Below are 55,992 nucleotides of genomic sequence, written 5' to 3' on the forward strand. Positions count from 1 at the left end.
TTAGCGAGCCCGTAAGCCCTCATCGAATGGGCCTCGGATGTGTTCAGCGCGTGCAGGCAATCCGCGCCTCGCAAGTTCCTGTCCTCGAACAAGAGCGCCGCGATCCGTTTCTTCCATTTGGAATTGGCAAGCGCCCAGGGATCCAGCATCCCTCGCGGTGAGATCATCACCGGCTTGCCGGTCGCGCGTTTCCAGCGATTCACCTCGCGCGAAAAAAGCTGCCACAGGCCATGGAGATGGATGACATCGTGGCAGCCCCTGGCAAGCGCCTCGCGCATATCAGGGGCATAACCCAGAGCCGCCGGACCCCGCGTCTCAAGCAGCGCAGGCTCCAGCGGGGCCCATTCGGGAAAGTCGCGCTCGCTATATTGGTCGCGGAGCGAATAAACCTCGATGTCCGCCCCCGCCTGCGCGAGGTGCAGCGCGGATTTGCGCACGGAATTAAACAGCCCGCCCGCCTGGCGGGACATCGATCCGGCGACGAGGCCGACGGAAAGTGGGGGGCGGTCCTGATCAGCTCTTGCGGCCTGATTGCTCAATCGACCGGGCCAATCTTGCGTGTGAAATAGGGGCCGGACGCATCAAGCGGCCTCGCCAGAACTGCCGGTGCGCCTGCAAACAGGCCGTGCGTCTCTTCGGGTTGGCCGCGGAACATGGAACCGGCGGACAGCACCGTGCCCTCCGGTACGACTGCACCCTTGACGATGATGCTGCCGGTCCCGATCAGGCAATACGGCCCGATGGTCACCGGACGCGACGATTGGCGGCAGGTCCTAATGTCGATGCCATGCGTGAGGATTTGCGAGTAGAATCCGGCCACAGTGCTGAACGCGCCAATTGTCACGCGGTTCGTGCAATCGACGATATGGCGGGAGGTGAGGGAGCTGTGCTCTTCCATGATCAGCTCCGATGCACGCTCGTTCTCAGCCTCGAAATGGCGTTCGGACCTGCCGGGAAATCCGTACACCCAGTTGAACGTGCCGATACGCGCTTCTTCACCGAGAACGACCCGCTCGACATTACGAATGATGCTGAAGTGGCCGATGCGGCTGCCCTGCCCCATCTGCAACTGGCCGACTCGAATGAAGGATCGGCCCAATTGCGCGCTGGGAGCGAACTCGTATCCAAGCAGCCATCGATAGAGGCCGCGCCTGATGCCCGAAGGCGATACGAGTCCCAGCGCAAACGCAAGGCAGGCGAGCCAAAGTGCCGGGAGCCGTGGCGAGTCTTTCATTCTTAATCGCTTCTCGACGCCAACCGGCGATCAGATCGCATAACTGCGCCCGGATGATCCCATCCCCTAGGGCCGCGTCTGACCCGCAAAATGAAGGCGACGACGTTCAGAGCGAGGAAAAACACAGAGAAAGAGACGAAGAAATAGGCGGAATGGTGAGTGGCCAAGTGCAAGAACGGAACGATGCCGGCTGCATACCATAACTTGTCCCAAGAGTTCCCGGCGATGGCTCGCCGCCAGAGACGCGCCATCATATACGCCGGGATGAAAAAGAACAGCAGGCCGAGATACCCGAACTCCATATACGCCGTGGCAATACCGGTCTGAGTTGAACCGGTGGGTACTTCGTAGCGGGTTGTTCGAAACACAAGCTCGGATGGCCAAGGCACAGCCATCAAGTCTTGCTTGACATCGTCCCCGACAAATTGACCTGGAACGTATTGGAAAACAAATCGGTTCCAAGTGTATCCTCCGAAGGAATACTGACCTGTCAGCTGCATGGTGTCTATCAGGTTGGCTGCATTTTGTATTTCAGGCGACGCTTTGGGGTCGTTAATCGGACTGAGAGCCAAGAATTCGATTTCCGCGATTTCGTCTATCGTGGGCAGCCCGCCGTCCGCAGTGATTGCGCGCAATTCAGCAGTCGCAAAAATTGCCAGGGACGCAGCAACAAAGCCGCCCGCAACAACGGCGCGCGGGACAGCCCAATTCCGTATAAGCAACACGGCATAGGCCGCGATCAGCATCATTTCCGCGATGTGCCGACGCTTGAACAATATGACGACATACGGGAAGAACATCAGCAAGTTTATCGCGAGAATTGTCGTGCTGAACGTGGTGCGTCGTTTCAGGAACAATATTGTGGCAAGCGCAAAAGATACGGCTTTCAAGTTCAAAACGAAATAAAGGATTGTCGCGCGTCCGCTCCAAAGATTCCCTGTTTGATCATCTCCGGGCGCGAGGCCGAGTCCGATAAAGGCAATCAGCGCGATGCCGGTAAGCACAATTGACGCGCGCTCCATATCGCGCTCGTCGACCCTGGGCAAAATCCCACCAAGTGGGTCTCGCCTGGACTTCATACCCAGCCGCCAACCAAAACCAATCGCAAGCAGGCACAACAAGGACATCAATATAAGAGCGCTCAACGAGTCCCCTGGAGCCTCTTCGCGCACTATCAGGCTCCAAATTTGCGGCAGCAGCCAGCCGGCAAAGGTCGCCGCGCCCAGAGTCGTGACGTGCAGGTATCCACCTCGCTTAAGGAGGCCAAACACCAGCATAACCACAGTGGCAAAGCACAAGGTGGCGAAGAGGATGGTGCTCAATGTGATTTACGATCTCCTTGAAATTTTGGACTTACTACGAAAGGCAGCGCGGTCGATACAGGTGCGAGGCGATGTCGGTCCCTCGTGGTTAGGTCACTTGTCCTCAAAAACCGCTCGAATCAAGCGTTCAGAATATCCATCCCAGGACATATCGGCCATCGCCCGGCGCCCTTCTTCGGCCATTTCCGCGCGCATCTGGCGGTCGCAAACGATTGTTTCGATCGCGTCGGCAAGAGAGCGCGCATCTCTCGGAGGCACGATCAACCCTTGCAGACCGCATTCCACCAACGAACCGGACTCGCGTGTTGTTACCACGGGGATACCCGATCCCATCGCCTCATAAGTCACTCCGGCGGAGCCCTCCACAAGAGTGGGGAGTACGACGACGTCGGCCCGTTCGTATTCCGCCGCCATCGCACTGCGCGACAATCTCCCGCGAAAATCGATCAACTCAGCTTCAGGATTGTGGCGGACCTCGTCATCGACACCTCCGACAGCGCGAAATTCGAAATCATGTCCACGATTGCGCAGTATGCGAGTTGCACGAGCAAAGTAATGGATGCCTTTGCGAAGGTCTGCCGATCCTGCGAAAAGCACTCGTCCGGGTATTGGTCGATTCTCAAGTTCGAGCCATGAAGGATGCAGGGCATACGGTTCAACGCGGACCTTCTCCGGATCGGCTCCCCAATTCGCGACCAGATCTTCTGCGACGAATGGCGAAGCGCACAAGAACCGGGTGGCAAGACCCAGCATCCGCGGATAAGCCGGATTGTCTTCGCCGATCGCTCCGAGATAGGTGTCGGTCGGTGAACCCCATCCGGGGTTCGAAGCATATTCGGCGGTGATTATACGTTCGTTCGAGAGCGCAATCGTCACATCAGCGACAACTTCCAGGCCCGCTTTTCGGGCTTTCTCCAAAAAGGCATCTGCTTCAAGCGTCTGCCCGCTCATCATAGCGTAGATGTGCGTTGCCTCGCCGAACCCGCGCGCAGACATCGCCTTTGACCATTCTGCGTTGAACTTTCGCCGCGCCAAGACCCTTTCTCGCGGTGTTTGCGCGCGGCGCAAGGCAAGCTCGTACCTGCCCGCTGGCACGTCGAATGTGTGCGTGAGGGGCGCTACATTATCCGGAGGCATCCTGTTGCCAAGCCGCCCCAATTGGCCGCCGATCCCTCCCGGCAAGGGAAGCCGTGCGAGCGCCCGCGCCGCACGCCCGATGCCGCCGGTCCCGGCAAGATCGGTATACAGCGCCTCCAGCCGTCCGGCAGCCGCGAGCGCCGCTGCCACGGCATAGTTCCGCCGCGCGCCCATCTGGATGACGATTGCTCGCCCGTCAGGCACAGGTGTGGAAGTTGCAGCCTCGATCATCATCCGGCCCGGTCAATCCAGCAGCTTGCGATCTGCATCCACCAGCAGGCGCGCGACATCGGCGGCGTGCGTTTTCGCCTGCCACCCGATTGCGTCAGCCGCCTTGGTCGTGTCACCAACCAGTCTGACAGGCTCATTCGGCCTGACAAAGCGAGGGTCGGTTTCGACGTGGTCGCGCCATTGGAGCCCTGCATGTTCGAAGGCCACCTCCAGAAACTCTTCCAGCGAAGTGGCCTTGCCGGTGCAGATGATCAGGTCGTCGGGCGTATCGGCTTGCAACATCAGCCACATGGCCTCGACATATTCGGGCGCGTAGCCCCAGTCGCGCCACACCTTGAGATTGCCGAGCGTCAGCTTGTCGGTGCTTCCGGCAGCAATTTCGGCCACCCCTCGGGTAATCTTGCGGGTCACAAAGCTTGGGCTGCGGCGCTCGGATTCGTGATTGTAGCAAACGGCAGTGCAGGCAAACATGCCGAAAGATTCGCGGTAGACGCGCGTGATATTGACCGCGAAACTCTTGGCGACGCCGTAGGGCGAAATGGGCCGCATTGCCGTATCCAGCGTTTGCGGTACGTCGTCAGGCGAACCGAATATTTCGCTGCTTCCTGTGGTGAGGAACCGCGGTACGTTGTCGAGATCGCGCAGAACTTCGAGAATGCGCAAGGTGGCCATCGCGGTGAAGTCGCAGGTCGATTCTGGGATTTCGAAGCTGACTCCGACATGGCTTTGCCCTGCTAGGTGATAGAATTCATCCGGTTCGATCTTGCGCAGGATGCGGCGCAAGGTCGTGATGTCATCGAGGTCGCAATAATGCAGGAACAGGCGCTTATTGTAGATCGACGCATCGCGCGTCAGATGGTCGATGCGCGGTCGGTCGATGACGCTGGAGCGGCGCAGCGCGCCATGCACCTCATATCCATTATCGAGCAGCAATTCGGTCAGGTAAGAGCCGTCCTGGCCCGTAATGCCGGTGATGAATGCTTTTTTCATGTTAGCTTCCCCGAAGCAGAGGGTGGCAGCGGCGAGCGGAGGAATTCCTCCCATCGGTCAACCAGGCGTTCGAAACTGAAATTTGCGTGATAGTATTTTTGCAGCGCGGCTGTATCGATCTCGCCCCGGCGTATGCGCGCCGCCAGCGATGCGTATAGCGGAAGATATTCGTCCAGATCACCCGAGGTGATCGCGCATTGCCCATTCGCGTAGTCCGGAATTCCGCCCACCCCGTTCGCTGCGAAGGGAATACCGCAAGCCATCGATTCGAGCAGGACGAGCGGCGCGCCCTCCCTGCCCCATGTCGGCAACAGCGTAAGGTCGTATTGCTGGATCAGGTCGACATATTCCTGGCCCTTCGGGTAGCGCCCCTTGAGCGCGATCCTGTCACCGAGGCCGCGCTCGGCAATCGCGGCAGCAAACTGGTCGTGCGCCGCTCCGGACCCCCAGATATCGAGGGATTCTGCGTGCTCGGTGAGGCTTCGCCAATTTTCGATCAGGTAGCCTGCGCCCTTATATTCCACCAAGCGGCTGAAATAGGCGAGGCGCAGCTTGCCATCACCGGATTGCGGCAGCCTCGGTGCGGGCGGGATCGAACAAACGATCTCCAGAGGTTCCGGAAGAGCGGGTATCGTGACGCTTGGTCCATGCCAACCGAATTCCCGCACGAAAGTCCGCTCAACCCCGCTGCCCTGCCCGACAATGGCATCGAATCCTAACCGGGCGAGATCGCGTGGATCGAGGCGGCCATGACGATCGCCGCTCATCACCTCAAAGAATACACGCCGTCCCGCATCCTTGATCGCGTAGGCGAGCAGCATTGCCTTCCAGCCCGTTCCGGTGACGACCACCGCATCTGGCAGCGGGCGCTGTTGCCGGCCAAGCCGCACAATATCGGAAAAGGTTCGGTATTCGCCGATTGTATAGGGCGGGTCCGAAGGCAGGCCGGGACTTGAATCGCGCAACGGGGCGGGAGTCAGGATTTCGGCTGTATGGCCGCGATCGGTCAGCCCCTTTGCCAGCCAGTGGCAATGGGTCTGGATGCCGCCATCATTATGGAGGTAGCCGATCAGGACTATATGCATCGCAACTCTCTAGCGTTCCGTTTGATTGAGGGAAGCACCATCAGGAGGCCCGCCCTGTCATGGGCTTGCCGATGCGCTGAGCTGCCCAGCGCCAACCCTGCCGCATATCCGCGCGCCATGTCGGTATGAGTGCGCCGGACCCGACTGCAGCAAGCACGAAGGCTGCTGCAGCAAGGCCAGAGAGCAGGAAGGCCTGCCAAAAAGGAGAAGTCGAAAGCACGGGCAGGATGGCGGCAAGCGCCAGCGCTCCCAGAAACCCGGCCAATGGAGGCAACATGTCGGCAATCAGTCGCATGCTCGATATGCCTGCCGTGCGCGCCGAAACCATCAGGGTCGGCGCCGCGAGTAACCACGACACCACCGCGAGCGCCCAGGCGACGCCGATCGCTCCCCATTGCAAGCCCAGAATGAAACCAATGAGGTAGAGCGGGCCTGCAACCATGCTGTATTTGAGCATGACATCGCTGCGCCCGAGCGAGAGAAACACGAACCGCGCCATTTCCCATGCGATGCTGGGCAGGATCGACAGGGCCAGGACAGCGAAGATAGCCCCGCTCTTGTCCCATCCCGGACCGAGCGCCAGGTCGACGATGAAGCGGGCGTTCACGAACAAGACCGCGGCAATGACCGCGCTGAGCGCTGCGACCGCACGCGAGGTGCGGGTGTACAGTTCTTCCCACTTGGCGCGGTCGTCCTGCAGGCGGCTGAGCGCAGGAATGACCGCCGATGCCACAGGCCCGCTTATAATGGCGAGCGGCATGAGCAGGATCGAATATGCGCGCGCGTAATAGCCCAGTTCGACACTGCCCCAGCGCCAGCCGATCAGCGCGTTGTCCGATTGCTTCCAGACCCAGCCAAGGATGTTCGAAAGCATTATCTTGATGCCGAAATCGAAAGCCGAGCGGGCGCCGCTCCCTTTCCGGGGCATGGTTGGCCGCCACCGCGATGCGATCCAGAAGAACACCGCGTCGATCGCACCGGCGACAAGCTGACCGGCGACCAATGCCCAATAGCCAAGGTCGGTCTGCCACGCGGCGATGCAGGCCGCGGCAACGCCGGCGATGTTGGCAACAAGCTGGCCGAGATTTAGCTTCAGGAATTCCATGCGCCGGCTGACCAATGCGCGGTGCTGCGCCCTCAAGGCGAGCAGCGGCATGGTGAGAGCGAGGAGGACGATGATCATCGGCACCCGTTCGTCGCCGAATATCTGGCCGGCGAACGGGGCCGCGAGCCAGCACAGGAGCATCAGGCCGATCCCAACCGCCATGTTAAGAAAGAACAGCGCGCTGACGAGGTCCTGATTGATAGTGCGGCGCTGGATCGTCGCGCTGGTCAGACCCATGTCCTGGAACAGCCGGATGAACCCCGTCACGGCCATAGCCATCCCGACTATTCCGAAATCATCTGGTGTCAGCAAGCGCGACAGGATCGCCAGCTGCGCGACCTGCAGCGCAACGAAAAGTGCGTGGGATACAAGCGCGACCGTGCTGCCGCGCGCTGCCTGCGTCCCTAGGCTGGCTTCGTTGTCGGCCTGGACCAAGGCACTCTCGTTCCTCGCCCGGCGCGCCAGACGGCGAGCCTCTTTCGGCGAAGGCGGGGTCTGCCCGGGATCCACGCTGAGCGCCATGACCGTTCCGGCGTCGCGGTCAGGGCCGCCGAGTGAGGAAGATCACGTTCTGCGGTCCGCCGCGGCCCTCGCTAATGACCAGATCGCGCATCGAGGGTTCAACGTCGGCAAGCTGCGGAAACAGCGCCGGATCGTGATCGACATAGGTGACCATGCGGCATTCATGGGACTGCTCGAACCGGGAGCACAGGAGCTGCTCGACGCCGGGCGCAGCACGCTCATGCAACTCGATCACCATGTCGCATTCGCTCAGGATAGGACATTTCTCAAGGTCGAAAAGGACGGCCTCATACCCCTCGCAATCCGAGAAAATAAGAGAATTGGGCACGACGTTATCCTTGATCCAGCTCGCATCACACATGGACTGGACCTCGACATTCGACGTCTCGTTCAGGTCGACGAGGTTCTGGGTCGCATGGCGCGCCCACGCATCGGTATCGAACCCGATCACGCGCGTTTGCGGCATCATCCGGCCAAAGCCCACTGCGTAGAACCCGTCGGCAGTCCCGATATCCAGAAGCATGGCATAATCGCGGCTCGCAATCTCCTCGATCCATGGGTGGAGTTCGGATTCGTAGCTTCCGGTAAGGCGGTGCACGAGATTGCGCTGGCGCGCTGTCTCTTCGGGATAAACCATGCCAGCAAACGGACCGCCCAGCACGGTGCGGTACCGTGCTTCTCGACAAATTTCCGCGATGCAGCAAGGCGGTCGGTGTCGCGTTCGCGCTGCATGATCAAGCGCTGCGAACGGGCCGAAAGCATTTCCAGCGTCAGTTTCGGCGCGACCTGCATTCCGGTATTCTTGATAACTTCTTTCAACTTGGTGAGCATTCACTCTACTCCAGAGAATTCCTGTAGATCCGGACTACCGCTCATGGGCGATGGCGCGGCTGCCTCCCCGCGATCGCAGGGAAGTTCAAAACTTTTTATTTCAGACTGTTGTCGTAAACTGCGCGTTCGCCGCCCTTGCCAGCTTCGACCTCTGCCTGAAGCTGCGAAATTTCCTTTTTCAATGCGTCGTATTCGGCCCTTTTCCGCGCAAGGAACCGGCTAGGTAATCAGCGCCTTCTCAGCCGCTCCCTTTGGCGTCAAGACATATGCGTAACGCCGTTTATCTTTGGCTGCCATGAAGTTTTCCAGTTTAACCAGCCCGGTTTCGACAAGCGCATTGAGAAGGTAGTGCGCACTGCCCACGCTGATGCCGACAGCAGCGGCGAGTTCGCGCTGCGAGATGTTCGGGTTCTCCTCGAGCAGGCGCAGGACACGAAACCGCGTGTCCTCTTTCGATGTTTCGCGTCGCTCAGTCATGGGTGTTTGTCGGGCGCACAGGCTACCGCACCCCGCCAAGCGGGAGCGCCTCGCCGGAATCGGCGCGTGTCGAGATGGATCGTCGCAACTGCATTGTTCAATTTTGAACGGTAGCAGCACATGCAGCGCGCGCAAGCTTCAATTTTACGCTAATCGCGCCGCGCATTCGCTGGTTTTCCTCGTTTATCGTGCGAGAACGCGCCGCATCTGCGAGCGGCACCTTTGCAAGAAAGAGGTCGCCTTTTAAACATTGCGAGACCCGTTGGAATGCACGCCGAGCAATCTACTCATCCTTTTTTGCTGATCGGTTCACGAAAAGAAAAGTGGCTGGATACGGTTCATCATGGCATAGGCGGCCCGGCTGCACCCTGCATTCGTCCGGCGAAAGACGGCATTGTAGCGAGAATTCTGCGTGTGAACGACATCCGCCGGGCAGGTCCGGTGCAAGCGGCTGAGAAAGAGCCCATGTATATCAATGCAGTGTCGAAACCGCGGCACACACGAAATCAATTTGTTCAGGACCGCAATGTCCAGCTCGGCTTGTATCTTGCCTCGGGCCTTGCTCCGCCGACCCTGATCTGGCTCGCGCTGGGGAATTCGCTCAGCTCGGTATTTCTCGGCAACACGCTCTACGCACTTGCCATTGCAACCTCGGTGACCTGGTATGTGCTGACGCGGCTGCGCGAATACGCCAAGGCGCGCCACCTCTCTTACGTGTTCCCGGTGAATTTCGTCGCATTCGGCGGTGTGCTCGCCGGTATCGCGATCCTGCGCGTCACCTATTCGATACCGCTGTTTCTGCTGGGCGCCATTGGTGCCGTGGCCGTGAGTTACCTACTCACAAACTATAATCGGCGTCTTCAGCGTCCGCATTTCATCGTCGCTGGCGGTACGCTCCGATGAAATCCGGGTCGAAGGGCAGTACCTGCCGGCCCCCCCGCTGAATGAATTGGAAAGCCTTGTACAGGCGGGCCGACTCGACGGTGCCATCGTTGCAGACCTGCACCACGATCACCCGGATGAATGGGAGCGGCTTTTCGCAAAAGCTGCGCTCGCCGGCGTTCCCGTATATCATTTCCGGCAAGTCGCGGAGATGCAGAGCGGGCAGGTCAAGATCAGCCATCTGGCAGAAAACGATCTCGGATCGCTGATCCCGAATGTTCCTTACATGACAACCAAGCGGGCGCTCGACATCATCGGATCGCTGGCTCTGCTGCCCTTTTTCGCGATCCTCTTCACTGTCATCTCGGTCCTTATCAAACTCGATTCGCCGGGCAGCATCTTCTTCGTGCAGGAACGGGTCGGACATCGCGGCAATACGTTTCGCATGGTCAAGTTTCGCACCATGCGTGAGCGCGTCTCCTCCGAATGCGAGGATGCCCAGCGGCGCGATGCAATGACGCGCGCGGATGACGACCGAATAACCAAGCTGGGGCACTTCCTGCGCAAGACCCGGATCGACGAGCTGCCGCAGGTAGTGAATGTGCTGCACGGCGAAATGAGCTGGATCGGCCCGCGGCCGGAAGCGCAGTCGCTGTCCAAATGGTACGAGGACGAACTCCCGTTCTATTCCTATCGCCACATCGTGCGGCCCGGAATAACTGGGTGGGCGCAGGTCAATCAGGGCCACGTGACCGACGTTTCGGATGTGAACGCGAAGTTGCGCTTCGATTTCTATTACGTGAAGAACATCTCGCTGTGGCTGGACCTGCTGATCGTGCTCAAGACGTTTCGCGTCATCCTGACCGGGAATGGCGCCAAGTAAGCGCCACAGCGGTGGCTGAGGGGCTTGGGGGAGATAGACTTGCGGACAGTGCTCATCACCGGTTCGTACCGGGTTTATCGGATACCATCTTGCCCAGCTTCTGCTCGATGATGGGTTCCGGGTTGTCGGCTATGACGGGCTGACGGACTATTACGACGTCCGCCTGAAAGAACGGCGGCATCAGATGCTGATGCAGAACCAGCACTTCACGGCCACTATCGGGATGCTGGAGGATTTCGAGAAACTGCGCGAGCTTGCCATGGCGGAAAAGCCCGATGTGATCGTCCATCTCGCGGGGCAAGCGGGTGTGCGCTACAGCCTCGAAAATCCGCGTGCCTATCTCGAATCGAACCTCGTCGGCACATTCAACGTCATGGAGTGCGCGCGCGAATTGGACGTCGATCACCTGCTGATGGCCTCGACCAGCTCGGTCTACGGCGCGAACGAGGACATGCCCTTCGATGAGCAACAGAAATGCGACACGCCGCTGACATTCTATGCCGCGACCAAGAAAGCAAACGAGGCGATGGGCCATTCCTACGCCCACCTCTGGAACCTGCCGACCACCATGTTTCGCTTTTTCACGGTCTACGGTCCGTGGGGTCTAGCCGGATATGGCGCTGTTCAAGTTCACCAAGGGCACGCTCGAGGGCACGCCGATCGACATCTACAACAATGGCGAGATGCAGCGCGATTTCACCTACGTCACCGACCTGGTGCGCGGTATCCGGCTGCTGATCGACACACCGCCCGAGCGGCCCGAAAGCGCGGGCGACATCCCCGAGTGGGACAGCCTCTCTTCCGCCGCGCCCTACCGCGTCGTCAATATCGGCAACAGCGACAAGGTCCGCCTGATGGACTTCGTCGATGCGATAGAGGAGCATTGCGGACGCGAAGCGATCAAGAATTTCATGCCGATGCAGAAAGGCGACGTGCCCGCGACCTGGGCCGATGCGACGCTGCTGCGCGAGCTGACCGGCTATTCACCGCAAACCGACGTGCGCGAAGGCGTGCGCAAGTTTGTCGCGTGGTACCGCGATTATTACGAGATCTGACACCCGAATACGGGCGGCTTAGCTTCCGGGATTTTCAGCCGGCGGCGCTGCGTCGAGCGGGACTTGCTCTTCATCGCCATCATCGAACGGCCCTTCTTTCGAAGGCTCTGCCGGAATCTGACCGGCTTCCTCGTCGATCGGAGGCGGAGTGAGCGTCGGATCGACTTCGCCGGGGACCGGTCCCTGGCGTTCGCGCTCAAGCCGGTCGAGATATTCGCGCTCGATCTGTTCGACGCGGCTCTGTTCTGCAGCGGCATCTTCGTCGATGGTGGACAGCCGCTCCTGCCGTGCCTCTTCGATCAACCGGCCAAACCGTATGTTTTCGCCCTCGGCGCGGTCGGCATAGGCGGCATCGATGAATTGCTGGGTGCACCCGGTAAAGCCGCCTGCGCCAGCAGGGCTGCACGACATTGCACCAAACTCGCCGATATAGCGGATGCTCTCGACGCGGCGCGCCCAGGACGTGTTTTCCGGCGAACCGCTCTGGCGCAAATTGCGCGGGATGCGGTAGCGGTCGGCCTCGACGAGGATTTCGCAGATGACGATCTCGTCCTCGCCCGCCTCGGGACATTCGCTCTCGTCATAGGCGATGACCATGTTGACCTTCTCACCCGGTGCGTCCTGCGCGGCGGCGGGCACGGCTGCCAGCAAAGCTGCGCCAGTCAATCCTGTTGCCATACGTGATGCGCTAAGCAGCTTGGTCATTGGTCCTGGTCCTCTCTTGGGAGCCGGGGGGGCTCGCCGATCCATTCTATCATTTCCGGGCAGATAGTTACATGCCAGTGAATTAGGCGTGAATTGAAGCCGTGGGCGCGGGCCTGGTCGCGGCACCCGGATCGTCTCCTCAAACCCGTTCGCTAACCTTGATCGCGATCTTGCAGCCAAGCCGGATCGCGCCCGACAGCAACGGATAGGCGGGCGCATTCTCAGCGCCATTGGCCAGCGCAGCGTCGCGGTGCGCGCGTTCGTCTTCGCGAAATTCCTCGATCATTTCGGCCAGCTCCGGGTCGGACCCGGTTTCCTCGAGCCGGTCGAGCTGCTCGGAATAATGCTTGTCGATTTCTTCCTCGACTGCGGCAGTGCAGGCCATTGCGGCCTCGGGTCCGAGCAAGGCCGTGCCCGCACCGAGCGCATAGCCAGCAGCCGACCAGAACGGATGCAGCGCCGTAGGGCGCACGCCGCGTTTCGCCAGCATCTCATCGAAACGGGCGCGGTGGCCCTCTTCCTGTTCGGCCATGTGGCGGATTTCCGCCGAGTGCGGCCCGCGGTCGCCCATCACGGCAAGCTGGCCTTCGTAAATACGCGTAGCGCCGAATTCGCCGGCCTGGTCGACGCGGATAATGCGGTGGAGTTCATCGCGGTTCATATTCGTTTCTCGCTTCCTGCGCCCTTAACGCTCAAGGCGAGGATCGCGATCCCGCCAAGGGTCGAAATAAGGAAATTCCAGCCTGCCAGCGAGATGCCCAGCAGGCTCCACGGCGCAACATCGCAGCGCACCAGCGGCGCGGCGGACGGGTTCATCACATCGACCGCACTGCCCAGGGTGGCGCAGCTTGTGATCCCTTCCCACCAGCCATATTCGACCCCGGCATGAAAGCCGCCGATCAGGCCGGAGGTGAGGATCGCGAGGCCCGCCAGCGCGGTCCAGATGCGCGGCGGCTGGATGGCAAAGGCGAGCAGTCCCGCCGCCAGCGCGGCAAAATGCGGATAGCGCTGCCACCAGCACATCTCGCATGGGAACAACCCGAACACGTATTCGGAGATATACGCGCCGCCCAGCAATCCCGCAGGGATCGCCACGGCGAGCAGCCTTGCTTGCTTCACACCCATCATGCGCCGCTATCTAGTCAGCTTAGTTGCGCAGCGCCACCGAACTCTTGGTCGTGCGGCGCAGCGTTTCGAGCGCATAGTGCAGCTGGAAATCCTCGATGCCCTGCTCCTCGAGTTGCTCGGAGGTCAGTTTGAAGCGCGGATCGTCGACCTGATCGATCTCCAGCTCTTCATCCTTGATCCCCAGCTCGTTGATCAGGTGCCCGCGCAGGTCGCTTTCGCGCGTCAGGTATTTCTGGCGCAGCGCAAGGTCTGGATCGGACAGCTGCGGCACAGTGATGTCGGGCTTGATCCCGCCTTCCTGCACCGATGCGCCCTTGGGCGTGTAATACCGCGCGGTCGTCAGCTTGAGAGCGGCATCGCGGCCCAGCGGAAGCAGCGACTGCACGCTGCCCTTGCCAAAGCTGCGCTCACCCATGACCAGCGCGCGGCGATGATCCTGCAGCGCGCCTGCAACGATTTCCGACGCCGATGCCGATCCTGCATCGATCAGGACGATGAGCGGAGTGCCCTCGGCCATATCACCGCGGAAAACGGTTTCGGCATCGTAAAGCAGGGTTTCGCCGCGAGCGCGTCCGCGCTGCGACACGATCCGTCCTTCATCGAGGAACAGGTCCGACAGCGCGACCGCTTCGTCGAGCGAACCGCCCGGATTGGAGCGCAAATCGAGCACGAGACCGCTGACGCGGCCCGTCGCCTCTTCGCGAATCGCTTCCCAGGCGCGCAGGACGTCCGCGCCGACATCGGCGGAAAACTCGTTGACGGTGATGACCCCGACATTTCCGGCGGAAAGCTCGTGCGTCACCGGCTCCAGTTCGATCACGCCGCGCGTCACGTCGACTTCGAATGGCTCATCGCGTCCAGGGCGGAAGATCGTCAGCTGGATCGAAGTGCCCGCCTTGCCGCGCATCCGCGCAACCGCATCGTCCAGATCGCCGCCATAGATCAGTTCGCCATCAAGATGCGTGATGAAATCGCCGGCTTTGATACCCTGCTTGTCAGCCGGACTGCCCTTGAACGGCGAGATCACCTTGACTGCGCCGTCCTCCATCAGGACCGACAGGCCGAGGCCCGAATAATTGCCTTCGATCATGGTCTCGAGTCGCTGCAGGTCGCTGCCATCGAGATAGCCCGAATGCGGATCGAGCGCGCTCAGCATCCCGTCGATCATGCCGCGAATCAGAACTTCATCCTCGACCGGCTCGACATAGCTCGCCTGAATTCGCTGATAGACCGCGAAAACCTTCGAGAATTCCGGTCCGGCGCGGCCATCGACCTGTGCCATGGTAGCGGTGGTGGCGGGGATGAGAGCGACCGCGGTGACAAGTGCGGCGCTGCGCAGAAATGCAGCAATCTTCATGGGCGATAGGGCTCCTTTTCGAACATATTCGTATAGCAGCGCGCGGCTGAATGCCAGATAACAGTCTGCGAGCGTGCGATGCGTCCCGACGCGGGTCAATTTCGCCTCGGCTCGCTAACCGGGCTCGCAGCCAGGAGTTCTGTGCTCAGCCGAGGAATTGCAGCGGGTTGACCGGCTCGCCCTCGCGCCTCAGCTCGAGGCTGATCGAGGGGCTGTCGCGGCTCGCCGTGCCAAGCGGGCTTCCGCCGATCACGTCATCGCCGACGGCGACGCTGGTGCGCGCCAACCCGGTGACAAGGCTGGTCCAGCCGCCTGCGTGCTCGATGATGACGATCTCGCCCATAGCCGCGATACGGGCCGGCAAACGCAATCCGCCCGCTGGCGGTAGCGACGACCTGCGCACCGGGAGCCGGTGCCAACGCCAGTCCCGTGCTCCTGAGGCCGCTTTCGCGCCTTTCGCCAAATCCTGCGAGCGTGCGACCCTGCACCGGAAGCTGGAAATCCTGCGGCGGCGCGACCGCGGCGGTTGGCGAGGCAGAGGGCGCGGGATCTGGTGCGAGGGCCGCGCTCCCGACATTCGTATCGCCCAGATTGGCTGGGCGCATGACGGGGCCGGGCAGGGCGGCGAGTTCGCGGCGCAGGCGCGCCGCTTCATCGATCCGTCCCATCAGCCCATCGAGGTCGCGCGCTTCTTCCGCCAGCGCGAGCGCTCTTTCATTTTCGCGCGAGGCGGTGCTGCGAACCTCGCGCAGGGCGAGACGCTGGCGGGTTTCGAGATCGGTCAATTCACCGCGCCGGGCCTGCAATTCCTGCTCATTGCGGCTGAGCGCGGCCAGCGCCTGCGAGGCAGCGCGTTCCAACCGGCGCACATCGTTCAACTCGCCGCGCAGCACGGCGGTGCGGGCGCGAATTTGCGGCACCGCGCTGTCGAGCACCGCGCGGACATAGACGAGTTCCTTGAGCGAACCGGGTTGCAGCGCCGATAATGCGAGCGGGCGGCGCGCGGTCGTCTGCAATGCTCCGGTCAGGCGCGTAAGCGGCTGCTGGCGCTCGGCAAGCCGGTCGGCAATCGCCGCTCGGTCGGTCCGGGCGAGCGAAAACCGCGCGCGCGCAGCGGAGATATCGGCCTCGGACTGCTGGATCTGCGCCGCAATGGAAGCGGCTTTGCGCGCGGTTTTTTCCGCTGCCTCGCCCGCAGCCTCGGCCTGCCGCGAAAGCCGTTCGGCGCGCGCCTGAGCCTGCCGGCTCGCACGCTGTCGCCTCCCGCAATTGCGCCTGCGCTTCATCCGGGTCTAACAGCGCAACATCGCGCTGCGCCGTGCCCGGCGGCACAAAGGCCGCAAAGGCGGCGAAACCAGCGGCGGCCGCGAGGGCGAAGGAGAGCGCGCGGTATGTCACAGCGCTACCCTGCCCGATGATAGGGATGCCCTGCAAGAATGCTCGTCGCGCGGTAGAGCTGCTCCATCAGCATCGCACGGGCCATCAGGTGCGGCCAGGTCGCGGGACCAAATGCCAGCAACATGTCCGCATCATCGCGTTCGGCCTCGCTGTGGCCGTCGGCTGCGCCGAGCACAAAGCGCGTCTCCCGCATGCCGTCATCGCGCCACCGACCCAGCGTTCGGGCGAATTTCTCGGACGAAATCGCTGATCCGCGCTCGTCGAGCAGCACGGTCTTGCAAGGGGTCTGCGGATCGGGAATGCGTCCGCCGGTTTCGGGCAGTTCGGTCAGTTTGACCGGCCAGGTCAGCCGCTTCTCATACCGCGCAACCAGCTCCGCCTCGGGCGAGCGAGCAATCTTTCCGCGAGCGATAATGTGGAGGAGCAGTGTCAGGAGCCTTGGTGCAAAGCCTGATGAGGCGAGGTTTTATTGTGCGCAACCGCATCCGCGGCCGCGATTTCCTAGGGCCTTTCGGCCCTGCAGGCGGGCGGTCGCGCGCGGACTTTTATGCGGCGAAGCCAAGGCGGACGGGTGTCCGCCGCCCGGCGCCTGAGGGCGCCGACAAGACTACGCCCGGCCCTGCTGGGCCACGCCGCCTTCGAACGACCACATGCGCTCAAGGTTGTAGAAGCTTCGCACTTCGGGGCGGAACAGGTGCACGACCACGTCGCCTGCATCGATCAGCACCCAGTCGGCCTGCGGCAACCCTTCGACCCGGACCGGGCCGTAGCCTGCATGCTTCACCTTTTCAGCCAGTTTCTGCGCCATTGCGGCGACCTGGCGCGTCGAGCGACCGCTCGCAATCACCATGTGATCGGCGATTGAGCTTTTGCCCTCGAGCGGGATCGAGACGATGTCCTGCGCCTGATCGTCGTCAAGCTGGGTCATCACCAGTTCGTGCAGTTCGTGTTCGCTCATATCAGCAACAGCCCTGGACTGCGCTGCCTGAACGGTTTTTGAAGCGCCAGCCGTGGCCGCCGCAGTGTGTGCCTGTGTCATAGGCCAGTATAAGTCTCCATATTACCGGGTAAAAATGGGGATCGGCAACCCGTTTGGCAAGACATTCGGGTGAAGCGCTTATGCGGCGCCTCATGAATCCTCGCTCATTCGGATTGTCTGGAAAGTCAGCCGATCGCGAACCGGGGCGCCTCGATATTCGGATGCCCAATCTTCATTGGCACGGCGAATGGCCGTGGCCGAACGTGGATCAGGATCGAAACGCAAGAACACCAGTGCCGGTGCGCTCCATTGCCCCGTTTTTCGGAAACTGGCGGCAGGCACGGTATAACGCCTGAGCCAGGCCATGGCGGGGCTCGCCAGGGCATCTGCGTTATAACCGGGCCGGGCGATGACCGCAATCGGCATTGTTCGCGCTATATCGCGCCAGCGCCGCCATTTGTGGAATTCAGCGAGGTTGTCGGACCCCATCAGCCACACGAATTCGCGCTTGCGATAGCGGTTCTTGAGCTTCCTCAGAGTATCCACAGTGTAACGCGCGCCGAGCGCCTGTTCGATTACGGTAGGCACGATAGGAGCGCGGCGCGCCTGTGCCCGCGCAGACTTGAGCCGCGCGCCGAGCGGTGCCATCCCCGCTGTGGGCTTGAGCGGGTTGCCGGGCGATACCAGCCACCACACCTGATCGAGGCCGAGCGCGTCCATGGTGAAGCGCGTGATCCGCCGGTGCCCGCCATGCGCAGGGTTGAAACTGCCGCCGAGAAGGCCGGTCCGGATCAGCGCCCCTCTCCGCGCGGCGACAGCTTCAAGGCCGCGCCTGACCGGTGCCGCGCACCAGCCATTTGTATGTCGTGAGACCCTCGAGCGCGACGGGGCCGCGCGCATGCAGGCGGCCGGTCGCAATCCCGATTTCCGCGCCAAGGCCGAACTCGCCGCCATCGGCAAATTGCGAGGAAGCGTTGTGCATCACGATGGCGCTGTCGACCCGGGTCAGGAAATCCTCCGAAGCCGCATCGTCCGCGGTCACGATGACATCGGTATGCGCCGAGGAATGGCGCGCGATATGGGCCACCGCATCGTCCAGCCCGTCGACCATCGCGACCGATAACACCGCGTCGAGATATTCAGTGTCCCAGTCATTGGCGCTCGCCGGAATGATACGGCTGTCGACCGCTTGCATCCGCGCATCTCCGCGCAGCTCGCAGCCCTTTTCGAGCAGCGCGCCGACAAGCTTGGCCGTGCCGGGGAATTGGGTGTCGACCAGCAAGGTCTCCATCGCCCCGCAAATCCCGGTGCGGCGCAGCTTGGCATTGAGCGCCAGCCCCCTCGCCATGTCCGGATGGGCGGCGGAGTGGATATAAGTGTGGCAGATGCCGTCGAGATGGGCGAGCACGGGCACGCGCGCATCGGCCTGCACGCGCGCCACCAGCCCTTTTCCGCCGCGTGGCACAATCATGTCGATCAGGCCCGAAGCGGTCAGCATCGCGCCCACCGCCGCGCGGTCCTGCGTCGGGATCAGCTGCACCGCAGCCTGCGGTACGCCGCCTTGCTCAAGCCCCGCGACAAGGGCGGCAAGGATTGCGCGATTCGAATGCACTGCCTCGCTGCCGCCGCGCAGCAGCGCTGCGTTTCCGGCACGCACGCACAGCGCGGCGGCATCGGCAGTCACGTTGGGGCGGCTTTCGTAGATTATCCCGATGGTTCCGATCGGCACGCGGACACGCGATAGCCTGAGGCCATTGGGGCGCTCGCTCTGGTCGATGATTTCGCCGACGGGATCGGACAGGCTCGCAACCGCTTCGACCCCGGCAGCGACACTTTCGAGGCGCTCTTCATCCAGTCTCAACCGGTCGAGCATCGCGCTGGAGAGACCCCTGCTCTCGCCAGCTTCGATATCGCGGGCATTGGCCGCGAGGATAGCGGCGCTGTTTTTGCGCAGGTGCCGCGCCGCAAGCCTGAGCGCATCGGCACGCGCCTCGCTCGGCATGGCTGCGAGTTCGCGCTGCGCTGCGCGGCCTGCCTTGGCGAGGTCGGAAACAAGGCCTTCCGGATCGAAGGCTTCGGGGGCGGCGCTGGTGGTCATGGCCTAACTCATGTGGGCGATGGGACCATGCGGTCAATGAAAATGCGCTGCACGCGCCTCGAGCGCACACTGCGTTAGCCTCGCAAATTGATTCGAACGGCCGGTCGCACAAAAGTTGCGCCCTAACGCGACCACTTGAGTTTGGTTCCTCAAGCGATTCCAAGTATTTTTGCGGATCTGCACGTTTCATCCCGATTTCCCATCGTTTCGCCGTTGGCGTTAACACTCTGGATCGACCGGGGCAGAATCGGTTGATAGCCACACTTCCGGATCGCAAAACTAAAAAAGTCCGGGGTCGCATTGTCAGAAAAAATCCGCACGCCCGTGGGGCGAACGACTCCGTGAGTGGTTCCCCGATCGAGAGTTCTTCATGCGCTCGCAGGGGCATGTGCGCTTCATCAAGATCTCTTCGCGCGTTCAGATGGCAGCCGCCAGCGGTGTTGCCGGGCTCGCGCTCGTCTGGGGCGCCTCGATGGGCGCGATGGCTTTCGGCCAGTACCAGGCCGAAGCGCATCTCGCCTCGTTCCAGGAAGAAAAGGTGCGCGTCGCCGATCTCGCAGGAACGGCTAAAGGCCTATGGCGGCGATCTGGACCGGGTTGTCGACGATCTTGATAATCGCCAGGAATTTCTCGAAGAAATGGCGCAGATGCTTCCGGACGATATCCGCAGCACCGACACCAACGTTACCGATTCGAGCATCGAAGCGGCTGAAACGATCGAAAAGGTCGGCGAATTCATCCCGCAGGCGCTCGGACTCGCCCGCATTGAAGCCCGCCAGCTGGCGCTGGTCGAACGGCTGACACACTTCGCCGATGCCCGCGCCAAGCGCGCCGAAGCCGCGATGCGCAAGCTCGACCTCGATCCCGCCGCGCTCGCCCGCAATGTCGAGCGCCAGAGCGGAATGGGCGGTCCGCTGGAGATTCTCGCGACCTCTGCCAATGGCACAGTTGATCCGCGCTTCGAACGGCTCGGCCTCAGCCTTGCCCGGATGAATGCGCTCGAACGTGCACTCGACGGTATCCCGCAGGTCGTCCCGGCCAGCATCGAGAAAATCACTTCGAGCTTCGGCTTTCGCCGCGATCCGTTCACCCGGCGCGGGGCAATGCACAAGGGCATTGATTTCAAGGGCGCGCGCGGATCGCCGATCTTCGCCGCAGCCAAAGGCACCGTTACTTTCGCAGGCCGCAAGGGCGGTTACGGCAAGACTGTGGAAGTTCGCCATGAAAATGGCATGATGACACGGTATGCACACATGTCCCGGTTTGATGTGGAAGCCGGGCAGGAAGTGGATGCAGGCGATACGCTTGGCGGTCTGGGTAGCACCGGCCGTTCAACCGGCCCTCACCTGCATTTCGAAGTCCGCATCAACAACCGCGCGGTGAACCCGCGCCCATTCCTGGAGACCGCCCCCGATGTTCTCAAAGAAGTCCGCGGAACCGGTTCCGTCCGACCAACCCCAGCAACGCCCAGCGAGTAAACCTATGGCTTCCGGCAACAATTCCACATTTTCCGTAATCGGTTCCGACATCAGGATCGAAGGCAACATCACAGCCTCCGCCGACCTGCATGTCGATGGGACCATCGAAGGTGACATCAAGTGCACCTCGCTCGTTCAGGGCGAAAGCAGCGAAGTCAGTGGCGGCATCACTGCCGAAACCGCTCGCCTCGCCGGCCATGTCAGCGGCTCGATCACGGCCAAGGAGCTGGTGATCCTGAAAAGCGCAAGGATCGAAGGCGATGTGCATTACGATGCGCTCACCATCGAGCAGGGCGCGCAAGTCGATGGCCGCTTCGCTCCCAACGCCCGCCGCGGCGCAGCGAGCGCAAGCGGCACGGTCCAGGCACCGCGTTCCAGCTCTTCGCAGGGCTCTTCCCAGAGCTCTTCGAAGCCAGCCAAGGGTGACGACAAGGACCAGGCGCAGCTTAAAATCGCGACCTGATCGGGAGCTCTCTACCCGAGAAACCAGAACGCCGCGGCCTGGCAAAGGCGCGCGGCGTTCTTGCATCTGGACCTCAAAGGACTTCGGCGCGCGTTGCCTTTGGGCGGCCTCAGAGGACTTCGGCGCGAAGGGCCTTGCGGTCCAGCTTGCCGATGATGGTCTTGGGCAGGTCCTCGCGGATCACGACCTTGTCGACCCGTTCGTGCTTGCCAACCCGGTCGTTGAGCCACCCCTTGAGCGCTTCCGCGCCGATATCGGTGTCCGGCTCCAGCGTGACGAACACGCGCGGCACCTCGCCGAGGTAATCATCGGGCACTCCGATCACGAGCGCTTCTTTCACCGCTTCGTGCCCCAGAATCACATCCTCGACCACGCTCGGGAACACCTTGAACCCGCCGACCGCGATCATGTCCTTGATCCGGTCGACAATCGCAAGAAATCCATCCTCATCCATCGTCGCGACGTCACCGGTGCGCAGGTATTGCTTTCCGCCGCGCTCCACGAAAACCTCTGCCTGTGTCTCGGGCCGGTTCCAGTAACCGCGCATCACTTGCGGACCGTGGATGGCGAGCTCCCCCGGCTCGCCTTCGGGGGCGAGTTTCGAGGGGTCTTCCTTATCGAGCAGGACGATTTCCGTGCGCGCGACCAGCTGTCCGATCGTGCCTTTCTTGCGGGTGCCCTCATAGGGATTGACCGAGACAACGCCCGAGCTTTCGGTGAGGCCGTAGCCTTCGACCACGCGCACTCCCGTGACCTCCTCGAACTTGGTATGGACCGGCGCGGGCATCGGTGCGCCGCCCGAAATGCAGACCTTCAGCGATGACAGGTCGGTCTTGGCAAGATCGGGGTGGTCGAGCAGCGCCTGAAACATGGTCGGGACGCCGGGAAAGCCGGTGGTGCGGTATTTCTGGATCGTCTGCAGCACCTGCTTGGCCTCGAACCGCGGGACCATCGCAATTGAGCCGCCGCTGGCAACCGCATGATTCAGCAGCGCGGTGTTGGCGAAGACATGGAAGAACGGCAGCGCGCCCATGAACACTTCTTCGCGCGGATTGCCGAACGGGTTGATCGCCGCGACCTGCTGCGCGTTCGTCACCAGCTGGCTGTGGCCGAGCATCGCCCCCTTGGGCCGCCCGGTTGTGCCGCCGGTATATTGCAGCAGAGCGAGGTCTTCGTACCGGGTCGATGGCAATCGCAGGAGCGGGCCTGTCGGGCGTACAATCCTTCCACGCGCGCACCCGGTCGGAAAATTGAACATCGGCGATCTGGCTGCGCTTCAGCAATTTGAGCGCGGTGCCCTTGATCCATGGCAGCATATCGGACAGCCGCCCGACGATGAGCGTTTCAAGGTCGGAGCCTTCCAGCACTTTCGATGCCGTCTCGTAAAGCTCGGGCACGTCGAGCGTCACCAGCGCCCGCGTTCCGCTGTCGCCAACCTGCCATTCAAGTTCCTCGACAGAGTAAAGCGGCGAGAAATTGACCACGATCGCCCCCGCCATCATCGCCCCGTAATAGGCCGAGGCGTAGATCGGGACATTGGGCAGGAACAGCCCGACACGGTCGCCCTTTTCGATCCCCATCGCCGCGAGACCGGCGGCAAAGCGCTTCGCCTCGGCAAGCATGTCACCGTAGCTGTAGGTGCGCCCGAGGAAATGCAGAAACGGCGCTGACGGGTCATGGGCCGCAGTGCGCTCGAGCATTTCAGGCAGGCTCATGAGCTCGAATTCGGCATCCCAGCGGCCCGGGTGATGGTAGGTGGCTTTATTGACATGCATGTCAGCAGTCTTGCGAGATCGCTCCCGCAGAGGCAAGGGAAACCGGATGCTAGCGGCCTATAATCGCGCGATATTGTGCCACGCGGCGGATACCCTGCAACAAAAAGGCCGGCCCAGGCCGCCCTTTCCTTTGGTCTGTTACCGGGTAAACGCCGCTTATTTCAGCCCGCGTTTTCTTCGGGCTTTTCGCCTTCGTCCGCAGCCTCTTCGGCGGCGTCATCGGAAGCAGCGTCATCGGAAGCAGCGTCAGGTTCTGCGCCCGCACCGTCATCGATCTCGCTTGGCGCGGGCGTGGATGCAGCGAAGGCTTCGTTCGGTTCGACGGCAACGCCGTTTTCTTCCGCTTCGCGCTTGGCCGCCAGCCATGCTTCGGCTTCGGCTTCCTGAGCGGCGCGCGCGGCTGCCTTGACGTTTTCCTCGCGTTCGGCCTGCAATTCCTCGATCAGCTTGTCCTTATCCGACCGCTGGTCCGCGCCTTCGACCGGCTCGGGCGCTTCTTCGGTTATGCCTGCGCGCTTCGCTGCCTTGGCGACGACCGCATCGAGCTCGCGCTGCGAACACAGGCCGAGCGTTACCGGGTCTTTCGGCTGGATGTTCTGGATGTTCCAGTGCGCGCGTTCACGGATCGCGCCGATCGTGTTGCGCGTCGTACCGATCAGCTTGGAAATCTGCGCGTCCGACACCTCGGGGTGATTGCGCAGCACCCAGGCGATGCCATCGGGCTTGTCCTGACGTTTCGACACCGGGGTGTAGCGCGGACCCTTGGTGCGGGTCACTTCGACCGGCGCCTTGTGCATCTTGAGCGAATAGTTCTCGTCCGCCTGACCCTTCTCGATCTCCTCGAGCGTGAGTTCGCCGGCATGGACCGGATCGCGACCGGTGTATTTGCTGCCCGCAAGATCGTCCGCCATAGCCTGCACTTCGAGCAGGTGAAGACCGCAGAACTCGGCGATCTGCTCGAATGACAGGCCGGTGTGATCGACCAGCCAGGTGGCGGTCGCATGCGGCATCAGCGGAGTGGGCTGGGTTTTGGCCTGAGCCATGAAATTCTCCGTAAAAATGTAAAGGGCCGCCCCTTTCGGAGCGGCTCGTTGCACCATTGCAGATAGGCGAAAGGTCGGCGCTCGGCAAGCAGATAGGGGCCCGCACGCGCAAACAGTGCAATTAGAGCGCCGTTTCAGCGGTGAGCGACTGGCATTCGTCCTCGCGCAGGGCCACCAATGCGGTGAGGAATTGCCGCGTCGCCGCCTCCCATGTGAACTTGCCGCCATAGGCCGCGCATTCGGCGCGGTCGCAGGTCAGCGCCTCTGCAATCGCGCGCTCGAGGTCTTCCGACATCGCCCCGACCTGCTCGGTCAGGATGTCGAGCGGGCCGGGCACGGGATAGGCGGCGACCGGCGTCCCGCAGGCAAGCGCCTCTATCATGACAAGGCCAAACGTGTCGGTGCGGCTCGGGAAAACGAACACGTCGGCGCCGGCATAGCACCCGACAAGCTCCATCCCGCTCTTGCTGCCGAGGAACAGCGCATCCGGAAATTGTTGTTCAAGCGCGCCGCGGGCCGGCCCGTCGCCGACCACGACCTTGCTGCCGGGATGCGTGGAGGAAAGGAAAGCCTCGATATTCTTCTCGACCGCGACCCGCCCGACATAGAGCTGGATCGGTCCTTCGAGCGCCGCATACTCGCCCGGCGGGGGCGCATCGGGAGAGAAATTCCCCAGATCGACCCCGCGGCTCCAATGGCTGAGATGGGTGAGGCCCTGCTCCCGCAATTGTGCGCGGATCGTCTCTGTGGCGACCATGATGCGCTGTGCGGGCCGATGAAACCAGCGGATATAGGGCCAGAACGTGCTCGCCGGCAGGTGCGTGCGGCGTGCGATATAGTCGGGAAACTGGGTGTGATAGGCGGTCGTAAATGGCACCTTGCGCCTCACGCAGTACCGCCGCGCGGCGAAACCCAGCGGGCCTTCGGTGGCAATATGCACCGCATCGGGAGCTATCCTGCGCAGTTCGCGCCCGACCGCGCCGGGCCATGTCAGCGCGAGCCGGATTTCGGGATAGGTCGGGGCGGGAAAGGAGCGATATTGCTGCGGCGAGATCACCGCGACATCGTGGCCCCACTCGCGCAGGATTTCGCACGTGGTCGAAAGCGTGCGGACCACCCCATTGACCTGCGGATACCAGGCATCGGTGACGATGGCGATCGACTGCGGCGCCTCCCGCGCTCCGGCTGGTATCACCATGCCCGGTTCGTTCACGCAGCCTCCAGCTCAGGCTCGGCAGCGGCGATGCGGGCGGCTTCTTCGCGCTTCTCGCGGTCCTTGATCACGTCGGGCCAGTTGAGGATTTCCATCCGGTACGTCGTGATGTTCGACGAGCGCGTTGCAGCCTTCGACCCAGTCGCCGTCATTCCAGTATTCGACCGTGCGGCCATCATGGTCGAACTCTCGCATTTCGGCGGTGTGGATGTGCCCGCACACCACCCCGTCGACTCCGCGATCACCGGCAGCCCTGGCGACGATTTCCTCGTATTGCGAGATGAAGTTGGCCGCGTTCTTGACCTTGTGCTTGGCCGCCTTGGAAAGCGACCAATAGGGCTTTCCGGCAAGCTTGCGCGCGACATTCACGACGTAATTGAGCCTCATGACGGCATGATAGGCCCAGTCGCCGACAAAGGCGAGCCAGCGGTGCGACAGCATGACGGCATCGAATTCATCGCCGTGCAGCACCATCAGCCGCCGACCATCCGCGGTGTCGTGGAAAGCCGCGCGGCGAATTTCGACCCCTCCGAAATTGAGGCCGGTGAACTGGCGGAACATCTCGTCATGGTTGCCGGGAATGTAGACGATGCGCGTACCGCGCTTGGCACGCTTCATGATGCGCCAAACGATATCGTTGTGCGAAGACGGCCAGTAGAATTTCTTCTTGAGTCGCCAGCCATCGATGATGTCGCCCACCAGGTACATCGTTTCGCTATCGGTGCGGTCGAGGAAGTCTATCAGCATTTCGGCATTGCAGCCGCGCGTGCCCAGATGGACATCGCTGATCCAGATTGTGCGATACCGCGTGCGGCCTCCAACAGCTGGCTCGGGTATCTGCGGCGCGTTGATGGGCAGGCTGGAAAGCATGAAGTCGGTCATGAGAAAACCCCCTCGGCTGGCGTTCTTGCTCCCTCCCCATGACAGCCCATTGTTACAGCCGATTCACAACCGCGTGACGGTTTTGTGTAAATGCGAAAGCCTGGCGACGGCGTGCCGGTGAGCCATTCAGCGCCAAATCTCACGCCATCGGGACAAAGCCTTCGAGCGCCGCGACCCGGTCTATCCAGCTGCGGATCGAGGGAAACTCGGACAGGTCGAACCCGGCATCTTCGGCGACATGGGTGTAGGCGTAGAGTGCAATATCGGCGAGCGAGGCCGACGGCCCGGCCATCCAGTCGCCCTCTGCCAGATGCGCCTCCATTGTTCCGAGCGCTTCGCGTCCGGCAACCTGTTTCGGCATCATCTGGGAGCGCTGCTGATCGGTGAGATTTTGAGTGCCCACGAAACGGCACCAGAACCGCAGGGTCGCGATATTGGGCTCGTGGCTGTATTGCTCGAAAAACATCCAGCGCAGCATCTGCGCGCGAGCGAAGCGGTCTTCGGGAACGAGGTGCGTGCCCTCGGCGAGATACCAGCACGCCGCGTTGCTCTCGGGAAGAAACCGCTCGCCGATCTGGAGCACCGGAATGCGGCCATGTGCATTGATGTTCGCCCGGAAGTGGTCGGTGCGCGTCTCGCCTTTCAGGATATCGTATTGCCGATCCTCGAGCGGTACGGACAACAGCGCCGCTGTCAGCTTGATCTTGTAGCAATTGCCGCTGCGCGGATCTTCGTGGAGGATCAGGGTGTCGGCCATCAGCCGACCTCTAGCACGATCTTGCCGATATGCTCGCCCGCTTCCATCCGCGCATGGGCGGCGGCGGCTTCGGCGAGCGGGACGGTCTGGTCCATCACCGGGGCGAGCTCTCCGCTGGTGAAAAGCAGCCAAGCATTCGCCGCGATCTCATCCGCCAGCGCCGCCTTGAACGCGTCGGAGCGCGGGCGCAGGGTCGATCCGGTCAGCGTCAGCCGCCGCATCATTATCATCGGCATGAACAGCTCCGCCTTCGCCCCGCCCAGCACGGCGATTGTGACGTGGCGGCCATCTTCGGCAAGGCATTGAAGATTGCGCGGCACGTAATCGCCCGAGACCATGTCGAGCACCACGTTCACACCCTCACCGCCGGTATGCTCCTTCACTGCCTCGACGAAATCCGCTTCCTTGTAATTGATCGCGAGATTCGCGCCCACCTGCCGCGCGGCTTCGCACTTGGCTTCGTCTCCGCAGGTCACGATAACTTCGATATCGAATGCGCGTGCGAGCATGATTGCCATGGTCCCGATCCCCGACGTGCCGCCATGCACCAGCAACCGCTCGCCATCGCGCGCCATTCCGCGCTCGAACACGTTGTGCCAGACGGTGAAGAGCGTCTCGGGCAAAGCAGCGGCGGATTTGATGTCCATGTCTGACGGGACGGGCAGGCAGTGCTGCCACGGAGCGGCGCAATATTCGGCGTAGCCCCCGCCTGGAGTAAGCGCGGCGACCATCTGGCCAACCATTTCCGAGGGCACTTCGCTGCCGACCGCGACCACTTCGCCGGCTACCTCCAGCCCGAGGATCGGCGAGGCTCCGGGAGGGGCGGGATAATGCCCGGCCCGCTGGATGCAATCGGGCCGGTTCACGCCGGCATAGGCAACCTTGATTAGGACATCGTCAGCGCGAATTTCGGGAATGGAGGCCTGCTCCGGCGCGAGCACTTCGGGTCCGCCGGGCGCATCGAAACCGATGGCGATCATTGTCTCCGGTAAGCTTGCCGCGCGCCCATTACCCATAAATATGCCCCGTTTCGCGCCAAAGCGGCGCTATTCGACGCGGCAAATACCTGCCGCGCGCATTGACAGCAAGCCGGTTGGCTTGCGATGCTGCAATCAATGGATGACGGAGACCTTCCGCGCCCGAAAGGCGACGCCGCCAGCAGGCTGGTGTCAGAGGATCTTGCGCCCTATTCGCAGGATGAACTGGCCGAGCGTATCGCGATGCTCGAAGCCGAAATTGCCCGCGTGAAACAGCACCGCGACAAGGCGTCCGCTCATCGCGCTGCAGCCGACGCTTTGTTTGCCAGTCAATCGCCCGGCAGCAAATCCGCATGAGGCGGCACTGCGTATCTCGAAATGCCTCTCAACCGGATTCGCAATTTCCGCAGCCCGACCCATATATGATGAAACCGCCTTTAACTCTCTCGATTAGCAACCTTTCCCCTCCACTCTGCTAGAGATAACTCAATGCCCAGTTTTGCCCAGAATCTTGAACGCACCCTCCACAATGCGCTCGGCCATGCATCCGAGCGGCGTCACGAATATGCGACGCTCGAGCACCTGTTGCTCGCGCTGATCGATGACGAGGACGGGGCGCAGGTCATGGCCGCATGCGGCGTGGACCTGGCGGAGCTGGGAGAGGTGGTTAAGCAATATCTCGACCAGGAATACCAGTCGCTCAAGACCGAGGAAGACGCCGATCCGCAGCCCACTGCGGGTTTTCAGCGGGTGATCCAGCGCGCGATCCTGCACGTCCAGTCCTCGGGCAAGGACACGGTGACCGGCGCGAATGTGCTGGTGGCGCTGTTCTCCGAGCGTGACAGCTATGCGGTCTATTTCCTTCAGCAGCAGGACATGAGCCGTCTCGATGCGGTGAGCTATATCAGCCACGGCATCGGCAAGGGCGGCCGCCAGATCGAGAGCAAGCAGCCCACCGGAAGCGAAGACGCCCCGGGCGAGAACGCCGAGGCGGCCAAGGAGGGCGGCAACAAGAAGGAAACCGCGCTCGACCAGTTCACGGTCAATCTCAACAAGAAAGCCGAGGACGGCAAGGTCGATCCGCTGATCGACCGCGGTCCCGAAGTCGACCGGACGGTGCAGATTCTCTGCCGCCGCTCCAAGAACAATCCGCTCTATGTCGGTGATCCCGGAGTCGGCAAGACCGCCATTGCCGAAGGCTTGGCGCGCAAGATCGTCGAAGGCGATGTGCCCGACGTTCTGGAGCCCGCGGTGATCTACTCGCTCGACATGGGCGCGCTGCTTGCCGGAACGCGCTATCGCGGCGATTTCGAAGAGCGGCTGAAACAGGTCGTCTCCGAGCTGGAAGGGATGCCGCACGCCATCCTCTTCATCGACGAGATTCACACCGTCATCGGTGCCGGCGCGACCAGCGGCGGGGCGATGGACGCCTCGAATCTGCTGAAACCGGCGCTGTCGGGCGGCACGATCCGCTGCATCGGTTCGACCACCTACAAGGAATTTCGCAATCACTTCGAGAAGGACCGCGCGCTGCTGCGCCGATTCCAGAAGATCGACGTAAACGAGCCCACCATCGAGGACACGGTGAAGATCCTGAAGGGTCTGCGCAGCGCTTTCGAGGAACACCACAACGTCAAATACACGCCCGATGCACTGAAAACTGCGGTCGAGCTGTCGGCGCGCTACATCAATGATCGCAAATTGCCGGACAAGGCGATCGACGTGATCGACGAGGTCGGCGCGATGCAGATGCTGGTCCCGCCCAGCCGACGCAAGAAGAAGATCACCGCCAAGGAGATCGAACAGGTCATCGCGACGATGGCGCGGATCCCGCCGAAATCGGTGTCGAAGGATGACAAGAAGGCGCTCGAAAACCTCGGCCGCGACCTCAAGCATGTCGTCTTCGGGCAAGACGAGGCGATCACCCGCCTCTCGACCGCCATGAAGCTCAGCCGGGCAGGCCTGCGCGATCCGGACAAGCCCATCGGCTCGTTCCTGTTCAGCGGCCCGACCGGTGTGGGTAAAACCGAAGTTGCGCGCCAGCTCGCCTCGATCATGGGGATCGAACTGAAACGCTTCGACATGTCCGAATACATGGAGCGCCATAGCGTGTCGCGCCTGATCGGTGCGCCTCCGGGCTATGTTGGTTACGATCAAGGCGGCCTTTTAACCGATGCGGTTGATCAGAACCCGCATTGCGTGCTCCTGCTCGACGAAATCGAGAAGGCCCATCCGGATCTTTTCAACATCCTGCTGCAGGTGATGGATAATGGCCGCCTGACCGATCATCACGGCAAGACGGTCGATTTCCGCAACGTCGTCCTCATCATGACGACCAATGCGGGCGCATCCGATATGGCGCGCAGCGGCATCGGCTTTGGCGACGTGTCGAAGGAAGATGCCGGGACCGAGGCCGTGAACAAGATGTTCACGCCGGAGTTCCGCAACCGCCTCGATGCGATCGTGCCGTTTGCCTATCTCGGCAGGAGCACCGTTGCCCGCGTGGTCGACAAGTTCATTCTTGAGCTGGAGCTCCAGCTCGCCGAACAGAACGTCCACATCCAGTTCGATGGTGATGCGCGCGAATGGCTCGCCGACAAGGGTTACGACAAGCTCTATGGCGCGCGTCCGATGGGCCGCCTGATCCAGGACAAGATCAAGCAACCGCTGGCCGAGGAATTGCTGTTCGGCAAACTGGCCGATGGCGGCGAGGTGCATGTGACGGTGAAGGACGGCAAACCCGCCTTCGAACTCACGCCCGCACCGCCCAAGACAAAGCCCAAGCGCAAGGCTCCGGCCAAGAAGAAGCCGGCGGCGAAGAAGACACCGCCCGCGAGCGATACGGACTCCAGTGCCGAAGCCTCTGACAGCTCCGGCAGCAGCGACAGCGAAAAGTGATAGCCTGCCGGCGCTGGATTTTTCCGCGCCAATGTGATTGATCGGCCCCCAAAGCAATTTGGGGGCCGATCATGTTTACACGCGCACTTCCTTTCCTCGCCGGAGCGCTGGTCTTTTCCGTCCCGCTTGCGGCAGACGATCACGAAACCGGCAGCGCAAGCAGCTCGGCACCAAGCCCGTATTTCACCGGCGCGGACCTGTTCGGGCTGAGCGTCGCGACCGACCCGCAAATCAGTCCGGATGGATCACAGATTGCCTATGTAAGGCGCACCAACGACATCATGACCGACAGCGCGGTCAGCTCGATCTGGTTGGTCGATGTTGCTAGCGGCGCGGAAACGCCGCTGGTCACCGGCAAGGGATCGCATGGAAGCCCGCGCTGGTCGCCTGATGGAACGCGCATCGCCTATGTGTCGACCGAAAGCGGCGGCGGGCCGGAGCTGCATGTGCGATGGATGGCCACCGGCCAAAGCGCCAACATCACCGCCCTGCCAGAAAGCCCTGGCGGGATCAGCTGGTCCCCCGATGGCACGCGCATCGCATACACAGCGCGCGTACCGGCCAAGCCGCTGAGCCTCGGTAGTCCGCCGCCCAAGCCGGAGGGCGCGGAATGGAAAGCGCCGCCCTCGATCACCGATGCCGTGACCTATCGCTATGACGGCGCGGGCTATCTCAAACCCGGCTTCACCCAGATTTTCGTCGTTTCAGCCACCGGTGGCGCACCCCGACAGCTGACCTACGGGGATCGCAATCATTCCGGCGCGCTTGAATGGGCGCGCAATGGCCAGACCATTTACATCAGCGGCAATCGCGACGAGGATTGGGAGCTTGCCGGTCAGGACACGGAGATCTACGCGATCGATCTTGCGTCGGGCGGGATAACCGAAATGACGACGCGTCAGGGGGTCGACGCGTCTCCGCAGGTAAGCCCGGATGGCGGCCGGATCGCCTATCTCGGCTTCGACGATGAAGGCCGCGACTATCACCAAACGCGCCTGTACCTAATGGACGCCGATGGATCGAACCAGCAGCAGATCGCAGCCGGGTTCGATCGCTCCTTCGACAGCCTCGAATGGACCGATGCCGGCCTTTTCGCCGGTTACGAAGACGAGGGTGTCTACCGGGTCGCGCGAATTTCGACGTCGGGCAATGTCAGCGAGCTCGACGCACGGGTCGCATCGCCCGGCTACACCCGGCCCTATGTCGGCGGGCAGTGGTCCGTATCCAAAGGCGGCGCGCTCGCCTTCACAAGCGGAACGCCGACAAGGCCATCGAACATATCCGTCGTGCGAAGCGGACGTACCCGCCAGCTTACGAGCCTCAACGATCTCAAGCTGTCGGGCAAACGCCTCGGCGAAACGCGTCAGATCACGGTCACCATGCCCGACGGCACCGACATCCCCAGCTGGATCACCCTGCCGCCCGACTATGTCGAAGGCACGCAGCGTGCCGATGGTCCTGGAAATACATGGCGGGCCGTTCGCATCCTATGGCCCGCATTTCGCCAGCGACTACCAGCTTTACGCGAGCGCGGGATACGCCGTGCTCTTCACCAACCCCGCCGGGTCGACTGGATACGGCGCTGACTTCGCCTACGGTATCGATGGCACCTATCCCGTACCCAACGATGCAGAACTGATGGCTGCCGTCGATGCAGCCGTTGCGCAAGGCTATGCCGATCCGAACAACCTGTTCGTAACCGGCGGCTCCGGCGGCGGGATCCTGACCGCGTGGATGGTCGGCAAGACCGACCGGTTTGCCGCTGCGGCCTCTAACAAGCCAGTGATCAACTGGACAACCATGGCGCTGATGGCCGATGGATATCCGTTCTTCTCACGCTATTGGATGAAGGGCCCGCCTTGGGAGAATCCCCAAGGCTATTGGGCACGCTCTCCGCTTGCCGCGGCGGCCAATATCAAGACGCCGACGCTGGTCCTCGTTGCCGACGAAGACTACCGAACGCCGCGCAGCGAAGCCGAGCAGCTTTACGGCGCGCTCAAGCTGCTGGGTGTGGACACCGCTTTGCTGGTGACGCCCGGGGCGAGCCACGGAGACACCACCATGTCCCCGAGCCAGCTCGCCGCGAAAACCGATGCAGTTATCAAGTGGTTCGACAAATATCGGACCGACGCGGCTCGCTGAATAGAGGAACGGCTGCGCTCAAGGGGTGTTGAATTCCTGTGAGCGCCCCGTTTTCCTGGATCCGCCCCGAACCCTGGGGCGTGCAGATCATCCCTTCCGATTGCTGGATCGATCCCGGCAAGGCAGTGGGCCGCGCGCTCGTCACTCACGGCCATGCCGATCACGCACGCGGCGGGCACGGTGAAACCTATGCCACACCGGAAACGCTGGCGATCATGGCGCTACGTTACCGCACAGGCGTCGCCGATGAGAGCGGGGAGATCCCGACTAAGGCGATTCCGGTCGAATATGGTGAGACGATCCGCCTGCCCGGCGGCGTCGATGCGACCTATATCCCGGCAGGCCATGTGCTTGGCTCGGCGCAGATATTGCTCGAACATGCTGGCGAGCGCGTTGTCATTACCGGCGATTACAAGCGCCGCCCGGACCCCACGTGCGCGCCTTTCGAAGTCACCCCGTGCGACATCTTCATCACCGAGGCGACCTTCGGCCTGCCGGTCTTCACCCACCCGCCGATCGAAGACGAGATGGCGAAGCTGACCAAGGCGCTCGGCGAAAATCAGGACAAGAGCGCGCTGGTCGGCGCCTATGCACTCGGCAAGGCGCAGCGAGTGATTGCGGGACTCCGGGCAGCGGGGCACTCCGATCCGATCTATCTTCACGGAGCGATGGAGAAGATGTGCCGACTCTACGAAGATCATGGCGTTGCCTTGGGCGAACTGCGGCTAGTCTCCGAGCATGAGAAAAACGATATGCGCGGAAGCATCATCGTCGCCCCGCCCTCGGCGCTAAACGACAGGTGGTCGCGCCGCCTGCCCGAGCCGATCACCGCGATGGCAAGTGGCTGGATGCGAGTGCGCGGCCGGGCGCGGCAGCGCGGCGTCGAATTGCCGCTCGTCATCTCCGACCATGCCGATTGGTGCGAGCTGACGCAGACTATCGACGAGGTCGACCCGCAGGAAACATGGATCACACATGGCCGCGAAGAGGCGCTGCTGCGCTGGTGCGAGCTTGGCCAGCGCAAGGCGCGCGCGCTTGCCCTCGTGGGCCGCGAGGACGAGGACGAATAATGGAGGAGTTCGCCGCCCTCCTGGACACACTTGTCTACACGACCAGCCGCAATCGCAAGCTGGCACTTATCGCCGAATATCTGCGCGAAACGCCTGACCCGGACCGTGGCTGGGCGCTCGCTGCGCTGACGGGCGAGCTCGATTTTCCAGCGGTCAAGTCTTCGACTATCCGCAATTTGATGAAGGACCGAGTCGATCCGGTGCTCTGGACACTAAGCCGCGATTTCGTCGGCGATACGGCGGAAACCGCGAGCCTGCTGTGGCCCGAACCAGAGGTGGTGGACGGCGACGTGCCGAGCGTGGCGCAGGTGGTCGACCGGCTTGCCGCTCTCAATCGCAGCACCGCGCCGAAGGAATTGCCGAAGCTGCTCGACCGGCTCGACGCCAATGGCCGCTTTGCGCTGATCAAGCTTGCGACCGGCGGGATGCGCATCGGCATTTCCGCGCGGCTGGCCAAGACCGCGTTTGCGCAAGCCTTCGGCGTGTCGGTGGTGGAGGTCGAGGAATACTGGCACGCGCTTGAGGCCCCCTATCCCGAGCTGTTCGCATGGGGCGCGGACGGCGCTGGTCCGCCCGATGTGTCAAACAAGCCGCGCTTCCGCCCTTTCATGCTCGCGCATCCGCTCGAAGACACCGAGGTCGATCTTGCAGAATACGCCGCAGAGTGGAAGTGGGACGGCATTCGCGCGCAGCTTGTCCGGGTGGCAGGCGAAACTCGGCTCTATTCGCGCAGCGGCGACGATATATCAGCGACCTTTCCCGAGCTTCTCGATGTCCTGCCGATGGATGCCGTGCTCGACGGGGAATTGCTGGTGCGCGGCACAATGCAGGGCGGTGAAGAAGGCGGCGCGGCGAGTTTCAACGCGCTCCAGCAGAGGCTCGGGCGCAAGACGGTCTCGAAGAAGATGCTGAAGGAGGCGCCCGCTTTTGTGCGGCTCTACGATGCGTTGCTGGTCGAGGGCGATGACATGCGCGAGCAGCCCTGGACCAAGCGGCGCGGCGCGCTCGAGGCGCTGATGGGGAAGCTGCCGACAAGCCATTTCGACATCTCCGCCGTGGTCGAGGCGAACGATTTCGGACATCTCGCCGAAATCCGCGAAGGCGCGCGTGAGGACGCGATCGAAGGCCTCATGCTGAAACGGCGAGACAGCCCCTATATTGCCGGGCGCAAGGTCGGGCTGTGGTACAAATGGAAACGCGATCCGCTGCTGATCGACGCGGTGCTGATGTATGCGCAGCGCGGCAGTGGCAAGCGCTCGAGCTTCTATTCCGACTACACATTCGGCTGCTGGGACGGCGATCCCGACCAAGGGGCAGAGCTGCTGCCCGTCGGCAAGGCCTATTCCGGCTTTACCGATGCGGAGCTGAAAAAGCTCGACCGGCTCGTGCGGCAAACGACGCTCAACCGCTTCGGTCCGGTGCGCGAGGTCGAGCGGACCCTGGTGTTCGAAGTCGCCTTCGACAGCGTGCACACGTCAAAGCGCCACAAGTCCGGCCTCGCCATGCGCTTCCCCCGCATCCACCGCATCCGCTGGGACAAGCCGGTCCATGAAGCGGATCGGATAGAAAGTCTGCGCGCCCTGATCCGTGATTGAGTTGCATATTGCAACTAGCCTGATACTAAGCGTCTGAAGGAGGCTTCCAATGACGCTCTACGACCAATCCATCGCCGTGTTTCGTAGCCGGATCGACACCTTGACCGGTCTGCTCACCAAAGCCGAGGCGCATCCCAAGGGCGATGCCCTGATGGAGGCGCGGCTCGCAGACGACATGCACCCATTCGCGAACCAGGCGCGGTTTGTCGCCAATTTGCCGGGCGAGGCATTACCTCGCCTCACGGATCGCAGCTTTGCATCGCGTGACGAGAACGCGCGCAGCCTTGCCGAGGCAAAGGCTGCACTTTCAGAAACAGCCGCACTGCTCGATGGCGTGACGCCCGACGAGTTGATCGCGCCCGGTGACACGGTGTTGCTGGATCTGCCCAATGGCATGGAGTTCACCCTGACGGCGGAGCAATATGTGCGCGACTGGTCGCTGCCGAACTTCTATTTCCACCTCACAACCGCCTACGCGATCCTGCGCAGCGAAGGCGTCGATATCGGGAAAGCGGATTTCATGCCGCACATGATGCCATATCTGACCAAGGGGCCGGGCTGAAACTTGCCCTTATTCAAGCCCGCATTCGAACACCGCGATGGCGCGCTGCTTCGCGTTCTCGGCGTAATGCGCGACGCCCATCCGCATCCCGGCTATCGCCGCATCGGATAGCTCCTTCATCGGTTTGGCCGGACGGCCCGCCCACAGCATCCGGTCTTCCATCACCTTGCCTTCGGTCAGCATCGCGCCGGCTGCGAGCATGGCGTCGGAGCCGATCACCGCCTTGTTCATCGCAATCGCGCCGAGGCCCACAAAGCCGCGATCCTTGATCGTGCACCCATGCACCATCGCCATGTGCCCGATCAGGACATCGTCGCCGATGATCAGCGGTGATCCCTCTTCGTCACCGGGGCGCGGTGGGTCGCAGTGGAGGACGCTGCCGTCCTGGACATTGGTGCGCTCCCCGATGCGGATCGTGAAGACGTCCGCGCGTAGCACGCAATTGTACCAGATCGAGCTGCCTGCGCCGATTTCGACATCGCCGATAATGGTCGATCCGGGAGCGACAAAAGCGGTTTCGTGAATGTGCGGCGTCTTGCCGTGGATCGGGATGATGTTGACACCGGGGCGGTACATTAGCGATTCTCCCATTGTTGTTTGGAGAGCGAATACTGGATCGTCGGATTGCTCGCATCGGGCATTGCGGGATCCTGAAAATCGAGCTCTTCGCGCCTTTCCATGCCGAGTTTCTCCATCAGCTTCCAGCTGCCGGTATTTCTCTCACAAGTTAGTGCCACGACAAACGGCGCATCGATAGGCCCGAAAGCCCAATCGATAACCGCGCACATGGCCTCGTAAGCGTATCCGCGCCGCCAGCGATCCTCGCGCACGACCCAGCCGATTTCGTGGTCACCGATATTGGGGGCGAGCGGGTTGTCGACGCGCTTTATGCCGCAATAGGCCACGATCTCACCCGTCGATTTTTTGTGAGCGAACAGGAAACTGAATCCCTCTCTGGCGAACAGCGCCATACCCTTGGCATGCCTCGCCTCGATCTCGTGTCGTTCCATCGTCCCGCCGAGATATTCCATGACCGCTGGTGTGTTCAGAACCTCGTCGTGGGTATCTACATCGTGCTCACCGATCTGGCGCAGCACCAGCCGCTCGGTTTCGAGCACGAGGTCACCCATTGCGATGCTCCCACTGCCCCCGTGTAATCGCGTAAACGATCGCCAGCGGATCATCGAGGTCCCACATCGTATCTACGAAATCCATGTCTTCGCGGCGGGTCATCCCGAGCCTCAGCATCAGGCCCCAGCTCGGTGCATTGCCCCTGAAAGTCAGCGCAACCACCTCGTCGGCACCGAAACGATCGAAAGCGAGATCGAGCGATGCGGTCGCAGCTTCCTTTGCATAGCCCTTGCGCCAGGCATCTTCGCGCAGCCGCCAGCCGACCTCCATCGCGCCGAACGGCCCGGCCTTTTCGACGCAGCGTTTAAGCCCGCAAAATCCGAGGATCGCACCGTCGCCTTTGCGCTCGACCGCCCAAAATGTGTGGCCGTGCTTCTCGCGGTAGCCTTCGAGGCGCGCGCGGGCGGCATTCATGGTGTCCTCGTCCGCGACCCCGCCGAGCCAGCGCATCACAGCGGGTGTGTTGGTGACGCGCCAGAATTCCGCCCAGTCCTCCTCGCGCCAGTCGCGCAAGATCAACCGGTCCGTTTCATGGCGAAATTCACCCATTGAGCAGGCGGGCGGCCACTGGCGCGTGATAGGTCAGCACGCCAGAGCACCCGGCGCGCTTGAACGCGATCAGCTTTTCCATCAGCAGCGCATCGCGGTCCCCGATGCCCGCCGCCTGAGCCGCCTCGATCATCGCGTATTCGCCGCTCACCTGGTAGGCAAAGACCGGCACGCCGAACCGTTCTTTTACGCGGTAGATTATGTCGAGGTAAGCGAGCCCCGGCTTGACCATGACGCTGTCCGCGCCCTCGGCAATGTCGAGTTCGACTTCGCGCAGCGCCTCGTCCGAATTGGCCGGATCCATCTGGTAGCTTTTCTTGTCGCCTTTGAGCAGCCCGCCCGATCCCACCGCATCGCGAAACGGGCCGTAAAATGCGCTCGCATACTTCGCGGCATAGCTCATGATCTGGACGTTGGCATGATTGCCCATCTCCAACGCCATGCGGATCGCGTGGATGCGGCCATCCATCATGTCGGATGGGGCGATGATGTCCGCACCGGCCTGCGCCTGGTTGATCGCCTGGTCGACCAGCACTGCGACTGTATCGTCGTTGGTCACATAGCCTTTGTCGTCGAGCAGGCCGTCCTGACCGTGGCTGGTGTATGGGTCGAGAGCGACATCGGTAAGGACGCCGATATCTTCGCCGCACGCATCCTTGATCGCGCGTATTGCCCGGCACATCAGGTTGTCGGGATTGTGCGCTTCGGCTCCGTCATCGCTGCGTTTGTCTGCGGGCGTGTTCGGAAACAGGGCGACGACCGGGATGCCAAGCGCTACCGCCTCTTTCGCCCGCGCCGCGATCCCCTCTACCGACCAGCGTGATACGCCGGGAAGCGTGCCGATCGGTTCTTCTACCCCGCTGCCTTCGGTCACGAAAAGCGGCCAGATCAGATCAGTCGGCGCAAGCTGGTTTTCGCGGTGAAGCGCGCGGCTCCACCCGCTTGCACGAGTGCGTCGCAGGCGCGTGTTTGGATAATGTCCCGTCATGGCTGGCAGGTGTAGCCGCATTTGCCGCAGCGCTGCAATCGCGGTGTGCGAGGCTCCGCCTTACGGGCCGTTCGCACTCTCGCCAATGCGCCGCGCCATGTCGATCTTCTCGATCTCGCGCAGTGGTTCATCGGTTTCGGTCGGCAATGGCTCGAGATCCTCGAGCGCGGCTCCGACGTCGATTTCCTTGAGCTTGATAAGCTGGCGGCGGAAATCGAGCAGCTCAGTGCCCGAAAGCTGGGCGCGCGTAACGAATTTTACGCTGGCCGGATTGATCGAACGACCGCCGCGGTACATTTCGTAGTGCAGGTGCGGACCGGTCGAAAGGCCGGTCGACCCGACATAGCCGATGACCTGCCCGCGCCGGACCTGCTGTCCGCGCCGCACCGCCATCCGGCTCATGTGGCAATAGCGCGTCGAAAGCCCGCCGCCATGGCTCAGCCTGACGGCGATGCCGCAGCCGCCCATTCGGCCCGCGCCGCTAACCGTTCCGTCGGTCACGGCAGCAATCGGCGTGCCGCGCCGGGCGCGGAAATCGAGGCCTGCGTGCATCCGGCGATATCCAAGGATCGGGTGACGGCGCATTCCGTAGCGCGAGGAGACGCGGCCCGGCACCGGCGCGATCAGGCCGCCGCGCTGTTCGCCGACGCCGGAGGCTTCGTAGAACCGACCCTCGTCGCCCCAGCGCATCAGCTGCGTCTTGGGCTGGCCGCCGCGATCGATCCCGGCATAAAGCAAATTGCCCGCCTGCCGCTCACCCGTTGCAGCCCGGCGATAAGCGACGATAATGTCGAATTCGTCCGAGGCCCGCACTTCGCGGTCGAGGTTGATCTGATTGTCGAGCGCCTTGATATAATCCTGCACCGCGCTCGCCGGGACGCCTGCCGAGCGCATCGAACGATAAAGGCTGGGCCCGACCTTGCCGCGAACGCGCAGCGGGGTGTCGTCCACGCGGATGATGTTGCGCTGGAGAGCGAGGATTCCAGCCTGCCCGGTCTCGGCACTTGCCGTGCGCCTGCCCACTTCAAGCTCGAGGTCGAACCGCGCCCTGAACTTGAGCGCATCGAGCGAGCCGCGGCGCGCCCTGTTCGGTGCGGCGGCCCAGTGTGATGTCGATCTGCGTGCCCGGCTCAATCTCGGACAGCGGCATCGCATCGCCAATCAGCGCGCTGACCCGTCCGATATCGGCGCTGGAGACACCTGCGCGGCGCAGCATGCTGGCGAAACTGTCGCCCGGTGCGAGCGTTGCCAGCAATTCGATTTGCGGACGCTCGGGCGCACTAGCTAACGGGATGACCTGCTCCGTCGGTCCCATGCGGCGGCCACTATCCGCACCGTATGCGAGCGGCATGATCATCTGGCTGCGGAATTCTTCGCGAATTTCCTCGCCTTGGGGCATCGCCGACCGAGCCTCCAGCGGCGCCATGTCAGGCCAGAAGGCAAGCGCCACAGCGCCGAGGCCTAACATAGTTCCGAGCCCGCGAAACCACCGCCGGCTCCCGATATTCTGAGCAAGGTCGGGCGCAAGATCGAGCCCGCCCATCCACTGCCCGGCGGAAAGCTTCCACTCGTCATAGCGCTCACTCAGCCCGCTGACCCGCGAGATAACCTGGCGCCGGGCGCGCTGCGGTCCGCTCGGACCCGCCGGGTGTGCCAATTTCCGGAAATAGGGGAGGAGCGCTCTTGCGTCGCCATCCTCGCCGCTCTCACCAGACGCGCGCGCATCGGTGCCCGGCTCCTGTGCAGCCTCACCGACCCGGCGGTCATCATCATCGTGAGCAATGTCGCGCCCGTGGTCCAAGTGCTTTCCCCGAAAGGGCTCTGTTGGCCTTCGTTTCTCGGCTAATGGCGCAAAACCTTGGCCGAACAAAGTAAATGTGCACTTAACCAGCGACCAAGCGACTCTGGGCTGCGACCAGTTGTTGCAGGCGCAGTCTCGGTGCGAATGACGCGGCCCATTGCCCCTCCCCGCCAAGCCTGACAAAAGCGGGCCGTGAGTAGAATTTCCAGCGATTCCAGAGTGCGGGCGGTGCTGGGCCCCACCAATACGGGCAAGACGCATCTCGCAATCGAGCGGATGTGCGGCCATTCGAGCGGGATGATGGGCTTTCCGCTGCGCTTGCTGGCGCGCGAAGTCTATGACCGCGTGCGGGCAATCAAGGGTGATGACGCGGTGGCGCTGATCACCGGCGAGCAGCGGATTGAACCTCCCAATGCGCGCTATTTCTGCTGCACGATGGAAGCGATGGACCGACTGGGCGGCGGCCACGCGTTTGTCGCCATCGATGAGGCTCAGATTGGCGCGGACCCGGAGCGCGGACATATCTTCACCGACCGGCTGATGAATGCGCGCGGACGCGAAGAGACGATGATCCTCGGCTCGGCCACGCTGGAGCCGATCGTCAGGGCGCTGATCCCGCACGCGGAAATGGTCGAGCGCCCGCGCTTTTCCACTCTGACACATTCAGGCACGGCAAAGCTGTCTCGCCTGCCTCCGCGCAGCGCGGTGGTCGCGTTCTCGGTCGAGCAGGTTTACGCCATGGCCGAGGCTCTCAGGCGGTTTCGCGGAGGCGCGGCGGTGGTCATGGGGGCGCTTTCACCGGAAACACGCAACAAGCAGGTGGAATTGTTCCAGAACGGTGAAGTTGACTACATCGTCGCCACCGACGCGATCGGCATGGGGCTCAACCTCGACCTTAATCACGTGGCATTCGCAGCGCTGAGCAAATTCGACGGAACGCGCAAACGTCGGCTGACCCCCGCAGAGATGGCGCAGATCGCCGGGCGAGCGGGTCGGCATCAGACCGATGGTTCGTTCGGAACACTCACAGGTGGCGGAAGCCGCTCGGGCGCGCCGCTTGAGTTTACCGACGAAGAAGTCTTCGCAATCGAGGAGCACAAGTTTGCTCCGCTGACAAAGCTGTACTGGCGCGAGGCCGAGCCGCGCTTTGACACGCTGCCGGTGCTTATCGGCGACCTCGAAAGCCGCCCGCGCCACGATGTCTTGCGCGCTGCCCCGCAGGCGATCGACCTCGCCGTGCTCAAACGACTCGCTGAAGACCCGATTGCGAAGACTGTTCGCGGCAGCGGATTGGTCCGGCGGTTCTGGGAAGCCTGCTCGCTCCCTGATTTCCGGCAAGTCGGTGTCGATCCCCATGCCCGTTTTGTCGCGCGGCTGTGGCAGGATCTGTCTGGCGGATACCTCGGCGCGGATTTCGTCGCTGCGCGCATTGCCGAGCTCGACCGCACCGGCGGCGACATCGACACGTTGCAAGGAAGGATAGCCGCGATCCGATCCTGGGCCTATATCTGCCAGCGACCCGACTGGGTGCTGGCGCGCGACGAAATGGCTGCGCGGGCGCGCGCGGTCGAAGCGAAGCTCTCCGATGCGCTGCACGCGCGCCTGACCGAGCGCTTCGTCAACCGAAGGACGACTATCTTGATGAAATCGCTTGGACAGGATGCCAGCGCACTACCCGTTACTCTGGAGGCCGATGGGCGGCTGACGGTCGAGGATGAACCGATCGGCAAGCTCGACGGATTCCGTTTCGTGGTCGATCCCGATGCCACACTTGCCGACAGAAAGATGCTGCTCGCGGCAGGCGAAAAGGCGCTTCCCGGCATTCTTGCGAAGCGGGCCGAGTGGTTGCTCGCAGAGGGCCTTGCCGAGCTATCGATCGAGCGCGGCGCGATCCGCTGGCAGGGGCGTGCGCTCGCCGAGATAGAAATGCCGGACGATTTCAGCACCCCTAGGCTGGCCTTTTCGCGCGATATCGCTCTGCTGGGCGAACCCGCGCGCTCGAAACTGGAAAACGGTCTGATCGAGTGGCTGACCGCGCAGCTCGAACCGCTTGCGCCTTTGCGCAATCTGGCCGAGGCAGCGCGCAATCCCGAGGCCGGATCGCAGGCGCGCGCGCTGCTCATCACGCTGATCGATGCGCGCGGCGTTGTAAGCCGCGAGAAAGCGGGACTTCAGCACCTGCCCAAGGAAATGCGCCCGTTCCTGCGCAAGCTGGGCGTGACTTTTGGCGCGCTCGACATTTTCGCCGCACCCTTGCTCAAGCCTGCGCCGCGGCAATTGCTGCACGCTCTGGGTCTCGACAAGCGGCCCTTGCAGGATGCGATGCTTCCCGTGCTTGGTGAGACCAGGAAACTTCCCGCTGGATACCGGCCCGCGGGGTCGCAGGCGATCCGCGTGGACCTTTCCGAGAAGATCCTGCGCGCCGCATTCGACGCGCGCAGCAAGGCGGCGAGCAAGGGCGCCAAGGAGCGCAATCCGCGCTTCAGGCTCGACCTCGCGCTGCCCATTTCCATCGGCCTCGAGGAAGAGAATGCGCGGCGGCTGCTGGGGAGCGCGGGATTTCGCCTGCAACGCGCACGCGCTCTTGCCGAAGAAGCTTTCGGCCCGCCCGCTCCCGACCGCTGGACATGGAAGCCGAGGCGCCCGGGCGACAGCGCGACCCGCAAGGGCAAGCCGGGCCAGCGCGTCCCAAGAGACAGGAACAATGCGCGCAAGCCGGGGGCAAAGGCGGTCCGCGCAAGGCCAAAGAGCAAGCCGATACCGGCCCAGCCAAGGCTGGCGGCGCGTTTGACGGGCTGGCCGACCTGCTCGGCGGATGACGGAGGGCGAGCATGGCCACGACCGAGAGCCGAGCATCCGGCTCGATCGGATGCTCGTTTACCTGCGGTTCGCCCGGACCCGTTCAGCCGCACAAGGCATGATCGAAAGCCGGGCGCTGCGGCGCAATCGCAAGCATGTTCGCCGTGCCAGCGAGAACGTCTCTGTCGGTGATGTCATAACCCTGGTCCAAGGCTGTGAAGTTCGGATTGTCGAGATTCTATCGCTCCCCGACCGCCGTGCCTCGCCTGCTGGCGCCAAGTCTCATTACCGCGAGCTAAGTCGCGGTTGACCGGCTGATAGTTTTGCAGGCTTGACCCACACCAGCAAATCGACATAGCAGGCGCGTTGAAATCCGCCCTTGCTCGAAAGTTCGCCTAAATGACTTACGTCGTCACCGATGATTGCATCAAATGCAAATACACCGACTGTGTCGAGGTGTGTCCGGTCGACTGCTTCTACGAAGGCGAGAACATGCTGGTAATCAACCCCAGCGAATGCATCGATTGCGGCGTGTGCGAACCGGAATGCCCGGTACGAGGCAATTCTGCCCGATACCGAGGACGGCCTCGAAAAGTGGCTCGAGCTCAACACCAAGTTTTCGGCAGAATGGCCCAATATCACGAGCCAGAAAGAGCCGCCCGCCGACGCCGACGACCACAAGGGCGAAGAAGGCAAATTCGAAAAATACTTCAGCACCGAGCCGGGCGAAGGCGACTAGTTACTGTCAGAATCAGCCGCTGCTGAAGCGAGCATTTGTTCTACCGCCCGAGCGATCCGCCTCACATCTTCATGGCGCTCCGATCCGGGTTGCTCCGACGCGAGGGCTTTTGCAAACCAGTCTTGCGCCTGTCTCAGGTATGCTGGCTTGATTTGTGCTCGACCGTCCTCCTGCTTTTTGTAGCCAAAACGCAGGAAGCTGCGTCCCGCCTCATAGGCAGCATCGCCGCGACCCCATTCATAGGCCTTGGCAAACCATTCGCTGGCAACGGTGTGATCAACCGCAGTGCCATCACCCCTTGAGTAGATTTGCCCCAGTAAGAACGCTGCGTTCAGCTGGCCCTGCCCGCCCGCCTGCTCAAGCATGAATCGCGCGGTGACCGGATCGCGCTCCGTTCCTACGCCCGTCAGCAGGTATTCGCCGTAATCAGTTTGCGCATTGGGATCGCCAGCGACGGCTGTCATCCGGCATAATCGTAGTCCCTCTTCGGCGTCTTTCGGCCCGCCTTCGCCTCTTACCAGCATGTTGCCATAGGCGCAGTACGACATGCGCCAACCATTCTCGGCCGCCCGGGCATAGAGTTGGCGAGCTTTGACCAAGTCCTGCTGCCGTCCGTCGCCGCTGTAATAGCATGTCGCAAGATTGTGCATCCCGCTTGCCCTGCGTTCGTCGAGGCGTTCGAAATAGTCGCAGGCGCGCGCGGCATTCCGTTCGACGCCCAAAAGGCCGCCGTAGAGTATTTCACCAAGCAGGTCGGCAGCGCTGTCGTCGCCCTGCTCGGCAAGGTCCGCGATGGCCTTTTCGAACTCATGAGGCTCCATTCGCTCACGATGCTCAAGCGCGGATTTCACCTCTGCCGAAAACGCTGGCGCATAAACCTCGTCCGGAAGCACTTCAAGCTGCAGCATTACGGAAAAGATCAAGGATTCGAGCACCATAATTCCTCTTGCGGCGGTCAGCCCAGACTAAACGTGAACCAGGGATAGCCCATTCCTGAGCAGACTCGCAATTTTGTTGCGATTGTGCTATATAATCGATCAACCGCGCAGGGTGACCCCGGCGCTGGCCGTATAGAATCAGAAAGGTCGCTTACCAGCAAAACAGCTTTGGACAATCCCGGCCCGGTGCACGTTTCTCGATTGAAGAGGCAGTGCGCCGCGTCAAAAGTTGTCTCTGTCTGCTCTCGCTGGTGGCTGAATGAAAGGAACTCGCATGGCAAGCAATGCGCCAGCATTTGTCGTCGGAGATTACGTGGTCTACCCCAAGCACGGCGTGGGCCGTGTGATCGAGCTTCAGAATGAAGAAATCGCCGGAATGCAGCTCGAACTGTATGTCCTCCGGTTTGAAAAAGAGCGCATGACCCTGCGCGTGCCGGTCAACAAGGTTGAATCCATCGGGATGCGCAAGCTGTCTTCGGACAAGACGCTGAAGGAAGCGATGGAAACGCTCAAGGGCAAGCCCAAGGTGAAGCGCACCATGTGGTCGCGTCGTGCGCAGGAATACGAAGCGAAGATCAACTCGGGTGAGATCGTGCTCATCGCCGAAGTGACGCGCGACCTGTTCCGCCCGGACGACCAGCCGGAGCAAAGCTATTCCGAGCGTCAGATCTTCGAAGCGGCCTCCAGCCGCCTCGCCCGCGAACTTGGCGCAATGGAAGAAACCGACGAAGCCACCGCGCTCGAGAAGATCCTCGAAGTGCTGCGTGAGCGCGCGCCGCAATATTACAACAATGATGATGACGACAGCTAAGACTGAGCCAGCCATCTGAAACATCAAAGGGCCGCCCCGCAACGGGCGGCCCTTTTTGCATCCGGACGCAAACGTCACACCACCTTGCACTGACTACTTTGGTGTATTATATCACCAATACGCTTGGCCGGATATTTCCCGGCTCGCAGAAATTGATGACAGGTGGAGGCCTCAATTGATCCAGAAGCTTTTGAAATCGCTCGCGCCCATGGCGGCTATCGTAATGGGCGCAGGACTTGCAGGGTGCAGCGGCGCCGACATGAAAATCAACGGCGTCGAAGGTGTGCCGCTGGCCGAGCTCGATATGAGCGGCGCTACACCAACCGAACTTGTCGTCGCGACCAATGCGAAAGTTATCGTCACGAACGGATCGCCGCTCAACATCACGGTCGAGGATGATCCCGAAACCGCCTTGCGCTTCGTCCTGGATGATGGAGTCCTTGGCGTGACGAGCGATTCCGACCTCGAGATCAAGGATGGCAAAGCGGTCGTGCGCGTGACCATGCCAGCACCGCAAGCTATTGTGATCGCAGGCTCGGGCTCGGTCGAGGCCGAGAGCATGACGAGCAACCCCGAACTGACGATTGGCGGTTCCGGGTCGATCTCCGTCAGCGAATTTGCAGCGGAGGCACTGGAAGTCAGCATCGGCGGATCGGGCGGGGTCAAAGGGGCGGGCACTGCAGAGCGGCTCGAAATCACGATTGGCGGATCAGGCGATGTCGATCTTGCCGGGCTGAAAGCGGACAAGGCCGAAGTTTCAATCGGCGGATCGGGCGATGTCACCTTCGCGTCTGATGGAGAGGTCGAAGCCAATTTTGCCGGCTCGGGCGATGTCAAGGTGGTGGGCAGCGCAAAGTGCACCGCCAATTCATTCGGCGCAGGCAAGCTCAGATGTTCCCCTGCAGCCGAAGTCGACGAGCAGGAGCCGGCCGAAGCGAGCTAAGAACGGGCCGATGTCGCTCTGCGGGGCGATCCACGCTTGCAAAACACATAAGAGCGCGCAAGGTTATCGCCATGCGCGCTCTTTCTGTTCTGGCGCTCGCAGCGGCGGGCCTTTCGCTTTCGGGGTGCCTTGCGCGCACGGCAGTCGACGTCGTGACAGCCCCCGTCCGTGTGGGGAGCAAGGCGGTCGATCTCGCAACGACCAGCCAATCGGAAGCCGATGAAAAGCGTGGCAGGGAAATTCGCAAACGCGAAGAGAAGCTCGGCAAACTCGATCGGCGATATGAAAAGCAGATTGCCGACTGCCGCGAAGGGGACGATAGCGCGTGCGATGATGCGCAGAAAACCTACGCCGAGATGCAGGACCTGATGCCAACCGTCCCGTCCGAACCCGAGGGCGATTAATCCGCCGGTGCGGAAGCTCGCCTGAGCCGGTCGTTGATTGCGCGTCCAATGCCTTCGTTCGGGATCGGCGCGATCGCGATCGCTGCCTTGTCGGAACCGGCACTCTTGTGGAGGCATTCGTAGAGCCTCGCGGCGGCTTCATTCAGATCGCCGGACGTTGACAGTGAGCAGTCACCCTCGATCACCCCGAAACCGATACAGAATTCGTGCTCCCGGGCGTTCAGCGCATCAAGGCGGATCGGTTTGCCGGGGGAGTAGTGCCGCGCGAGCTGGCCGGGCGCTTCGATACCCGCATCATCACCCATCGCCGTTTCAACTCCCAGAATTCTGGTGAGCGTTTCTTTCGTGATCGGTCCGGGCCGCAGCAATGACCATCCACCATCATCGCGCAGCGTAACAATCGTCGATTCCACTCCGCGCTCGCACGGTCCTCCATCCAGCACCAACGGACATTCCGCTGCGAGCGAGGCCGTGACGTGCTCCGGGCGAGTGGGGCTGATTTCCTCGCTGCGATTGGCGGAGGGCGCAGCCAGCGCATGGCCGAGCGTTTCCAAGACGGCCCTCATGACCCGGTGCGAGGGTTGCCGCAGCGCTATCGTGGGTAGACCGGCCGTTACCGCGCTGGCAACCGGAGTTTCCGTTCGCAGCGGCAGAACCAGCGTCAGCGGGCCGGGCCAGAACCGCTCGGCAAGATCGAGCGCGCGCTCATCGAATTCAGCCAGCTCCCGTGCCTGTTTCAGATCGCGCACATGAACAATCAGCGGGTTGAAATCAGGCCGCCCCTTGGCCGCGTAGATCTTCGCCACCGCCTCTGCGATGTCGGCCCGCGCGGCCAGGCCGTAGACCGTCTCGGTCGGCACTGCGACAAGCCCGCCGGATTCGAGGATTTCGGCCGCGCGGGCTATTCCCGCCGCGTCTGCCGGCACCACTTCCGTAACGTCCTTGTCGCTCATCGCATGGTCGCTATATTCTGAGACAAGCGCTGCCAAGCAAAAGGCGCTTCTCCGAGTGTTTCCACGCCCCCTTGAACAGGACGATACCCGCCAGTGACCCCTTATACCCCGCCGACCCAGGACCAGCTGCTCGCCATTCGCGTCAATGCCGGTATCGAAGAGCTCGCCCAATCTGAAAAGTATGCTCATGCGGAGCCCGATCTGGTCGAAGCCATCGTCGAAGGTGTCGGCCAATTCGCAGCCGGAGAGTTCGCACCGCTCAACCGCGTCGGCGATCTCGAAGGGGCGAAGCTCGAAAACGGCGTCGTGCGTCTGCCCGACGGGTTCAAGGAAGCGTATGATTCCTACGTCGAGCAGGGCTGGAATGCGATTGCCTCGCCTGAAGAATTCGGCGGACAAGGGCTGCCCTTCACGCTGTCGTGCAACGTGCTCGAAAATCTCGGCGCGGCCAACATGGCGTTCAACCTGCTGCCAATGCTGTCGGTCGGCGCGATTGAGGCACTCGAACATCACGGCAGCAAGGACCAGCAATCGAAATACCTGCCGGACCTCGTAAGCGGAAAATGGTCGGGCACGATGAACCTGACCGAACCGGCAGCAGGCTCCGATGTCGGGGCCTTGCGCTCCACTGCAGTGCCGGTCGAGGAAGGTGAACACGCAGGCAAGTACAAGATTGCCGGGCAGAAGATCTACATCACCTGGGGCGAGCACGAACTGGCCGAGAACATAATTCACCTTGTGCTCGCGCGGCTTCCCGACGCGCCTGAGGGATCGCGGGGGATCTCGCTGTTCCTCGTACCGAAATATCACGTCAACGACGATGGCTCGCTCGGCAATCGCAACGACCTTCGCTGCGTCAGCCTCGAACACAAGCTCGGCATCAACGCTTCGCCAACTTGCGCCATGAGCTACGGCGACAATGACGAATGCATTGGCGAACTGGTCGGGCAGGAAAACCGCGGGCTGATGGCGATGTTCACGATGATGAACAATGCGCGCATTAATGTCGGCAACCAGGGCAACCAGATCGCAGAGCGCGCGACCCAACAGGCGCTGTATTACGCGATGGACCGCGTTCAATCCGCGCGCGCCGGTTCGCCCGACAAGACCCCGGTCGCGATCATCGAGCATCCCGACGTGCGCCGCATGATCCTGCGCATGAAGGCCCTCACAGAAGGATGCCGCGCGCTGCTGTATTACTGCGCAGGCCAGGTCGATCGCGGAACAATCGGCGATGCAGATGCCAAGAACCGCGCCGAGATACTCGTCCCGCTGGTCAAGGCGTGGGGCACCGATATCGGCGTCGAGGTCGCGGGTATCGGCATCCAGATCCACGGCGGCATGGGCTTTGTCGAGGAAACAGGTGCCGCGCAGCATTGGCGCGATTCGCGGATTGCTCCGATTTACGAAGGCACGAACGGTATCCAGGCCGCAGATCTCGTCACCCGCAAACTCGGGATCGAGGGCGGCGATACGATGATCGGCCTGTTCGAAGAGATCGCGCGCGATGCTTCGGGCGAAGCGTCACTGGCCGCGCTCGCCAACGATTGCGCCCACGTCGCTCGCTGGATGCGTGACGAAGCCAGCCTCGACGACAGGCTCGCGGGCAGCGTTCCGTTCTGCACGATGGCGGCTGTCGCGGTCGCGGGCTGGCAATTGATGAAGCAGGACAAGGCGGTTGCAGACGGCGCCGCGCCCGCGCTGGCAGAGAGCAAGCCGGTCAGCGTGCGATTCTTCCTGGACCGGATCGTGCCGGAGGCGCATGGCCTGAAAGCCAGCGCAGTAGCCGGGGCGGACCTGCTCTACACGCTCACAAGCGACAAGCTGGCCGGGTAACGGCACGTTTCGGTGAGCGAGGATCGCAATCCACTCCAACAGCCGCTCAGTCGAATAGCCGATGCGCTTGAGCGGATCGCTCCCACACCGCCTGCGCAAGTCGATTGGGACACCCAGCCCACATATGTCTGGGACGGAGCAAGCGCGCGCGAGCTCGTCGCGATTGAGGCACCCGGCCTCGCAAAATTGCGCGCTATCGACGCGCAAAAAGCGCTCGTCTGCGAAAACATTGCGCGCCTCGCACAGGGCCATGCCGCGCACGACATGCTGCTGTGGGGCGCGCGCGGCATGGGCAAGTCCGCGCTGGTTCGCGGTGCGGTCAAGCAGGTGCAGGACGAGGCTCCCACGGCGCTGGGCCTGGTGCAGGTGGCCCCCGATGCGCTGGACAGCCTGCCTGCGCTTTTTGAAACGCTCTCCCCGGTTCGCAGGCAATTCGTCATCTTCATTGACGATCTGGGCTTTGCAGAGGACGACGCGGTCGGGCCGCGCCGCCTGCGCAGCTGGCTCGAGGGCGGGGTAGAAGCGCGCGCCGCCAATTGCCGTCTCGCAGTCACTTCGAACCGGCGCGCTATCCTTGCCCGGCGGGCGAGGGAGCAGGATCCCGATGATGATGACGCACCGCTCAACCCCCGCGACGCGATCGACGACAAGCTGGCGCTGGCCGACCGGTTCGGCCTATCGGTGGGCTTTCATCCATGCGGCAAGCACGAATATCTCGAGATCGTTGCAGCCTATGCCGACCCGCTGGCCCTGACCTTCAGCGACGAAGAAGCTCTGGCCTGGGCGATGCAGCGCGGCCAGCGATCGGGACGGTCCGCTTGGCAATATGTCGTCGAGCTCGCCGGCAAGGCTGGCAAGCCAATATAGCTATTGCGCCTGGCCAGCCTGGGTTCGCAGGTAGTCTTCCTCGAACGTCGCTCTCGGATCGCGCAATTCGCGCTGCGGCGGCAGGGCTTCACCGCTCACACGGGCGATTCCCGCGCCCGGTTCCGCATCCGTGGCAGCGGCGCGCCAGATAATGCCAGCCGTATCGTCCGAGACCAGCAACGAGCCATCGCCGCCCCATTCGACCCAAGTCGAGCCGCCCCTTTGTCGTGCCATCATCATTGAGGAACCCGCCCAGCAGCTCGACAGGCTTGCCGACAGGATTTCCGCGCTCGTCGAATTCGACATAGACCACGTCATAGCCAGAGGGCGGCTTGCGGTTCCACGACCCGTGACGCGCGATAAAGGCACCGCTGGCGAAGTTCTCGCCCATGAGGTGCCCTTCCTTTGTGAAGACGAGGCCCAGTGCCGCGACATGCGGACCGACCGCATAGACAGGATTGCGCGTATATTCGATAAGGTAGGCGGGCATGGGGGCCTCGACCCGGCGGTCGATGTTGTTCTTGTAGTAGACCCACGGCCAGCCATATTGCGCGCCGATTGGCACATTGGTGAGGTAATCCGGAACGAGGTCGGACCCTAGCATGTCGCGTTCATTCACCGTGGTCCACAATTCGCCGGACCAGGGGCTGAAGTCGAGTCCGTTGGGATTGCGCAGGCCGACCGCGAACTGGCGCTGGCGATTGCTGGTGAGATCGTACTCCCAGATCATCGCGCGGCCTTCTTCGACGTCCATGCCGCTTTCGCCGATATTGCTGACCGAACCGACCGCAACAAGCAACCGGTCGCCGTCGGGATGCAATTCCATGTTGCGCATCCAGTGGCCGCCGCCCGGTGGCAGGTCCATCAGCTTTCGCCCTTCTCCCGTTGCCGCGTCGCTTCCGAGTTCATAATCGAAGGCGAGTACCGAATCGTGATTGGCAACATAGAGCGTGCCATCCTGCCAGCTCATGCCGGAGGGCGAATCCAGCCCTTCTTCGCGGATAACCACCTGGGTGTCTGCCACTCCGTCACTGTCGCTGTCGCGCAGCAGAACGATCTGGTTTGGGGATTCGCCCGCAGCGCCCGCCTTGGAAAAGAGGAAGGAGGCGACCCAGCCGCGGATTGTGTCCATGATTCCGCCATCACCGCTGCCTTCAACCTTGGGCGCGCGGGTCAGCGTGACCAGCACATCGCCATTGGGAAGCGCATAGAGGACGCGCGGATGGTCGAGCCCCTCGGCAAAGCGGTTCACCTCAAGGCCATCGGCGGCAACCGGCAGCTCTCCATCGGCCCAACCGACCGGCTCGGCAATCTGGACGGTTGGGAAGTTCTCGGGAGCGGGTTCCTCGAGGGTCGGATCCGTCCCAGCCACCTCTTCGACTGAAAGCTCCGCCTCGTCACCGCGAGACAGGAAGTAGAACGCCGCGCCAAGAACGGCGATCAAGACGACGAGAGCGATTGCGAGTTTGCGAAGTATGGCCATGTGGCCGGAAATAGAGCCGCGCGGCGCTTGCGGCAACAGGCGAACGCAGTCAAAGACATGCGCAAGGAGCCCGCATGTACGATTTTAAGCCCGATCCCGCCCTCGACACCGCAGAACGCTATCGCCAATTGTGCTTGGCTGCCCAGGCTGTGACCGAGGGAGAGCCCGATGCTGTGGCGAATATGGCGAATGTCGCCGCGCTCATCTGGGAATACCTGCCAGACCTGAATTGGGCGGGTTTTTATCGCGTAGGCCCGGCGAAAGCTGGCGGTGAAGAGCTGATCCTCGGACCTTTCGTGGGCCGCCCGGCATGTATCCGGATCTCACTGGACCAAGGTGTTTGCGGCACCGCTGTATCAAGCGGCGAGACGCAGCGGGTCGAGGACGTTCACGCCTTCCCCGGCCACATCGCCTGTGATGCGGCTAGCCAGTCGGAACTTGTAGTCCCTGTCATGCGCGGCGGACAAGCGATCGCGGTGATTGACCTCGACAGCCCCGAAAAGGCGCGCTTTACCGCCGAGGATGCGGCGGGACTTGAGAAGCTCGCCGAGCTGGTGTCGGATCGGGTCTGACCGGGCTTTCGCTGCGGGCCGGTCGCCCCGAAACGAGACAGCGCCCCGCGCCCACCTTGGAGATGTGCGCAGCCGGGTGGTAAATAAGAAGCTAACAAGGCTTACACGCGATAGGCGCGATTCGCAGGGATCTGTGCTGCACGTACCCGGGGGATTACAATGACTTCTCGCTGCAAACTCAACATCGTTGGCTCAGCTGGCCTCGCTTTCGGCGCTTCGATCATGCCCAGTGCGGCTTTAGCGCAGGCCGGCGATCCCTCCCCGATGAGCGAGCAGGAAATCGCAACGCTCCCAGCCGAATACCAAAGCGCTCCGACGCGTTCCTCGTACAGCGAAACCCGCAGCGAGGAGGATGGGGTCGAAACGATCACCCGCACACGCCGCATCGAGCGCGTCGTGCCTGCACCGGCCTACGCGGACCCGGCGCCAGTCAGCGGGTATGGATATGCACCCAGCACTTACGTCCCAGCCCCCGCCGTGTTCGAGCGCGAGCAGTGGATCGAAGAGTGCAATCGCCGAACGGCGGGCCGAAGCGAAGAGGACAAGGGTGGAATCATAGGCGGTCTGCTCGGTGCGGTCACCGGCGGGATTCTCGGCAACCGAATTGCCGATGGCGATCGGCTTGCCGGAACACTGATAGGCGCAGGCACCGGGGGCCTCGGCGGATTTCTTTTGGGCAGCCTGATGGGTGGTGGCAAGAAAGAGGACGCCTATGATTGCGAAGCCGCTCTCGACAGCTACCTCTCGCAATACGGCACTGGGCCTGCACGGATTGCGAGCCGCACGATCCCAGCACCCACGTACCCGCAATACACACCGCAGGGTGCCTACAATTATGCTCCGGCCTACGGATATGGCTACGCGCCGCCGCAACGGCTCGTTTATGTGCCAATCCGCTACGAGCAGCAGCAGCGCGTCATCATTCGCGAGACCATCCGTGAGGAGTATTACGACGTACCCGCCGAGGGCACGGTTACCCGCGTTCCCTGAATTGCTCGGCTTTGACCGGTATGCGGGCCGTGCAAAGTTGCGCCGCGCAACTTTACTCAGCGATCAAAAGTCGCCGCCAGTCAGGCGCTGGCACACCAGGTCAAGCTGGTCGAGTGAGCCGTAGCGGATAGAAATCGATCCGGTGCGCGGATCGGCATCAGCCTTGATCCGGACCGGAAGGCCGAGGAATTCCTCCAAGTGGTTCTGCACCGCAGCGATATCGGCGTCGTCTGCCGGATTGCGACCTGCCGCGTCGACACCCGCATCGCCTTTAATGCTTTTGGCGACCTTGCGGACCATCTTCTCGATCTCGCGGACGGACAGATTGTCGTTTACTGCCTGTTTGGCGAGCGTCGCCGCATCTTCGTGCCCTATCAGAGCGCGCGCATGGCCCATCGAGAGCTTCCCACCCTCGACAAGGTCCAGAACCGCGGATGGCAAGCCCAAAAGGCGTTGGATGTTGGCAACATGGCTCCGTGATTTTTCGACCATCCGGGCGATTTCCGCCTGCGTCATACCCTCATCGTCGGCAAGCCGTTGATATGCCCGGGCTTCCTCGACCGGATTGAGATCCTCACGCTGCAAGTTCTCGATCAGCGCAATCGCCATCACTTCGCGGTCATCGAGCTCGCGGACGAGCGCCGGCATGTGGTGAAGCCTGGCTTTCTGCGCGGCGCGCCAACGGCGCTCACCCGCGACAAGCTCGTACTTTCCGTCGCCGCTTGGGCGCACGATGATCGGTTGAATTACACCGCGCTTTGCGATGGACGCAGCCAGTTCATCAAGCGATGCTTCATCGAAGTGCTTGCGCGGATTGCCTGGAAGCGGCGAAATCGACGCTATCGACAGCATCTTGAGCGGAGAATCGCTTGCCGTTTTTTTATCGGCTGCGTTTTCGCCGCTCGCACCGCGCACCAGCGGTTCTTCGCGATTGGTCTCACCCAAAAGAGCGCCCAGCCCCTTGCCAAGTTTCTTCCTTTTGTCGTACCGGGCTGCGCTGCGGGACGGAAAAACGGATTGGGTCGGTGTTCTTGCTCATGCAGCCTGCCTTTCAGGCGGAAAACGACCGATCAGCTCGCGCGCCAAGGCGATATAGGCGCGGCTGCCGGTGCAGGAATGATCGTAGACAAGCGCGGGAAGTCCGTGGCTTGGAGCCTCGGACAGGCGCACATTGCGCGGAATGACGGTCTCAAAGACCAAATTGCCAAGACAATCGCGCACATCTTCGGAAACTTGGTCGGTCAGGCGGTTACGGCGGTCATACATGGTGAGCGCGACGCCAATAATGTCGAGCGACGGGTTAAAAAGCTGCTGAACGCGCTCAACCGTCTGAAGCAGCTGGCTCAGACCCTCGAGCGCAAAAAATTCGCATTGCAGCGGCACAAGCAATGTATCTGCCGCGCACAATGCATTGAGAGTGAGCAAGCCAAGCGATGGCGGGCAGTCGATAAAGCAAATTTCGTGTCCGCGGTGATCGTGCAAGGCCTTGCGCAGCCGCGCGGTGCGCTCTTCGACAGAGACAAGCTCGATCTCGGCGCCGCTGAGGTCTTGTGTTGCAGGGATAATATCGAGCCCTGGAATGCTCGTCTCGACCACCGCCTCGCCGAGCGGAAGCTCGTCCACCAATAAATCGTAGCTCGAAAGCCCGCGTGCAGCCGCATTCACGCCCATGCCGGTTGATGCATTACCCTGCGGATCAAGGTCGATCAGCAGCGTGCGCCAGCCGGTAGCAGCCATCGCGGTGGCCATGTTGATTGCGGTGGTGGTTTTGCCCACCCCGCCCTTCTGGTTCGCTATTGCAATCGTAAGCATGGTTTTCCTGCCCGATGGCCCTTTCCGCGCCCCAATTGACGCTAATCGCGGTTGCTGGAACTCACGATGATGCCTGCGTCGTCATCGGTCAATGATTGTTCC

Annotated in this window: 54 protein-coding genes and 6 pseudogenes (1 of these 60 only partly in view); 24 read left to right on the forward strand and 36 right to left on the reverse strand. The window is 62.2% G+C overall.

The window, feature by feature from the left end; translation table 11 throughout:
* Positions 1–32: 32 nt before the first annotated feature.
* The 9 genes and pseudogenes from AC0L39_RS16695 to AC0L39_RS16735 all read right to left on the reverse strand — a co-directional run.
* Positions 33–470 (reverse strand): annotated as a pseudogene (locus AC0L39_RS16695) (glycosyltransferase); the annotation flags it as partial.
* 65 nt (positions 471–535) lie between these two features.
* Positions 536–1,234 carry an acyltransferase gene (locus AC0L39_RS16700; RefSeq protein ID WP_473259546.1) on the reverse strand — a complete coding sequence of 233 codons (699 nt, stop codon included), beginning with the start codon at positions 1,232–1,234 and terminating at the stop codon, positions 536–538.
* A gap of 2 nt (positions 1,235–1,236) precedes the next feature.
* Positions 1,237–2,556, reverse strand: a complete 1,320-nt coding sequence (locus tag AC0L39_RS16705) for a hypothetical protein (RefSeq protein WP_473259548.1) — start codon at positions 2,554–2,556, stop codon at positions 1,237–1,239.
* A gap of 93 nt (positions 2,557–2,649) precedes the next feature.
* On the reverse strand, positions 2,650–3,927 hold the full coding sequence (locus AC0L39_RS16710; RefSeq protein WP_473259550.1) for a glycosyltransferase family 4 protein: 1,278 nt from the start codon (positions 3,925–3,927) through the stop codon (positions 2,650–2,652).
* A gap of 9 nt (positions 3,928–3,936) precedes the next feature.
* On the reverse strand, positions 3,937–4,914 hold the full coding sequence (locus AC0L39_RS16715) for a GDP-mannose 4,6-dehydratase (protein ID WP_473259552.1): 978 nt from the start codon (positions 4,912–4,914) through the stop codon (positions 3,937–3,939).
* Positions 4,911–5,999 carry a glycosyltransferase family 4 protein gene (locus AC0L39_RS16720; protein WP_473259554.1) on the reverse strand — a complete coding sequence of 363 codons (1,089 nt, stop codon included), beginning with the start codon at positions 5,997–5,999 and terminating at the stop codon, positions 4,911–4,913. Before AC0L39_RS16720 ends, AC0L39_RS16715 begins: the two co-directional genes overlap by 4 nt.
* Before the next feature lie 40 nt (positions 6,000–6,039).
* Positions 6,040–7,626, reverse strand: a complete 1,587-nt coding sequence (locus AC0L39_RS16725) for a lipopolysaccharide biosynthesis protein (protein WP_473259556.1) — start codon at positions 7,624–7,626, stop codon at positions 6,040–6,042.
* A gap of 19 nt (positions 7,627–7,645) precedes the next feature.
* Positions 7,646–8,263, reverse strand: coding sequence for a class I SAM-dependent methyltransferase (locus tag AC0L39_RS16730; RefSeq protein ID WP_473259557.1), 618 nt, complete (start codon positions 8,261–8,263; stop codon positions 7,646–7,648).
* A 413-nt stretch (positions 8,264–8,676) separates the two neighbouring features.
* Complete coding sequence (locus AC0L39_RS16735) at positions 8,677–8,934, reverse strand: MarR family EPS-associated transcriptional regulator (protein WP_473259559.1); 258 nt, start codon at positions 8,932–8,934, stop codon at positions 8,677–8,679.
* 267 nt (positions 8,935–9,201) lie between these two features.
* Here AC0L39_RS16735 and AC0L39_RS16740 point away from each other — a divergent pair, with 267 nt between their 5' ends.
* The 4 genes and pseudogenes from AC0L39_RS16740 (at position 9,202) to AC0L39_RS16755 (ending at position 11,754) form a co-directional block, all read left to right on the forward strand.
* Positions 9,202–9,837 carry a hypothetical protein gene (locus AC0L39_RS16740; RefSeq protein WP_473259561.1) on the forward strand — a complete coding sequence of 212 codons (636 nt, stop codon included), beginning with the start codon at positions 9,202–9,204 and terminating at the stop codon, positions 9,835–9,837.
* Between the two features lie 46 nt (positions 9,838–9,883).
* The gene (locus tag AC0L39_RS16745) at positions 9,884–10,699 is read left to right on the forward strand and encodes a sugar transferase (protein WP_473259563.1); all 816 of its coding nucleotides are present in this window, start codon (positions 9,884–9,886) and stop codon (positions 10,697–10,699) included.
* A 100-nt stretch (positions 10,700–10,799) separates the two neighbouring features.
* Positions 10,800–11,240, forward strand: a pseudogene (locus tag AC0L39_RS16750) (GDP-mannose 4,6-dehydratase); the annotation flags it as partial.
* Positions 11,241–11,313: 73 nt separating this feature from the next.
* A complete protein-coding gene (locus tag AC0L39_RS16755) occupies positions 11,314–11,754 on the forward strand; it encodes a GDP-mannose 4,6-dehydratase (RefSeq protein WP_473259564.1) in 441 nt (146 codons plus the stop codon).
* 18 nt (positions 11,755–11,772) lie between these two features.
* Here the strand turns inward: AC0L39_RS16755 and AC0L39_RS16760 are convergent, their stop codons facing one another.
* The 10 genes from AC0L39_RS16760 to AC0L39_RS16805 all read right to left on the reverse strand — a co-directional run bounded on the left by AC0L39_RS16760 (position 11,773) and on the right by AC0L39_RS16805 (position 19,419).
* Positions 11,773–12,459, reverse strand: coding sequence for a hypothetical protein (locus tag AC0L39_RS16760; protein ID WP_473259566.1), 687 nt, complete (start codon positions 12,457–12,459; stop codon positions 11,773–11,775).
* A gap of 139 nt (positions 12,460–12,598) precedes the next feature.
* Positions 12,599–13,120, reverse strand: coding sequence for a demethoxyubiquinone hydroxylase family protein (locus AC0L39_RS16765; RefSeq protein ID WP_473259568.1), 522 nt, complete (start codon positions 13,118–13,120; stop codon positions 12,599–12,601).
* The gene (locus AC0L39_RS16770) at positions 13,117–13,587 is read right to left on the reverse strand and encodes a disulfide bond formation protein B (protein ID WP_473259570.1); all 471 of its coding nucleotides are present in this window, start codon (positions 13,585–13,587) and stop codon (positions 13,117–13,119) included. Before AC0L39_RS16770 ends, AC0L39_RS16765 begins: the two co-directional genes overlap by 4 nt.
* Before the next feature lie 19 nt (positions 13,588–13,606).
* On the reverse strand, positions 13,607–14,944 hold the full coding sequence (locus AC0L39_RS16775; protein WP_473259572.1) for a S41 family peptidase: 1,338 nt from the start codon (positions 14,942–14,944) through the stop codon (positions 13,607–13,609).
* A gap of 145 nt (positions 14,945–15,089) precedes the next feature.
* Positions 15,090–15,230 carry a hypothetical protein gene (locus AC0L39_RS16780; RefSeq protein WP_473259574.1) on the reverse strand — a complete coding sequence of 47 codons (141 nt, stop codon included), beginning with the start codon at positions 15,228–15,230 and terminating at the stop codon, positions 15,090–15,092.
* Positions 15,199–16,230: a murein hydrolase activator EnvC family protein gene (locus AC0L39_RS16785; RefSeq protein WP_473259576.1), complete on the reverse strand. Its 1,032-nt coding sequence runs from the start codon at positions 16,228–16,230 to the stop codon at positions 15,199–15,201. The genes AC0L39_RS16780 and AC0L39_RS16785 overlap by 32 nt, the downstream gene beginning before the upstream one ends.
* Before the next feature lie 116 nt (positions 16,231–16,346).
* Entirely contained in the window at positions 16,347–16,769 is a 423-nt protein-coding gene (locus AC0L39_RS16790; RefSeq protein WP_473262436.1) for a 23S rRNA (pseudouridine(1915)-N(3))-methyltransferase RlmH, read from the reverse strand.
* A gap of 180 nt (positions 16,770–16,949) precedes the next feature.
* Entirely contained in the window at positions 16,950–17,300 is a 351-nt protein-coding gene (gene rsfS, locus AC0L39_RS16795) for a ribosome silencing factor (RefSeq protein ID WP_473259578.1), read from the reverse strand.
* A 171-nt stretch (positions 17,301–17,471) separates the two neighbouring features.
* Positions 17,472–18,116, reverse strand: coding sequence for a nicotinate-nucleotide adenylyltransferase (locus AC0L39_RS16800; protein WP_473262437.1), 645 nt, complete (start codon positions 18,114–18,116; stop codon positions 17,472–17,474).
* Between the two features lie 25 nt (positions 18,117–18,141).
* Positions 18,142–19,419 carry a glutamate-5-semialdehyde dehydrogenase gene (locus tag AC0L39_RS16805; protein ID WP_473259580.1) on the reverse strand — a complete coding sequence of 426 codons (1,278 nt, stop codon included), beginning with the start codon at positions 19,417–19,419 and terminating at the stop codon, positions 18,142–18,144.
* 370 nt (positions 19,420–19,789) lie between these two features.
* Here AC0L39_RS16805 and AC0L39_RS16810 point away from each other — a divergent pair, with 370 nt between their 5' ends.
* The 3 genes from AC0L39_RS16810 to AC0L39_RS16820 are packed head-to-tail and all read left to right on the forward strand — an operon-like array spanning position 19,790 to position 21,360.
* Entirely contained in the window at positions 19,790–20,032 is a 243-nt protein-coding gene (locus tag AC0L39_RS16810) for a hypothetical protein (protein WP_473259583.1), read from the forward strand.
* 25 nt (positions 20,033–20,057) lie between these two features.
* On the forward strand, positions 20,058–20,897 hold the full coding sequence (locus tag AC0L39_RS16815; RefSeq protein ID WP_473259585.1) for a M23 family metallopeptidase: 840 nt from the start codon (positions 20,058–20,060) through the stop codon (positions 20,895–20,897).
* 4 nt (positions 20,898–20,901) lie between these two features.
* Positions 20,902–21,360: a bactofilin family protein gene (locus tag AC0L39_RS16820; RefSeq protein ID WP_473259588.1), complete on the forward strand. Its 459-nt coding sequence runs from the start codon at positions 20,902–20,904 to the stop codon at positions 21,358–21,360.
* Positions 21,361–21,469: 109 nt separating this feature from the next.
* On the opposite strand, the pseudogene AC0L39_RS16825 reads toward AC0L39_RS16820, so the two are convergent.
* From AC0L39_RS16825 to AC0L39_RS16850, 6 genes and pseudogenes are all read right to left on the reverse strand, one after another.
* A pseudogene (locus tag AC0L39_RS16825) lies at positions 21,470–23,135 on the reverse strand (long-chain-fatty-acid--CoA ligase).
* Positions 23,136–23,296: 161 nt separating this feature from the next.
* Positions 23,297–24,178: a cell cycle transcriptional regulator TrcR gene (locus tag AC0L39_RS16830; protein WP_473259591.1), complete on the reverse strand. Its 882-nt coding sequence runs from the start codon at positions 24,176–24,178 to the stop codon at positions 23,297–23,299.
* Between the two features lie 121 nt (positions 24,179–24,299).
* Entirely contained in the window at positions 24,300–25,376 is a 1,077-nt protein-coding gene (locus tag AC0L39_RS16835) for a glycosyltransferase family 4 protein (protein ID WP_473262439.1), read from the reverse strand.
* A gap of 11 nt (positions 25,377–25,387) precedes the next feature.
* Positions 25,388–26,273: pseudogene (locus AC0L39_RS16840) on the reverse strand (UDP-2,3-diacylglucosamine diphosphatase).
* A 139-nt stretch (positions 26,274–26,412) separates the two neighbouring features.
* A complete protein-coding gene (locus AC0L39_RS16845) occupies positions 26,413–27,030 on the reverse strand; it encodes a glutathione S-transferase family protein (protein WP_473259594.1) in 618 nt (205 codons plus the stop codon).
* Complete coding sequence (locus AC0L39_RS16850) at positions 27,030–28,046, reverse strand: NAD(P)H-quinone oxidoreductase (RefSeq protein ID WP_473259596.1); 1,017 nt, start codon at positions 28,044–28,046, stop codon at positions 27,030–27,032. Before AC0L39_RS16850 ends, AC0L39_RS16845 begins: the two co-directional genes overlap by 1 nt.
* A gap of 99 nt (positions 28,047–28,145) precedes the next feature.
* On the opposite strand from AC0L39_RS16850, the gene AC0L39_RS16855 reads away from it, so the two are divergent.
* The 7 genes from AC0L39_RS16855 (at position 28,146) to AC0L39_RS16885 (ending at position 36,274) form a co-directional block, all read left to right on the forward strand.
* On the forward strand, positions 28,146–28,364 hold the full coding sequence (locus AC0L39_RS16855) for a DUF1192 domain-containing protein (RefSeq protein WP_473259597.1): 219 nt from the start codon (positions 28,146–28,148) through the stop codon (positions 28,362–28,364).
* A gap of 132 nt (positions 28,365–28,496) precedes the next feature.
* The gene (gene clpA / locus AC0L39_RS16860) at positions 28,497–30,905 is read left to right on the forward strand and encodes an ATP-dependent Clp protease ATP-binding subunit ClpA (RefSeq protein WP_473259599.1); all 2,409 of its coding nucleotides are present in this window, start codon (positions 28,497–28,499) and stop codon (positions 30,903–30,905) included.
* A gap of 71 nt (positions 30,906–30,976) precedes the next feature.
* A complete protein-coding gene (locus tag AC0L39_RS16865; RefSeq protein WP_473259600.1) occupies positions 30,977–32,491 on the forward strand; it encodes a TolB family protein in 1,515 nt (504 codons plus the stop codon).
* Positions 32,448–33,047, forward strand: coding sequence for a prolyl oligopeptidase family serine peptidase (locus AC0L39_RS16870; protein ID WP_473259602.1), 600 nt, complete (start codon positions 32,448–32,450; stop codon positions 33,045–33,047). The genes AC0L39_RS16865 and AC0L39_RS16870 overlap by 44 nt, the downstream gene beginning before the upstream one ends.
* Before the next feature lie 38 nt (positions 33,048–33,085).
* The gene (locus AC0L39_RS16875; RefSeq protein WP_473259604.1) at positions 33,086–34,117 is read left to right on the forward strand and encodes a ligase-associated DNA damage response exonuclease; all 1,032 of its coding nucleotides are present in this window, start codon (positions 33,086–33,088) and stop codon (positions 34,115–34,117) included.
* The gene (locus AC0L39_RS16880; protein WP_473259606.1) at positions 34,117–35,712 is read left to right on the forward strand and encodes a cisplatin damage response ATP-dependent DNA ligase; all 1,596 of its coding nucleotides are present in this window, start codon (positions 34,117–34,119) and stop codon (positions 35,710–35,712) included. Before AC0L39_RS16875 ends, AC0L39_RS16880 begins: the two co-directional genes overlap by 1 nt.
* 49 nt (positions 35,713–35,761) lie before the next feature.
* A complete protein-coding gene (locus AC0L39_RS16885; RefSeq protein WP_473259608.1) occupies positions 35,762–36,274 on the forward strand; it encodes a DUF1993 domain-containing protein in 513 nt (170 codons plus the stop codon).
* Between the two features lie 9 nt (positions 36,275–36,283).
* Here AC0L39_RS16885 and AC0L39_RS16890 read toward each other — a convergent pair whose 3' ends face one another.
* The 5 genes and pseudogenes from AC0L39_RS16890 to AC0L39_RS16910 form a co-directional block, all read right to left on the reverse strand.
* Positions 36,284–36,850: a gamma carbonic anhydrase family protein gene (locus tag AC0L39_RS16890; protein WP_473259609.1), complete on the reverse strand. Its 567-nt coding sequence runs from the start codon at positions 36,848–36,850 to the stop codon at positions 36,284–36,286.
* Positions 36,850–37,404 carry a GNAT family N-acetyltransferase gene (locus tag AC0L39_RS16895; protein ID WP_473259611.1) on the reverse strand — a complete coding sequence of 185 codons (555 nt, stop codon included), beginning with the start codon at positions 37,402–37,404 and terminating at the stop codon, positions 36,850–36,852. Before AC0L39_RS16895 ends, AC0L39_RS16890 begins: the two co-directional genes overlap by 1 nt.
* Complete coding sequence (locus tag AC0L39_RS16900) at positions 37,397–37,954, reverse strand: GNAT family N-acetyltransferase (RefSeq protein WP_473259613.1); 558 nt, start codon at positions 37,952–37,954, stop codon at positions 37,397–37,399. Before AC0L39_RS16900 ends, AC0L39_RS16895 begins: the two co-directional genes overlap by 8 nt.
* The gene (hemB, locus tag AC0L39_RS16905; RefSeq protein WP_473262441.1) at positions 37,947–38,942 is read right to left on the reverse strand and encodes a porphobilinogen synthase; all 996 of its coding nucleotides are present in this window, start codon (positions 38,940–38,942) and stop codon (positions 37,947–37,949) included. The genes AC0L39_RS16900 and hemB overlap by 8 nt, the downstream gene beginning before the upstream one ends.
* Before the next feature lie 60 nt (positions 38,943–39,002).
* Positions 39,003–40,530: pseudogene (locus AC0L39_RS16910) on the reverse strand (peptidoglycan DD-metalloendopeptidase family protein).
* A 405-nt stretch (positions 40,531–40,935) separates the two neighbouring features.
* Between AC0L39_RS16910 and AC0L39_RS16915 the strand changes: the two are divergent.
* From AC0L39_RS16915 to fdxA, 3 genes and pseudogenes are all read left to right on the forward strand, one after another.
* Positions 40,936–43,734 (forward strand): helicase-related protein, encoded by a 2,799-nt coding sequence (locus AC0L39_RS16915; RefSeq protein ID WP_473259615.1) that lies wholly within the window; start codon positions 40,936–40,938, stop codon positions 43,732–43,734.
* Positions 43,661–43,852 (forward strand): RNA-binding S4 domain-containing protein, encoded by a 192-nt coding sequence (locus AC0L39_RS16920; RefSeq protein ID WP_473259617.1) that lies wholly within the window; start codon positions 43,661–43,663, stop codon positions 43,850–43,852. The genes AC0L39_RS16915 and AC0L39_RS16920 overlap by 74 nt, the downstream gene beginning before the upstream one ends.
* A gap of 89 nt (positions 43,853–43,941) precedes the next feature.
* Positions 43,942–44,281, forward strand: a pseudogene (fdxA, locus tag AC0L39_RS16925) (ferredoxin FdxA).
* On the opposite strand, the gene AC0L39_RS16930 reads toward fdxA, so the two are convergent.
* The gene (locus tag AC0L39_RS16930; RefSeq protein ID WP_473259619.1) at positions 44,278–45,219 is read right to left on the reverse strand and encodes a tetratricopeptide repeat protein; all 942 of its coding nucleotides are present in this window, start codon (positions 45,217–45,219) and stop codon (positions 44,278–44,280) included. The pseudogene fdxA and the gene AC0L39_RS16930 overlap by 4 nt on opposite strands.
* A gap of 274 nt (positions 45,220–45,493) precedes the next feature.
* On the opposite strand from AC0L39_RS16930, the gene AC0L39_RS16935 reads away from it, so the two are divergent.
* The 3 genes from AC0L39_RS16935 (at position 45,494) to AC0L39_RS16945 (ending at position 47,377) form a co-directional block, all read left to right on the forward strand.
* Entirely contained in the window at positions 45,494–46,030 is a 537-nt protein-coding gene (locus AC0L39_RS16935; RefSeq protein ID WP_473259621.1) for a CarD family transcriptional regulator, read from the forward strand.
* Positions 46,031–46,205: 175 nt separating this feature from the next.
* Positions 46,206–46,973, forward strand: a complete 768-nt coding sequence (locus AC0L39_RS16940; protein WP_473259623.1) for a head GIN domain-containing protein — start codon at positions 46,206–46,208, stop codon at positions 46,971–46,973.
* 71 nt (positions 46,974–47,044) lie between these two features.
* The gene (locus AC0L39_RS16945; protein ID WP_473259625.1) at positions 47,045–47,377 is read left to right on the forward strand and encodes a hypothetical protein; all 333 of its coding nucleotides are present in this window, start codon (positions 47,045–47,047) and stop codon (positions 47,375–47,377) included.
* On the opposite strand, the gene AC0L39_RS16950 is transcribed toward AC0L39_RS16945, so the two are convergent.
* The gene (locus AC0L39_RS16950) at positions 47,374–48,330 is read right to left on the reverse strand and encodes an L-threonylcarbamoyladenylate synthase (RefSeq protein ID WP_473259627.1); all 957 of its coding nucleotides are present in this window, start codon (positions 48,328–48,330) and stop codon (positions 47,374–47,376) included. The two genes, AC0L39_RS16945 and AC0L39_RS16950, sit on opposite strands and share 4 nt — an antisense overlap.
* Before the next feature lie 93 nt (positions 48,331–48,423).
* Between AC0L39_RS16950 and AC0L39_RS16955 the strand changes: the two genes are divergently transcribed.
* Positions 48,424–50,166 (forward strand): acyl-CoA dehydrogenase, encoded by a 1,743-nt coding sequence (locus tag AC0L39_RS16955; RefSeq protein ID WP_473259629.1) that lies wholly within the window; start codon positions 48,424–48,426, stop codon positions 50,164–50,166.
* A gap of 12 nt (positions 50,167–50,178) precedes the next feature.
* A complete protein-coding gene (locus AC0L39_RS16960) occupies positions 50,179–51,033 on the forward strand; it encodes a DUF815 domain-containing protein (protein WP_473259631.1) in 855 nt (284 codons plus the stop codon).
* A gap of 88 nt (positions 51,034–51,121) precedes the next feature.
* On the opposite strand, the gene AC0L39_RS16965 is transcribed toward AC0L39_RS16960, so the two are convergent.
* Positions 51,122–52,516, reverse strand: coding sequence for a PQQ-dependent sugar dehydrogenase (locus AC0L39_RS16965; RefSeq protein WP_473259633.1), 1,395 nt, complete (start codon positions 52,514–52,516; stop codon positions 51,122–51,124).
* A gap of 74 nt (positions 52,517–52,590) precedes the next feature.
* Between AC0L39_RS16965 and AC0L39_RS16970 the strand changes: the two genes are divergently transcribed.
* Positions 52,591–53,088 carry a GAF domain-containing protein gene (locus tag AC0L39_RS16970; RefSeq protein ID WP_473259635.1) on the forward strand — a complete coding sequence of 166 codons (498 nt, stop codon included), beginning with the start codon at positions 52,591–52,593 and terminating at the stop codon, positions 53,086–53,088.
* A 159-nt stretch (positions 53,089–53,247) separates the two neighbouring features.
* Complete coding sequence (locus AC0L39_RS16975; protein WP_473259636.1) at positions 53,248–54,078, forward strand: hypothetical protein; 831 nt, start codon at positions 53,248–53,250, stop codon at positions 54,076–54,078.
* A 63-nt stretch (positions 54,079–54,141) separates the two neighbouring features.
* On the opposite strand, the gene AC0L39_RS16980 is transcribed toward AC0L39_RS16975, so the two are convergent.
* The 3 genes from AC0L39_RS16980 to rsmG all read right to left on the reverse strand — a co-directional run.
* Positions 54,142–55,023 carry a ParB/RepB/Spo0J family partition protein gene (locus AC0L39_RS16980; protein WP_473259638.1) on the reverse strand — a complete coding sequence of 294 codons (882 nt, stop codon included), beginning with the start codon at positions 55,021–55,023 and terminating at the stop codon, positions 54,142–54,144.
* A gap of 90 nt (positions 55,024–55,113) precedes the next feature.
* Positions 55,114–55,890 (reverse strand): ParA family protein, encoded by a 777-nt coding sequence (locus tag AC0L39_RS16985; RefSeq protein WP_473259639.1) that lies wholly within the window; start codon positions 55,888–55,890, stop codon positions 55,114–55,116.
* A gap of 41 nt (positions 55,891–55,931) precedes the next feature.
* Positions 55,932–55,992: the final stretch of a 16S rRNA (guanine(527)-N(7))-methyltransferase RsmG gene (rsmG, locus tag AC0L39_RS16990; RefSeq protein ID WP_473259641.1), read on the reverse strand. Its footprint extends 593 nt past the window's final position; only the last 61 of its 654 coding nucleotides appear in the window; the start codon falls outside the window, past its right edge; its stop codon occupies positions 55,932–55,934.

The sequence above is a fragment of the Erythrobacter sp. K21-9 genome (genome assembly GCF_055808355.1).

Bases quoted from the DNA above. Each gene is read 5' to 3' on its own strand.
- AC0L39_RS16770 (WP_473259570.1), bottom strand. From the start codon at position 13,587: ATGATGGGTGTGAAGCAAGCAAGGCTGCTCGCCGTGGCGATCCCTGCG.
- clpA (WP_473259599.1), top strand. From the start codon at position 28,497: ATGCCCAGTTTTGCCCAGAATCTTGAACGCACCCTCCACAATGCGCTC.
- AC0L39_RS16920 (WP_473259617.1), top strand. From the start codon at position 43,661: ATGATCGAAAGCCGGGCGCTGCGGCGCAATCGCAAGCATGTTCGCCGT.
- AC0L39_RS16895 (WP_473259611.1), bottom strand. From the start codon at position 37,404: ATGGGTGACCTCGTGCTCGAAACCGAGCGGCTGGTGCTGCGCCAGATC.
- AC0L39_RS16740 (WP_473259561.1), top strand. From the start codon at position 9,202: ATGCACGCCGAGCAATCTACTCATCCTTTTTTGCTGATCGGTTCACGA.
- AC0L39_RS16930 (WP_473259619.1), bottom strand. From the start codon at position 45,219: ATGGTGCTCGAATCCTTGATCTTTTCCGTAATGCTGCAGCTTGAAGTG.
- AC0L39_RS16805 (WP_473259580.1), bottom strand. From the start codon at position 19,419: ATGACCACCAGCGCCGCCCCCGAAGCCTTCGATCCGGAAGGCCTTGTT.
- AC0L39_RS16730 (WP_473259557.1), bottom strand. From the start codon at position 8,263: ATGGTTTATCCCGAAGAGACAGCGCGCCAGCGCAATCTCGTGCACCGC.
- AC0L39_RS16760 (WP_473259566.1), bottom strand. From the start codon at position 12,459: ATGACCAAGCTGCTTAGCGCATCACGTATGGCAACAGGATTGACTGGC.
- AC0L39_RS16950 (WP_473259627.1), bottom strand. From the start codon at position 48,330: ATGAGCGACAAGGACGTTACGGAAGTGGTGCCGGCAGACGCGGCGGGA.
- AC0L39_RS16700 (WP_473259546.1), bottom strand. From the start codon at position 1,234: ATGAAAGACTCGCCACGGCTCCCGGCACTTTGGCTCGCCTGCCTTGCG.
- AC0L39_RS16820 (WP_473259588.1), top strand. From the start codon at position 20,902: ATGGCTTCCGGCAACAATTCCACATTTTCCGTAATCGGTTCCGACATC.
- AC0L39_RS16810 (WP_473259583.1), top strand. From the start codon at position 19,790: ATGCGCTCGCAGGGGCATGTGCGCTTCATCAAGATCTCTTCGCGCGTT.
- AC0L39_RS16975 (WP_473259636.1), top strand. From the start codon at position 53,248: ATGACTTCTCGCTGCAAACTCAACATCGTTGGCTCAGCTGGCCTCGCT.
- AC0L39_RS16880 (WP_473259606.1), top strand. From the start codon at position 34,117: ATGGAGGAGTTCGCCGCCCTCCTGGACACACTTGTCTACACGACCAGC.
- AC0L39_RS16715 (WP_473259552.1), bottom strand. From the start codon at position 4,914: ATGAAAAAAGCATTCATCACCGGCATTACGGGCCAGGACGGCTCTTAC.
- AC0L39_RS16775 (WP_473259572.1), bottom strand. From the start codon at position 14,944: ATGAAGATTGCTGCATTTCTGCGCAGCGCCGCACTTGTCACCGCGGTC.
- AC0L39_RS16945 (WP_473259625.1), top strand. From the start codon at position 47,045: ATGCGCGCTCTTTCTGTTCTGGCGCTCGCAGCGGCGGGCCTTTCGCTT.
- rsfS (WP_473259578.1), bottom strand. From the start codon at position 17,300: ATGAGCGAACACGAACTGCACGAACTGGTGATGACCCAGCTTGACGAC.
- hemB (WP_473262441.1), bottom strand. From the start codon at position 38,942: ATGACGGGACATTATCCAAACACGCGCCTGCGACGCACTCGTGCAAGC.
- AC0L39_RS16765 (WP_473259568.1), bottom strand. From the start codon at position 13,120: ATGAACCGCGATGAACTCCACCGCATTATCCGCGTCGACCAGGCCGGC.
- AC0L39_RS16890 (WP_473259609.1), bottom strand. From the start codon at position 36,850: ATGTACCGCCCCGGTGTCAACATCATCCCGATCCACGGCAAGACGCCG.
- AC0L39_RS16755 (WP_473259564.1), top strand. From the start codon at position 11,314: ATGGCGCTGTTCAAGTTCACCAAGGGCACGCTCGAGGGCACGCCGATC.
- AC0L39_RS16985 (WP_473259639.1), bottom strand. From the start codon at position 55,890: ATGCTTACGATTGCAATAGCGAACCAGAAGGGCGGGGTGGGCAAAACC.
- AC0L39_RS16865 (WP_473259600.1), top strand. From the start codon at position 30,977: ATGTTTACACGCGCACTTCCTTTCCTCGCCGGAGCGCTGGTCTTTTCC.
- AC0L39_RS16850 (WP_473259596.1), bottom strand. From the start codon at position 28,046: ATGGGTAATGGGCGCGCGGCAAGCTTACCGGAGACAATGATCGCCATC.
- AC0L39_RS16725 (WP_473259556.1), bottom strand. From the start codon at position 7,626: ATGGCGCTCAGCGTGGATCCCGGGCAGACCCCGCCTTCGCCGAAAGAG.
- AC0L39_RS16900 (WP_473259613.1), bottom strand. From the start codon at position 37,954: ATGGGTGAATTTCGCCATGAAACGGACCGGTTGATCTTGCGCGACTGG.
- AC0L39_RS16885 (WP_473259608.1), top strand. From the start codon at position 35,762: ATGACGCTCTACGACCAATCCATCGCCGTGTTTCGTAGCCGGATCGAC.
- AC0L39_RS16815 (WP_473259585.1), top strand. From the start codon at position 20,058: ATGGCGCAGATGCTTCCGGACGATATCCGCAGCACCGACACCAACGTT.
- AC0L39_RS16835 (WP_473262439.1), bottom strand. From the start codon at position 25,376: ATGGTGATACCAGCCGGAGCGCGGGAGGCGCCGCAGTCGATCGCCATC.
- AC0L39_RS16830 (WP_473259591.1), bottom strand. From the start codon at position 24,178: ATGGCTCAGGCCAAAACCCAGCCCACTCCGCTGATGCCGCATGCGACC.
- AC0L39_RS16720 (WP_473259554.1), bottom strand. From the start codon at position 5,999: ATGCATATAGTCCTGATCGGCTACCTCCATAATGATGGCGGCATCCAG.
- AC0L39_RS16735 (WP_473259559.1), bottom strand. From the start codon at position 8,934: ATGACTGAGCGACGCGAAACATCGAAAGAGGACACGCGGTTTCGTGTC.
- AC0L39_RS16855 (WP_473259597.1), top strand. From the start codon at position 28,146: ATGGATGACGGAGACCTTCCGCGCCCGAAAGGCGACGCCGCCAGCAGG.
- AC0L39_RS16965 (WP_473259633.1), bottom strand. From the start codon at position 52,516: ATGGCCATACTTCGCAAACTCGCAATCGCTCTCGTCGTCTTGATCGCC.
- AC0L39_RS16785 (WP_473259576.1), bottom strand. From the start codon at position 16,230: ATGAAGCGCAGGCGCAATTGCGGGAGGCGACAGCGTGCGAGCCGGCAG.
- AC0L39_RS16845 (WP_473259594.1), bottom strand. From the start codon at position 27,030: ATGGCCGACACCCTGATCCTCCACGAAGATCCGCGCAGCGGCAATTGC.
- AC0L39_RS16710 (WP_473259550.1), bottom strand. From the start codon at position 3,927: ATGATGATCGAGGCTGCAACTTCCACACCTGTGCCTGACGGGCGAGCA.
- AC0L39_RS16970 (WP_473259635.1), top strand. From the start codon at position 52,591: ATGTACGATTTTAAGCCCGATCCCGCCCTCGACACCGCAGAACGCTAT.
- AC0L39_RS16935 (WP_473259621.1), top strand. From the start codon at position 45,494: ATGGCAAGCAATGCGCCAGCATTTGTCGTCGGAGATTACGTGGTCTAC.